This is a genomic window from bacterium (genome assembly GCA_021108215.1).
Classification (GTDB): Bacteria; Oederibacteriota; JAAXVQ01; order JAAXVQ01; family JAUVAV01; genus JAIORK01.
In genome coordinates this window covers 1-57,671 of sequence record JAIORK010000029.1, presented here as the reverse complement: position 1 = coordinate 57,671, position 57,671 = coordinate 1, and the positions used below count along the sequence as shown (strand labels likewise).

The 57,671-nt window shown below is 48.1% G+C and carries 50 protein-coding genes (1 of these 50 running past the window's edge); 4 read left to right on the top strand and 46 right to left on the bottom strand.

Features of this window, described 5'->3' with window-relative positions; all coding sequences use genetic code 11:
- The 3 genes in view from K8S19_06230 to purN are tightly spaced (at most 25 nt apart) and all read right to left on the bottom strand, a layout consistent with a single transcriptional unit that may run on beyond the window.
- Window positions 1-191, bottom strand: partial view of a PilZ domain-containing protein gene (locus K8S19_06230; GenBank protein MCD4813274.1) — the 5' portion only. The gene continues 157 nt to the left of window position 1, outside the view; the window shows 191 of its 348 coding nt (coding positions 1-191); the start codon lies at window positions 189-191; its stop codon lies off the left edge, out of view.
- 14 nt (window positions 192-205) lie between these two features.
- Window positions 206-1,783, bottom strand: coding sequence for a bifunctional phosphoribosylaminoimidazolecarboxamide formyltransferase/IMP cyclohydrolase (gene purH / locus K8S19_06225; protein MCD4813273.1), 1,578 nt, complete (start codon window positions 1,781-1,783; stop codon window positions 206-208).
- A 25-nt stretch (window positions 1,784-1,808) separates the two neighbouring features.
- Window positions 1,809-2,441, bottom strand: a complete 633-nt coding sequence (gene purN / locus K8S19_06220) for a phosphoribosylglycinamide formyltransferase (GenBank protein ID MCD4813272.1) — start codon at window positions 2,439-2,441, stop codon at window positions 1,809-1,811.
- A gap of 617 nt (window positions 2,442-3,058) precedes the next feature.
- On the opposite strand from purN, the gene K8S19_06215 reads away from it, so the two are divergent.
- Together K8S19_06215 and K8S19_06210 are read left to right on the top strand one after the other, a co-directional pair.
- Window positions 3,059-3,244, top strand: coding sequence for a hypothetical protein (locus K8S19_06215; protein MCD4813271.1), 186 nt, complete (start codon window positions 3,059-3,061; stop codon window positions 3,242-3,244).
- Window positions 3,245-3,579: 335 nt separating this feature from the next.
- Entirely contained in the window at window positions 3,580-4,047 is a 468-nt protein-coding gene (locus K8S19_06210) for a response regulator (protein MCD4813270.1), read from the top strand.
- Between the two features lie 49 nt (window positions 4,048-4,096).
- On the opposite strand, the gene K8S19_06205 is transcribed toward K8S19_06210, so the two are convergent.
- The 3 genes from K8S19_06205 to K8S19_06195 form a co-directional block, all read right to left on the bottom strand.
- Window positions 4,097-4,324, bottom strand: a complete 228-nt coding sequence (locus K8S19_06205) for a hypothetical protein (protein ID MCD4813269.1) — start codon at window positions 4,322-4,324, stop codon at window positions 4,097-4,099.
- Window positions 4,325-4,558: 234 nt separating this feature from the next.
- The gene (locus tag K8S19_06200; protein ID MCD4813268.1) at window positions 4,559-6,592 is read right to left on the bottom strand and encodes an ATP-dependent DNA helicase; all 2,034 of its coding nucleotides are present in this window, start codon (window positions 6,590-6,592) and stop codon (window positions 4,559-4,561) included.
- 5 nt (window positions 6,593-6,597) lie between these two features.
- On the bottom strand, window positions 6,598-7,200 hold the full coding sequence (locus tag K8S19_06195) for a hypothetical protein (GenBank protein MCD4813267.1): 603 nt from the start codon (window positions 7,198-7,200) through the stop codon (window positions 6,598-6,600).
- A 207-nt stretch (window positions 7,201-7,407) separates the two neighbouring features.
- On the opposite strand from K8S19_06195, the gene K8S19_06190 reads away from it, so the two are divergent.
- Window positions 7,408-7,824 (top strand): peptide chain release factor-like protein, encoded by a 417-nt coding sequence (locus K8S19_06190; protein MCD4813266.1) that lies wholly within the window; start codon window positions 7,408-7,410, stop codon window positions 7,822-7,824.
- Here the strand turns inward: K8S19_06190 and K8S19_06185 are convergent.
- The 11 genes from K8S19_06185 to purB form a co-directional block, all read right to left on the bottom strand.
- Window positions 7,745-8,887: a hypothetical protein gene (locus K8S19_06185; GenBank protein MCD4813265.1), complete on the bottom strand. Its 1,143-nt coding sequence runs from the start codon at window positions 8,885-8,887 to the stop codon at window positions 7,745-7,747. The genes K8S19_06190 and K8S19_06185 overlap by 80 nt on opposite strands.
- An 11-nt stretch (window positions 8,888-8,898) precedes the next feature.
- A complete protein-coding gene (locus tag K8S19_06180) occupies window positions 8,899-9,549 on the bottom strand; it encodes a B-box zinc finger protein (protein MCD4813264.1) in 651 nt (216 codons plus the stop codon).
- A 604-nt stretch (window positions 9,550-10,153) separates the two neighbouring features.
- The gene (gene purM, locus K8S19_06175) at window positions 10,154-11,266 is read right to left on the bottom strand and encodes a phosphoribosylformylglycinamidine cyclo-ligase (protein ID MCD4813263.1); all 1,113 of its coding nucleotides are present in this window, start codon (window positions 11,264-11,266) and stop codon (window positions 10,154-10,156) included.
- A gap of 170 nt (window positions 11,267-11,436) precedes the next feature.
- Entirely contained in the window at window positions 11,437-12,879 is a 1,443-nt protein-coding gene (gene purF, locus K8S19_06170) for an amidophosphoribosyltransferase (GenBank protein MCD4813262.1), read from the bottom strand.
- On the bottom strand, window positions 12,872-15,121 hold the full coding sequence (purL, locus tag K8S19_06165) for a phosphoribosylformylglycinamidine synthase subunit PurL (GenBank protein ID MCD4813261.1): 2,250 nt from the start codon (window positions 15,119-15,121) through the stop codon (window positions 12,872-12,874). The genes purF and purL overlap by 8 nt, the downstream gene beginning before the upstream one ends.
- A gap of 136 nt (window positions 15,122-15,257) precedes the next feature.
- Window positions 15,258-15,947 (bottom strand): glycosyltransferase family 2 protein, encoded by a 690-nt coding sequence (locus tag K8S19_06160; GenBank protein MCD4813260.1) that lies wholly within the window; start codon window positions 15,945-15,947, stop codon window positions 15,258-15,260.
- A 283-nt stretch (window positions 15,948-16,230) separates the two neighbouring features.
- The gene (locus K8S19_06155) at window positions 16,231-17,145 is read right to left on the bottom strand and encodes a class I SAM-dependent methyltransferase (protein ID MCD4813259.1); all 915 of its coding nucleotides are present in this window, start codon (window positions 17,143-17,145) and stop codon (window positions 16,231-16,233) included.
- Complete coding sequence (locus K8S19_06150) at window positions 17,138-19,651, bottom strand: glycosyltransferase family 39 protein (GenBank protein MCD4813258.1); 2,514 nt, start codon at window positions 19,649-19,651, stop codon at window positions 17,138-17,140. The genes K8S19_06155 and K8S19_06150 overlap by 8 nt, the downstream gene beginning before the upstream one ends.
- 20 nt (window positions 19,652-19,671) lie before the next feature.
- Window positions 19,672-20,376 (bottom strand): phosphoribosylformylglycinamidine synthase subunit PurQ, encoded by a 705-nt coding sequence (purQ, locus tag K8S19_06145; GenBank protein MCD4813257.1) that lies wholly within the window; start codon window positions 20,374-20,376, stop codon window positions 19,672-19,674.
- Complete coding sequence (gene purS / locus K8S19_06140; protein ID MCD4813256.1) at window positions 20,373-20,657, bottom strand: phosphoribosylformylglycinamidine synthase subunit PurS; 285 nt, start codon at window positions 20,655-20,657, stop codon at window positions 20,373-20,375. Before purS ends, purQ begins: the two co-directional genes overlap by 4 nt.
- Window positions 20,658-20,682: 25 nt before the next feature.
- Entirely contained in the window at window positions 20,683-21,981 is a 1,299-nt protein-coding gene (gene purB, locus K8S19_06135) for an adenylosuccinate lyase (GenBank protein ID MCD4813255.1), read from the bottom strand.
- Window positions 21,982-22,647: 666 nt separating this feature from the next.
- Here purB and K8S19_06130 point away from each other — a divergent pair.
- Entirely contained in the window at window positions 22,648-24,117 is a 1,470-nt protein-coding gene (locus tag K8S19_06130) for a hypothetical protein (protein MCD4813254.1), read from the top strand.
- Between the two features lie 25 nt (window positions 24,118-24,142).
- Here K8S19_06130 and K8S19_06125 read toward each other — a convergent pair whose 3' ends face one another.
- The 29 genes from K8S19_06125 to recA form a co-directional block, all read right to left on the bottom strand.
- Entirely contained in the window at window positions 24,143-25,153 is a 1,011-nt protein-coding gene (locus K8S19_06125; GenBank protein ID MCD4813253.1) for an FAD:protein FMN transferase, read from the bottom strand.
- Entirely contained in the window at window positions 25,150-25,287 is a 138-nt protein-coding gene (locus tag K8S19_06120; GenBank protein MCD4813252.1) for a hypothetical protein, read from the bottom strand. Before K8S19_06120 ends, K8S19_06125 begins: the two co-directional genes overlap by 4 nt.
- A gap of 129 nt (window positions 25,288-25,416) precedes the next feature.
- The gene (locus K8S19_06115) at window positions 25,417-25,626 is read right to left on the bottom strand and encodes a cold-shock protein (protein MCD4813251.1); all 210 of its coding nucleotides are present in this window, start codon (window positions 25,624-25,626) and stop codon (window positions 25,417-25,419) included.
- A gap of 97 nt (window positions 25,627-25,723) precedes the next feature.
- A complete protein-coding gene (gene rimI, locus K8S19_06110) occupies window positions 25,724-26,182 on the bottom strand; it encodes a ribosomal protein S18-alanine N-acetyltransferase (GenBank protein MCD4813250.1) in 459 nt (152 codons plus the stop codon).
- Between the two features lie 35 nt (window positions 26,183-26,217).
- The gene (tsaB, locus tag K8S19_06105; GenBank protein ID MCD4813249.1) at window positions 26,218-26,940 is read right to left on the bottom strand and encodes a tRNA (adenosine(37)-N6)-threonylcarbamoyltransferase complex dimerization subunit type 1 TsaB; all 723 of its coding nucleotides are present in this window, start codon (window positions 26,938-26,940) and stop codon (window positions 26,218-26,220) included.
- Entirely contained in the window at window positions 26,937-27,380 is a 444-nt protein-coding gene (gene tsaE / locus K8S19_06100) for a tRNA (adenosine(37)-N6)-threonylcarbamoyltransferase complex ATPase subunit type 1 TsaE (GenBank protein ID MCD4813248.1), read from the bottom strand. The genes tsaB and tsaE overlap by 4 nt, the downstream gene beginning before the upstream one ends.
- A 105-nt stretch (window positions 27,381-27,485) precedes the next feature.
- The gene (gene thiL / locus K8S19_06095; GenBank protein ID MCD4813247.1) at window positions 27,486-28,502 is read right to left on the bottom strand and encodes a thiamine-phosphate kinase; all 1,017 of its coding nucleotides are present in this window, start codon (window positions 28,500-28,502) and stop codon (window positions 27,486-27,488) included.
- The gene (locus K8S19_06090) at window positions 28,490-29,443 is read right to left on the bottom strand and encodes a tetratricopeptide repeat protein (GenBank protein MCD4813246.1); all 954 of its coding nucleotides are present in this window, start codon (window positions 29,441-29,443) and stop codon (window positions 28,490-28,492) included. Before K8S19_06090 ends, thiL begins: the two co-directional genes overlap by 13 nt.
- Window positions 29,444-29,718: 275 nt before the next feature.
- Window positions 29,719-30,081 carry a hypothetical protein gene (locus tag K8S19_06085; protein MCD4813245.1) on the bottom strand — a complete coding sequence of 121 codons (363 nt, stop codon included), beginning with the start codon at window positions 30,079-30,081 and terminating at the stop codon, window positions 29,719-29,721.
- Complete coding sequence (locus K8S19_06080) at window positions 30,078-31,268, bottom strand: amidohydrolase (GenBank protein ID MCD4813244.1); 1,191 nt, start codon at window positions 31,266-31,268, stop codon at window positions 30,078-30,080. Before K8S19_06080 ends, K8S19_06085 begins: the two co-directional genes overlap by 4 nt.
- Window positions 31,269-31,270: 2 nt before the next feature.
- The gene (locus K8S19_06075) at window positions 31,271-31,732 is read right to left on the bottom strand and encodes a CBS domain-containing protein (GenBank protein ID MCD4813243.1); all 462 of its coding nucleotides are present in this window, start codon (window positions 31,730-31,732) and stop codon (window positions 31,271-31,273) included.
- A gap of 53 nt (window positions 31,733-31,785) precedes the next feature.
- Window positions 31,786-33,366, bottom strand: a complete 1,581-nt coding sequence (locus tag K8S19_06070; protein MCD4813242.1) for an NAD(P)H-hydrate dehydratase — start codon at window positions 33,364-33,366, stop codon at window positions 31,786-31,788.
- Window positions 33,367-33,686: 320 nt separating this feature from the next.
- Window positions 33,687-35,465 carry a PorV/PorQ family protein gene (locus K8S19_06065; protein ID MCD4813241.1) on the bottom strand — a complete coding sequence of 593 codons (1,779 nt, stop codon included), beginning with the start codon at window positions 35,463-35,465 and terminating at the stop codon, window positions 33,687-33,689.
- Between the two features lie 100 nt (window positions 35,466-35,565).
- Window positions 35,566-36,981, bottom strand: coding sequence for a pyruvate kinase (pyk, locus tag K8S19_06060; protein ID MCD4813240.1), 1,416 nt, complete (start codon window positions 36,979-36,981; stop codon window positions 35,566-35,568).
- 327 nt (window positions 36,982-37,308) lie between these two features.
- Entirely contained in the window at window positions 37,309-37,764 is a 456-nt protein-coding gene (locus tag K8S19_06055; protein MCD4813239.1) for a phosphatidylglycerophosphatase A, read from the bottom strand.
- A complete protein-coding gene (pgsA, locus tag K8S19_06050) occupies window positions 37,761-38,378 on the bottom strand; it encodes a CDP-diacylglycerol--glycerol-3-phosphate 3-phosphatidyltransferase (GenBank protein ID MCD4813238.1) in 618 nt (205 codons plus the stop codon). The genes K8S19_06055 and pgsA overlap by 4 nt, the downstream gene beginning before the upstream one ends.
- A 23-nt stretch (window positions 38,379-38,401) precedes the next feature.
- Window positions 38,402-39,742, bottom strand: a complete 1,341-nt coding sequence (gene rimO, locus K8S19_06045; GenBank protein ID MCD4813237.1) for a 30S ribosomal protein S12 methylthiotransferase RimO — start codon at window positions 39,740-39,742, stop codon at window positions 38,402-38,404.
- Window positions 39,743-39,801: 59 nt separating this feature from the next.
- The gene (locus tag K8S19_06040; GenBank protein MCD4813236.1) at window positions 39,802-39,972 is read right to left on the bottom strand and encodes a hypothetical protein; all 171 of its coding nucleotides are present in this window, start codon (window positions 39,970-39,972) and stop codon (window positions 39,802-39,804) included.
- A 7-nt stretch (window positions 39,973-39,979) separates the two neighbouring features.
- The gene (locus K8S19_06035; GenBank protein MCD4813235.1) at window positions 39,980-40,480 is read right to left on the bottom strand and encodes a nucleotidyltransferase family protein; all 501 of its coding nucleotides are present in this window, start codon (window positions 40,478-40,480) and stop codon (window positions 39,980-39,982) included.
- A 214-nt stretch (window positions 40,481-40,694) separates the two neighbouring features.
- Window positions 40,695-41,192 (bottom strand): YajQ family cyclic di-GMP-binding protein, encoded by a 498-nt coding sequence (locus K8S19_06030; protein MCD4813234.1) that lies wholly within the window; start codon window positions 41,190-41,192, stop codon window positions 40,695-40,697.
- A gap of 57 nt (window positions 41,193-41,249) precedes the next feature.
- Window positions 41,250-42,053, bottom strand: coding sequence for a DUF4115 domain-containing protein (locus K8S19_06025; protein MCD4813233.1), 804 nt, complete (start codon window positions 42,051-42,053; stop codon window positions 41,250-41,252).
- A 213-nt stretch (window positions 42,054-42,266) separates the two neighbouring features.
- Complete coding sequence (locus K8S19_06020; protein MCD4813232.1) at window positions 42,267-43,046, bottom strand: outer-membrane lipoprotein carrier protein LolA; 780 nt, start codon at window positions 43,044-43,046, stop codon at window positions 42,267-42,269.
- Window positions 43,043-45,517: a hypothetical protein gene (locus K8S19_06015; GenBank protein MCD4813231.1), complete on the bottom strand. Its 2,475-nt coding sequence runs from the start codon at window positions 45,515-45,517 to the stop codon at window positions 43,043-43,045. Before K8S19_06015 ends, K8S19_06020 begins: the two co-directional genes overlap by 4 nt.
- 135 nt (window positions 45,518-45,652) lie before the next feature.
- Window positions 45,653-47,314, bottom strand: coding sequence for a ribonuclease J (locus K8S19_06010; GenBank protein ID MCD4813230.1), 1,662 nt, complete (start codon window positions 47,312-47,314; stop codon window positions 45,653-45,655).
- A 507-nt stretch (window positions 47,315-47,821) separates the two neighbouring features.
- A complete protein-coding gene (locus tag K8S19_06005) occupies window positions 47,822-49,093 on the bottom strand; it encodes an insulinase family protein (GenBank protein ID MCD4813229.1) in 1,272 nt (423 codons plus the stop codon).
- Between the two features lie 5 nt (window positions 49,094-49,098).
- Window positions 49,099-50,547, bottom strand: coding sequence for a phosphoglucomutase/phosphomannomutase family protein (locus K8S19_06000; protein ID MCD4813228.1), 1,449 nt, complete (start codon window positions 50,545-50,547; stop codon window positions 49,099-49,101).
- Window positions 50,548-51,088: 541 nt separating this feature from the next.
- Complete coding sequence (locus K8S19_05995) at window positions 51,089-53,587, bottom strand: mannose-1-phosphate guanyltransferase (GenBank protein ID MCD4813227.1); 2,499 nt, start codon at window positions 53,585-53,587, stop codon at window positions 51,089-51,091.
- Window positions 53,588-53,677: 90 nt separating this feature from the next.
- Window positions 53,678-56,335 (bottom strand): AsmA family protein, encoded by a 2,658-nt coding sequence (locus K8S19_05990; protein ID MCD4813226.1) that lies wholly within the window; start codon window positions 56,333-56,335, stop codon window positions 53,678-53,680.
- A 43-nt stretch (window positions 56,336-56,378) separates the two neighbouring features.
- Entirely contained in the window at window positions 56,379-57,455 is a 1,077-nt protein-coding gene (gene recA / locus K8S19_05985; GenBank protein ID MCD4813225.1) for a recombinase RecA, read from the bottom strand.
- Between the last annotated feature and the right edge of the window lie 216 nt (window positions 57,456-57,671).

Sequence of the window (57,671 nt, the reverse complement as noted above, 5' to 3'; positions counted from 1 at the left end):
TTTTCATCCAACATAAAATCCATGAGCAATTCCTGCCCAATCTCCAGATCCTCGGATGAATCAAGCCTGCAGCCCGAAGCGGATAATTCCCGGATCAAGCCTTGAATCTTCCGGATATTCCCGGTGAATGCGAGGTCATTGACTATCAGGTCCGCCATAATCCGGTATTCAATGCGCCGATTGTTATCCATAGCACCATCCTTGATTAATGCTTAAAATGCCTCATACCTGTGAAGACCATTGCCATACCATGCTCATTGGCCGCTTCGATAACTTCCTTGTCATTGACTGAACCGCCGGGTTGGATCACCGCTTTGATCCCTGCACGGGCGGCAGCATCAATCCCGTCGCGAAACGGAAAAAAAGCATCCGAGGCTAAAACACCGCTTTTAGCTTTTTCACCAGCCTGACGTGTGGCAATTTCCGCAGCACCGACCCGATTGGTTTGGCCCGGACCCGCTCCTAAGGTGACCCCGTCTTTTGCCAGTAAAATGGCATTGGACTTCACGTGCTTACAAACCCGCCAGGCAAAAAGAAGATCCCGAAGTTCCGCTTCATTCGGCAAGCGTTGGGTGACAACTTTAAAATCATCCGCTGTCACGCCGCCCAAATCTCTATCCTGCAGCAACAATCCGCCCAGTACTCGCTTGAGATCCATTGTCTGCCAGGATTGATCTGTCTTGGGCTTGGTGATCGGTCCGGTCTGCATCAGACGGATATTTTTTTTGGCCTGGAGAATTTCCAGTGCTTCGCTCTCAAATCGAGGTGCAATCACGCATTCCAGAAAAATATCCTTCATCTTCTCTGCAATGCCTTTGGTACAAGGGCGGTTGAGCCCGACAATACCGCCAAAAGCAGAAAGCGAATCCGCTTCAAAAGCTTTGATGTAAGCCTCTGTAATATCCTCACCAATGGCCATCCCGCAAGGATTGGTATGCTTAATCACGCAGGCTGCCGGTTCTGTGAAGTCTTTCACTATCTCCAAGGCAGCATGAATATCTACAATATTATTAAAGGAAAGTTCCTTGCCATGCAACTGCTTGGCATTGGTAACCGACGCCTCATCACTCTCATTATTGGCCTGCCTGTAAAACGCCGCTGCTTGATGAGGATTTTCTCCATAACGGAGTGCTTGTTGTTTGTGAAAGGTGTACCGGATCGTCTCAGGAAACGCCGGAGTCTCACCTTCGGTCAGTTGATCCTGAAGATAACGGTGAATACCGGCATCATACTCAGCCGTATGGTCAAACGCCTCAATGCAAAGTGCACTGAGGATTTTATCCCCGACCTGCCCATCATTGGCATCCATCTCCTCAAGCAATGCCGCATATCTGGCTGGATTGACCACCACCGCCACACTGCGATAATTTTTCGAAGCGGAACGAATCATGGATGGGCCGCCAATATCAATATTTTCGATTGCCTCTGCCAATGCCACCCCGGGTTTGGCAACCGTCTTGGCAAAGGGATAGAGGTTGACCACCACCATATCAATCGGTTCAATTGCCTGCTCCCTAAGCTGACGCATATGATCCTCATTTTCGCGCAAAGCCAGCAAGCCGCCATGAATTTTGGGATGCAGGGTTTTCACCCGGCCGTTCATCATTTCCGGAAATCCAGTCACCTCAGAGACATCCTTGACTGCCAGACCCGCTTCTTTCAACGCTTTGGATGTCCCGCCGGTAGAAAGCATCTCCACACCATGTTTAGCCAGACCTTTTCCCAAGTCAACAATACCGGTTTTGTCAGACACACTAATAAGTACTCGCTTGATTTTAACCACTTTTACGCCTCCCGCTTAATCATCATTAGGCTTTTTCAATTATTTTGACGCGTTTTTCCTCAATCGCAAGACATCCCTCACAGAACAATGACACAGCTCGCGGGTAAATGCGATGTTCTTCAATCAACACACGTTCGGCAAGTTTTTCCGGTGTGTCGTGGTCCAGTACCGGCACCACATGCTGTAATATAATCGGTCCGGTATCTGTGCCCTCATCCACAAAATGGACCGTACAGCCGGAATATTTGGCCCCTGAGGCAATAACTGCACGATGCACATGACGGCCATACATCCCTGCACCGCCAAAAGCCGGCAGAAGCGAAGGGTGAATATTCATGATTTTCATTGGAAACTGTTCGACAATCACAGACGTGAGTATCCGCATATAGCCGGCCAGACAAATCAGATCAATTTTTTTTTCCTTAAAAACATCAATCAACGCGCGGTCATATGCGCCGCGCTCCGGATATTTTGCAGGATCAAAAAAACGCGTCGCCACATCACAGGTAATTGCCCTTTGCAACGCTTTGGCATCCGGTTTGTCACTCACAACCAGACTGATTTTTGCACTACCCAACTTCCCACTCCGCCATGCATCCAGCAATGCCTGAAGATTAGAGCCGCCACCCGATGCCATCACTGCAATTTGTTTGCCCATTTCCAGACCTTCCCCATGCGGTTTTCGGAATGATCGAATTGGTAAAAACCAAAAAACTGATGTTCATAATCCTAGGATTCATTTCGCTTGTCAAGCCAAAATTCCAGCTAAATTAGGTCTTTTCTGACATTTAGTTTTTCCACTGTCAAGACGCCGAGTACATAGAGTTTTTACTTTTATTATAGGATCATTTCCATTTTCGCTTCACCCTATTGGTTCCCCTCGGCGCTCTCTGCGCCTCTGCGGTAAATTTTTTTTATCAATGGAATCAATTCCACAATCCCGCGCTAAGCTGGGTATTTTTTTCTATGGGGTTTCCTGTATCCCATTTTGGATACTCAAGTAAATTAATTAGGGAATGGTTTGCTCAATATTTTTGTCATCTAAATAGTCACTATTATTTTTTTGTATTTATACCGTCTATTCCAACTATTTTTTTATATCCACCCGAACAGCAAAACTTGGTACGCAATATGCATTGTGTATAAGCAACAAAACAAATTGAGGGTGCGGGTTGGAAAATGAAGCTCACTCCACCCCCCCGGCATGAGGCTTCACCTCCAAAGCTCTTTGGAGGCGGCCCGCACTCTCAATCGATGCTACAAGGAGGCTCTGATATGGACTGGAAACCCATCAGAAAACTTAAAATTATTGGTTTGGTAATCATTCTTGCCGGTTCGTTTTTCGTTGGCTGCAGCGAGCAACGCTGGCACCCGACGGATCCCAGATTGGATACACCGGATCCGGCTGATGTCCAGGTGGTGGAACGCTGGGAAATCGGGGTTGGCGTTGAAGTACAGTAATCCACATCAGGTCTCTGCTGCCCCAACCGAAAAAATTTTGAAAGGTGGGACGCTCCATTGCCCTGACTTAAAGAAAAACTGAAACCCATGACAACTCCGCAGCAGTTCGCAGAGCGTCATATTAATCGTTCCGGAGACTTTCTCCGATATGAGCCGACTCCTCCGACTTCCTTTCCGTCCTCCGGAAACTTTCGCCTTCTCGCTGTGCCGTCTTTGCCGAGGCACAGTGAAAGGGCGAAAAATAGTTAAGAAAATTAGAACACTGCCGTTACTAGGCAGGTTATCGCTGAATAGATCGCGAAACACCTCACGTTTACGTTTGGAGGCTTTGTTATATGATCAACCTATTTCCCCAATCCAATCAACCATGCCTCCGACAGGTCAAAGCCTCCAAACGTATTTTGGTTGTTGATGATGAAGAAGATATTGTCAAAATGATTGCCTACCAACTTCGCGCGGAAGGGTATCAGGTCAAAGGTGCTGCAGATGGACTGGAAGCGTTGGAAAAAGTTGCTGAATTCACACCGGATCTAATCGTCCTGGACATCATGATGCCCAAAGTAGACGGCTGGGTTGTCTGTCACAGCGTCAAAGGGCATGTCAACACAAAAAATACGCGAGTGATCATTTTATCCGCAAAAACACAGTTCACCGCCAAAATTAAGGGACTCTATATTCTTCAGGCGGATTTATACATGACCAAACCCTTCGAACTGGAGGACCTCTCTCAAAATATTTCCAATCTTTTATCCATCGAAGCCGAGGCAACCCTTATACACGCCGCAGAAAAAATCGCATCTTAACTGAACACCCGACTGCTTTATTCAAAAATTCATTGCCATAAAAAGCCCCTTAAAAACGAATAACATTGAACATTCCCAGTAACCCAACAATTGTAAAAATCATACCGGTCATCATGAGATAAATTTCAACACCCTTTTGCAGCCGGTTGTCGGTCTCTTTTTTCTTGATCCACCTATACATCCGGATGTAGCCTTTGGCTATCATCTCCCGTCCCAAACTAAATAAAGCCCCCATGACAACCAGTCCAAATGCAACCGGACTTGGATCGTGATTCATAACCCCTCCTAAAACAGTAAATTAATTCCCCCCTGTCGAGAGGACTGCTATGTCTTTCTTTTTCAGACGAAGCAATCACTTGGTCAGGCAAAACGATCCGCCAAGCAGCACTCACCACAGTTCATCCGGGGTTTTTGCTTTCGGACGAAAAAAAGACATAGCAGCCTTCCGGCAGTTTTGTGGTTTTTCATTTCAGCGCACCTGCCAAACACACTCTAGACTGTCAGTCTATAACTATTCCACTTCTCCGGGAAAATGCTCGCTCGCAAATTCCCTAACTTGCTCCAGTGTACACAACCGTTCACACCGTGGCAAGGCCTGCAGAAATATTTTACCCCAGGCCCGGGTTTGAACACGCGGGTCCATAATTGCCACCACACCCCGGTCATGATGATGCCGAATCAGACGCCCGAATCCCTGGCGCAACATTAATACCGCCCTGGGTACAGAATAAGTCATAAATGGATTTTCACCCTGTTCGTTTAAATACTCGGCTCTGGCCTGATGTACCGGATGGGTGGGCACATCAAACGGCAAGCGTGTAATCACAACGCAACGCAGCGCCTCGCCCGGAACATCCACCCCCTGCCAAAATGTTTCCACCCCAAGCATCACCGCATTTTTATCCTTTATAAATAGTTGCAGCAATTGCCGGGGGGGCTTCTCACCTTGGGTTAAAATCGTGTACTGCCCTGTCAAAAACTGTAAGGCCGTCTTCAAATTGCGCATCATCCGATAACTGGTGCAAAGAACAAACAAACCGCCGCCAAAACAATCAATCAGTTCAACAACTTCATTTTGTACCCTATCTTCATACTTTTCACTCAATTTAGGGTCCGGCATGTTTTTCGGCAAATAAACCGCCGCCTGATCTTCATAAGAAAAAGGCGAGTCTGTAACAATTTCCCGCGCTTCGGGGATGCCCAGCCGCGATTGAAAATAAGAAAAATCCCGATTTACCGCCAACGTGGCGGAAGTGAGTACAACACTTGCCATGGGTTCAAAAAGCAGTGCGTGAAGTTTCTCACTTAAGTCAAGCGGCGTTATATTAATCCGGCAGTACTCACCTTTGAAATTTTTCTGGCGTTGAATCCAGTAAACCGAATCAGCGTAATCCCGTTCAAACCATTCTTCTAAAACACGAACTGTGTTGCGCAAAGATGATTCGTAGAATCCCAACAGCTTATTTTCCTCATCGCTCTCCGCAGATTTCCCAACCTCACCAAACACTTCCGCCAATTCCAGCATAGCGGCCGTCTCCGGCCCATCCAGGTCATCCGGTTTTTCCTGAATACGAAGCGTATCGGAATACCCGGACAAAAGCGCCCCAACCTTTTTCCACCAAGCTGTTTGTTGGCCAATAATCTGTGCGGTAAGTTGACGAATTTTTTCCTGGTGATCTTTTGATAAAAATTTAAGCGCTTCCAAAAACGAACCTTTTCCCCTGCGTCCGACTTCCGAAAGCAGGTGTACCACTTCCTGTTCACCTACGGTATCCCCTAAAAAGGCACTCGCCACATCCTCAACTTTATGGGCTTCATCCATCACCACCGCATGAAAATCCGGCAGCAATTTTCCTGCTGCCGCAATATTTGAAAAAAAGAGGTAGTGATTGGCCACCAGCACATCTGCTTCCCGCTGCCGTTGCCGGGCCTGCTGAAGAAAGCATTCAGAAAAATACTGACAATGACGCCCCAAACAGAAATCATTGATAATACAGGTGCTCTGCCAGAATGCATCCGAGACCGGGATGGGACAATCCTGACGCAATCCGCTGACAGGATTGCCGCACCAATCCTTCACCGCGTACAGATCTTCAGCATTTCTGTCATCAAAACCGGGCAAGTGTTCCTGTGTTCCTGCCCGCAACATTCTAAGCAGGCAGATATAATTTTCCGCACCCAAACAAATTTCAAATTTAAACGGCCGGATAAAAAGATTGCTTTCCAAAAGATGAGGAAGTTCTTTTTGCATGAGTTGCGTTTGCAAAGCCTTGGTATGGGTCGAAACCATCAGACGGGTTTTCTTTTTCAGAGCCCAGTCAATTCCTGGAATTAAATAAGCCAGACTCTTACCCACCCCGGTGCCCGCCTCAGCCAAGCAGTGCTCCTCCTGGATCAAGGCCAACTGAATCTGGGATGCCAGAACTGATTGTTCTTCCCGGAGATGGTAGGCGGGCATGGACTGAGCCAAGGGGCCTTTGACGGCAAACACAGATTTCAAATCAATAAGATCGTGCAACAAACCTGCTTTAGCTGGTTCGGACATTATACTTATTTTCTCATACTTTCCGGAAAGGGCGGCAGGCCTTTGGGACCGATGCGGATGAATTTAATAACACGCATCAGCATGCGAATGATATAAAATATTCCGAAAACGCCGAAAACCAGACCAAAAAATTTCAAAACCAGCAGCTGCTGAAGAATACCCACAAACCATTTTGTTAGATTTATATGTCCGCTTTCCGGCCAAAAGATGAGCCCGGCCAGACCGTATAAAAAAATAGTCCCTGCCAGCCAATGCAGTCGATTCACTATAGCGGCCATTTTGCTGTCCAACTTTCGCTCAGCGACCCAGATGGCGCCCATGCGGTCCGCCAATATATACAGCAGCAAAACAACCGCACAGACGATGACGTACAGCGTACCTTCAACCGGAATGGCCTGACGACTCTGTACCAACACACTCATGGTCAGCGAGGTCAAAAAATATCCCCACACCATTAGAACAATCGCGGTAATACTTGTTCGAGGACCACCGGTCATTGACATCAGGGTGTGCATCATCCCAAAGATAAATGCCCACATCATATTAAATATCAACATGACTAATCCAAACAGCATTAAAGAATTTCCTATTCCGGCAATATCCGTCATTACAATAACTCCTTAAGAAAATTTCCACTCATCTTCGCATCCCCGCATGTTTTTCGCCACTGATTTTTCTGCGTTATTGTTCCCTAACGCTGTTATTCCCGATGAGTATATAATTCCTTACTATGGTTTCCCACATTTTCCTTTTCCATTTTGAAACACTCATGGTACTCTAACATCGTTATTTCACACCGAGCCGGAGATATCAAAATGCCTGATTTTGCAGTGACTGAAAAAAAACGAAAAGACCTGGAAATGCGGATGGCTGAAGTGGGTCTCAAAGAAGAGGATATTGAGGAACGCTTTACACGTTCAGGCGGTCCGGGCGGTCAGCATGCCAATAAAAATTCAACCTGCGTCGTGCTGCGTCATACCCCCAGCGGCCTGGAAACCCGTTGTCTCAAAGAGCGCTCCCAGAGCATGAATCGATTCCTGGCAAGACGCCAACTCGCGGACAAGCTGGAAAAAATGATCAAAGGCGAAAAAAGCCGGTTGGAACAGGCACGGGAAAAAATCCGGCGTCAAAAACGCCGCCGCTCACGCCGGGCTAAGGCAAAGATGATGGATGATAAACACCATCAGGCTGAGAAGAAGAAACAGCGGACGTTTCGTCCCGGGCAGGATTGATCACATCCCAAATTCTTTCATCTTCAAAACCCGCCCGCCAGATAAAAAGTCCACCCAAACCGGCATCCTGAACCACCTGCTGCGTGGCCTTTAAACTATGGTGGTCGCCATACCAAACATGATGGACCCCATCCGCAGCTTTATAAGAATAATGTGCAAAGGGCCCCACCTCAAATCCTCCCATGTGCTGGGTCCGGTGAGAAATTAACCGGCTGTGCTTTTTCGCCTGTTTGAGAAATGTCTTGGCACCGGCGTATTTTCCGCGATATTTTCTGTTTTTCCTTCTGACCCAATCATTGCCATAGGTTGGATGCCCGATCCAAAATTTTTCCGGATTTGGACAAATTTTAATAAACTTGATTACCTTCTTGGTCACACCCAGCGGGATAATCGGACCTGGGGGGCCGCTGCGGATATACCAGTCATAGCACATCACATTGAACCGCCCGACATAATGCGGTAACTGCTTCCAATCATACGCCTGGGAATTGGGCCAACCCGGAGAAGAGAACTTCAGCGGCACGGTTACATCCAGTCCCTTGCCGGCTGTTTGCAGCACCTGATTTAATTCGCGAACAAACCGGGTAAAATTCCTGCGGCTGTGCGCCGGTAAATTTTCATAATCCAGATCAACACCATCATATCCCAGGCGTACCACCTCAGCTTTGATGTTTTTGATATGCCGGCTCCGGCGCGATGGGGTAGATAACATCCGTGTAATAATTTTCGGATTGGAAAATCCGCCTCCGTAATTCCCCAGGCCCATATAAACCGGCAATCCGCGTGCCTGACACCACGCAATTATTTCATGGGCCCGTGCCTCGCCTTTTCCAACCCTATACCCCAGTCCGACTCCGGCTTTGTCAATGCAATGATCGGATACCAGTACGCGGGAAATTTTATCCTCTCTGCCTTCCAAAGATTGTATCGCGGTTTCCAAAGCCCCCAGACGTACCCAGACTGCAAGACGCGGATCGTAGTCAGCAACAGTGGGTAACGGTAAATTGATAATTAAAAGAATAAAAAGAAAACATTTCAGAGATCGCTTGGGGATTTTTTTCATTTCAGGCAGGATCATAGTACTTTTTCAAACTGGCGTCGAACCGGTTTACGCATAAAAAACCAAATAAGAAACAGAGCAAAAACAGGGATATCCCAGAACCCGCCGCCCAGCAGCAAAACAGCCATCCAACCGAGCAGTGCCACAACCACTTCCAGCCAACAGACAGTCAACAGGATATAACGGGCTGCACGAACACAGTTTAAAAGTCCTATCCCAATCCCCACTGCGCCAATCCCCGCCAAACCGGCGAGAATCCCCGTCCAGTTAAGAATATTCCGGCTTCCGGGAATTGCATCGAGACTGGCGGGCACCGTACTGGTCATCAGTGACCGGATCGGTATGGATTTTCCAAAGAGTGCAAGCCCCCCTAAAAAAAGCGCAAGTCCAAAAAATATAACACCCAGTGCAAAAATCGACCAGGAAATTGCTTTCACACCCCAAGAGGGTGCATCAATCTCATCTTTTGCCTGTGCTTGTTCCTCAATCTGATCGCGGGCCTTTTCAACACATTCGCGATGAAAAACCTGGTAATGCAAGGCAATCGGCTTGCAGGATTTGCACAAGGGTGCGCCGCAGTGGCCGCAATGCCATTTGGCAGGTTCCTGGTGAACCGGGCAGATTGATTTTTCTGGATCAGCGGATGGTTCTTTGGGCGTAGTCATGATGACAATCCTTGCACGAAAATAAATGGTAATAAAGTCACACTATAGTACCTTAAATGCCTGAAAAAATCTGCTTCATTTTGTGAGTTGGAATTCATATGCTTGCAGCGGTCGTATCATACATGAAGAACGAAGTGGATCATCCCAGTTTGACAGATACCCAAACTTGCCTTTTTTAAAATCAGACATGTCCTCTGGAGCATTTTTATTACCGCATCACCGAACTACGTCCCGTAAAAATACCGGATATAAAAATGCCCGGCTGGTAATGGGGATACCAGCCGGGCGATGCTTCAGCGTTGGAGGGGTGTCTTTGGCTGAAGCACGAATGGCTTTACAATTAGACACCTGCGCCTAAAAAAAGTTTCTTTTTTTATATTTTTTTAGTTTTTTTTATTCAATGAAAATAGGAGTATTCTTGGGTCCGGGGGTATATTCCCGATTAATCAAGGTTGTCGCGTCACCAAAACAGGAATACTCGCTATCCATCTGTCTTACATTACTGGAATACTTATATAGGATTGTATATGCCAATTAATAAAAAAGATTCTCTTAAGGCATACAAAGAGAATCTTTTTTTATTAGCGCGTTATCTGAAAATCAATTATTTAAAACAGACTTTTTTCTTCCCCGATTGAATCTCGCCGATAATAAATGCCGGCTCTTTTTTTCGCTTAAGGAATGTCATGACTTTTTTCGCCTCGATTTTAGAAACCACCAGCACCATCCCAATCCCCATATTCAAAGTACGGTACATGGTCGTATCATCCAATTTCCCTTCCAGTACCAGCAGTTTGAAAATAGCCGGAATGGGCCAGGTTCCCTGCCGAATAACTGCCTGACAATTTGCAGGAAGAATCCGCGGTAAATTCTCAATCAAACCGCCGCCGGTAATATGGGCCATGCCTTTGAGCGTCACTCTTTTCAAGAGCGGCGCGACAACGGGATAATAAGACCGATGGACAGCCAAAAGCGCGTCCCCCACCGTACTGCCCAATTCCGGTAAATATTTTCTGGGAGAAAGTTTCATTTTTTCAAAAAGTATTTTTCGTGCCAGTGAATAGCCGTTGGTATGCAATCCGGTTGACGGCAATCCGATAAGAACATCCCCCGAAGTAATTTTCTGCCCATCAATAACCTTCTTCTTCTCCACCACACCCACGATGGTTCCGGCCAGATCAAAATCACGGCCATGGTACAGACCGGGCATTTCTGCTGTTTCACCGCCTAAAAGTGCGCATTGATTTTCCCGGCAGGCCTGCGCCAGCCCTTTCACAACTTGTTCCGCCACTTTGGGGTCCAGCTTGCCGGTGGCAAAGTAGTCCATAAAAAACAATGGTTTGGCTCCCTGCACCAAAATATCATCCATGCAGTGATTGACCAGATCCTGCCCCACGGTATCATACCGTTTCATGGCAACCGCAACCATAAGCTTGGTGCCCACACCGTCTGTGGAACCCACCAAAACCGGCCGGCGGTATCCTGTCGGCATTTGAAAAAGACCGCCAAACATCCCGATATCCGTCACCATCCCCGGAGTTCGTGCGGACCGAACATGCGCACGCATGCGCCGGACCGCCTCTGTGCCGGCATCAATATTCACACCGGCCTCAGCATATGCATCTTTGGATAATTTTTTTTTCACGTTCCTGCCTCCGTTATGGAGCCCCACGGGCAAGCCCGTGGTACCCCTTTTGACCTTGCATCGCACTCCCATTTGGCAGGCGACCACCGAAAGTCCTAAAACTATATATGTTTCCGATCAGGGCGACATCCCGCGAAGCATTTGACGCATTCATCCCCGGGCAAAAGCCCGAGGTGTTCTGCGGAGCGGGATAAAATAATAAACAGTAGTAGGGAACGGTCGCGACCGTTCCCTACTAAAAATCAACCAACCCGGTTGCTCCGGGTTTCAGACAGTTGCTTTTCACTAATGTCCCGTCCGCTGAGTTCATCACGATTGCCAAAATCCACAGGATAGTTGCCATCAAAACAAGCCTGGCAAAAACAGTCTTTGCCCTCGGTCATGGCAGCCAGCATGCCTTCCTGAGAAAGATAGGCCACCGAATCCACCCGCAAATGCCGGGTAATCTCATCGACTGAATGGGTCGCTGCAATCAGTTCTTTGCGGGTTGGAAAATCCATACCATAAAAACAAGGATATTTCACCGCCGGGGAGCTGAGTTTCATGTGAATCTCTTTGGCGCCTGCCTGACGAATCATTTTAACAATCTTCCGGGCGGTTGTTCCGCGAACCAAAGAATCATCAATCACCACGACCCGCTTCCCGCGAACAGCTTCTTTGACAACATTAAATTTAAGTTTCACCCCGAAATCGCGAATGGATTGCGAGGGTTCAATAAAAGTCCTTCCGATATAGTGGTTTCTGATCAATGCCATTTCAAAAGGAATCCCGGCTTCCTGGGAAAAACCAATCGCAGTACAGACACCCGAGTCCGGTACGGGAATGACCAAATCAGCCGGATGCTGGTTCTCTTTTGCCAGCATCTGTCCCAATCGGCGGCGCGCTTCCCAACAGGAATTTCCAAAAATAATTGAATCCGGACGGGAGAAATAAATATACTCGAAAATACACAGCGCCTGTTGCCGCTTGTCCGCGAAACGATAGGATTCCAACCCATATTTGCTCATTTTAACAATCTCGCCGGGTTCCACATCCCGGATATAGTCAGCGCCAATGAGGTCAAACGAGCATGTCTCAGACGCCACAACATAATTCCCGCCCAGTTTTCCGATGGCCAGGGGTCTAAATCCGTATGGGTCGCGGATGGCATAAAGCGCCTCATCATTGAGCAACAAAAATGAGTACGCACCCTTCAACTGCTCCAAACTGGTCGAAAGCGCCTTGATGAAATCCTTTTCCTGATTGCGAGACAGCAAATGAATCAACACTTCTGAATCTGCGGTAGTTTGGAAAATTGAGCCGCTGCTGACCAATTCATGCCGAATGGCATCGGCATTGACCAAATTACCATTGTGGGCCAAAGCCAGATTACCGCGGCTGTATTCCACCAAAATGGGTTGCGCATTTTGTTCCACGGAACCTCCGGTGGTCGAATACCGGACATGCCCAATCGAGGTCTTCCCGGGCAGTGTGCCGAGTTTTTCTTCATTAAAAACATCTGCCACCAATCCCGATCCTTTCACCGCAGTAAACCCATTTTCATCTCTGGCAATAATCCCCGCGCCTTCCTGACCGCGGTGCTGCAACCCGTAAAGCATGAGATACACCAGATTGGCTGCTTCCGGCACATTGACAACAGCTGCAATCCCGCAAGCCTCACGCGGTTTATCAATTTGATTAGACATAATGCTTCAAACCGCCTTCCCATGCTTTGCGCAGGGTTACTACTGATTCTGATAAAATACGCTTCCCTTTTTGCCGGATTACCAACCGGTCTCCGGTGACAGTGCCCACATCTGTACAAGGGACTTTCAGGTCTTTGCATATCGCTTTAAAAGCATCCAGCTTTTCCGGTGCAACACTGACAATCACGCGTGATTGCGATTCTGAAAACAGCAGACTATTCAGTGCGAGTGTATCCTGAAGATCCAGTTCAGCGCCCCTATTTTTTTGACCGCAGGTTTTCCCCAGGAAAGTACACTCTGCCAAAGCAACTGCCAGCCCCCCCTCGGAACAATCTTGCGCCGACTTGAGTAGCTGGGAACGGGCAGCGCTCACCAGCGCCTTTTGCAAGCCAACCTCTTTTTTCAAATCCAAAACAGGTACCGGACCGGCTTTAATTCCCTGAAGCTCATAGAGCCAGGAGGAGCCGCCCAGTTCATTGAAAGTTTCACCCAAGAGCACAATACAGTCACATTCTGATTTAAACCAGGGTGTTACCGCCTGATCAATATCCTCGAGTAATCCAACCACACCGACAACCGGCGTAGGATCAACCGCCCCGGCAGGACTTTCGTTATAGAAACTCACATTGCCGCCGGTCACCGGAGTCCCCAAGGCACGACAGGACTCAGCCATCCCGCGTACTGCATGCTTAAATTGCCAGAAAATTTCAGGATCCATGGGATTGCCAAAATTAAGGCAATCGGTCACACCCAGCGGTTCAGCACCGGTAACCGCCACATTGCGCGCTGCCTCGGCAACGGCAATCCGTCCGCCCATATGCGGGTCCAAATAGGTAAACCGGCCATTGCCGTCGGTTGAGACAGAGACGGCTTTGCGTGTATGCTTAATCCGCAGCATTGCAGCCCCCGCACCGGGCAGTAGTGTCGTATTGGTCCTCACCATATGATCGTACTGTTCCCAGATATACCGTTTTGAACAAAGATTGGGTGAGGCCAATAATTTCAACAAGGCCTTATCCGCCGGTTTGTTATACTGCAGGGCCTTTTTAGAAATTGCCTTTACCTTATCCAGATACGCCGGTTTCCGCGTCGGACGAATATACGTGGGATATCCCGGATAGTCTGTGTCTGCCAGGGCGCCGGCCGGTATCTCTACCACCACTTTGCCTTGCTGACGAATCCGCACCATGCCGTCATTGGTGACCTTCCCGATATCCGCCACATGCAGTCCCCATTTTTTCAAGATACGCTTTACATCCTTCTCATGCCCTGGTTTGGCCACCAACAGCATACGCTCCTGAGATTCCGAAAGTAAAATTTCATAGGGCACCATCTTGGTCTCGCGCTGCGGGACTTTGTCCAATTCCACATCCATCCCGGTCTTGCCCCGTGCAGCCATCTCACTGGTTGCACAGGTCAATCCGGCAGCACCCATATCCTGAATGCCCGTCAAGTGCTTCCCCCGGATAAGCTCCAAGGTTGCTTCCAATAATAGTTTTTCCATAAAAGGGTCCGCCACCTGCACTGCGCTCCGCTTTTCCTCAGCCGAATCCGAGAGTTCATCCGAGGCAAATGTCGCGCCATGAATGCCATCGCGTCCTGTTGTGGAACCAATGTAAAAAACATGGTTCCCTACGCCGGATGCCCGTCCCAGAGCAAGTTCCTCATGCTTCATAAATCCGATTGCCATCACATTGACCAAACAGTTATCCAAATAGGTGTCATCAAAAACCACCTCACCGCCGATGGTGGGAACTCCGATACAATTACCATATCCGGCAATACCGGCGACCACACCGTCAAACAAATGGCGGGCTTTGACATGATTGAGTTTCCCAAAACGCAGTGAATTCATGCAGGCAACCGGCCGCGCACCCATGGTAAAAATGTCGCGCAAAATACCGCCCACACCGGTGGCCGCACCCTGGTACGGTTCAATCGCACTCGGATGGTTATGTGATTCCACTTTAAAACAAATTGCACGACCGTCACCAATATCCATGACACCGGCATTCTCGCCCGGTCCCTGAATCACGCGCTTGTTTTTGGTGGGAAATTGTTTCAACACAGGGCGTGAATTTTTATAAGAACAATGTTCAGACCACATAACAGAAAACATGCCCAATTCGGTATAGGTCGGTATCCGGCCAAGAATTTTTACAATAGAGGCATATTCTTGGGGTGTCAAACCGTGCTCTTTGATGAGCGCGGGTGTAATCTCAGGATCACCCGGACAGGCAATCGGCGCTTTGGGCTCCTGCTTGATTTTTAATCCCGTTTTCTTACGAACCGGTTTTGCAGGTACTGTTTTCTTTTTCAAAGTACTCGTTTTCAAGAGTTTCTTTCCTCCGCTCTTTTTCAATGACCTGTATTAATTGTCAGCGCAATCTGTATTTTAGCAATGTCCCAATAGCGATAAATCCGTCCACCCAGCGTATTTTCTTTCCCTCCGCAACAGAACGCGGGGTATAGGATATCGGAACTTCCAGAATGGAAATTTTTTTCTTTAGTATTTTAGCGGTTACTTCAGGGCAGAATTCAAATCCCTGTGCCTTAAAATCGATTTCCCTGAGAAGTGACGTTCTAAAGACTTTATAACCGGTTGCAGAGTCCGTTATTCTAGCACCGTAAAGCACGGAGGTCAACCACGATAAGAAACGGCCTCCCAGATAGAAACTCCAGCTGGAAATGCCAAAGGCACGTCCGCTTTTGGCGCCTAAAAAACGTGATCCGTACACCACATCGACCTGGTTGTCACGGATCGGCTTGAGCAAAGCCGGATAATCGGTCGGGTCGTATTCCAGATCAGCATCCTGGACTAAAATAACATCGCCGGTTGCTTTTGCCAATCCCGCTTTGAGTGCCGCCCCTTTGCCGCGGCCCGGATTAAGCGGCACGACCTTGATCCCCTCCACGGATTGTGCCAATTCAACCGTCGCATCATGTGAGCCGTCATCAATTACAATGATCTCACCTGCAAAAAACTCAAATTCCCGCAAAACACGGTGCAATACCTCGACAATCGTGTCCTGCTCGTTTTTGGCCGGAATCAATACCGTAACTTTCACAGCGGTCTCCTTCTACAAATTCATACCAGCATTCATCTCTTGCAAACCAAGAAACTTTTTTAGAAATCACTGCTGTTTAAATTAACGCAAGCTCCTGTGGATGAATCGTACGGGATGCTTGTTTTTCCAGAAAAATCGGCACTGTGTGCATACGCTAGAGCCGGTAATGCTGATTCTGATCTCAATTGCCCGACCAAACACTTGGGGTGCGTTTTTTTTCTGAAAAAACAAGCATCCCGTACGATTTCGTTGAACTCTGGATATTTTAATTTAGACACATATGCTAAAATTTTTTCCTGCAAATTAAATGTAATTTATCCTGCGGATTTATATACACCACCAGCTTGAGCAGCCCGATAACCCCGAATAACCAGATTGCGAATCGCGCTCCCCAATACAAAATCCCGTCCCCGGATTGAAACCGGGAAAAAGCAAAACCCAGACTGGCATATTTTCCGGCCCGGGATGCACTTTCAATCTGCAGACCCAGCGACTGACACAAGCGTACCAGCTGCGACCGGGTAAAAAAGTAAAGATGCTCCTGGGGTTTTTTAAACTCTTCCCAGCGGACACCCATCATTTTCGCCAAACAGGAACCGGCATCCGGAATAATAATGGAAATCCGCCCCTCTGGATTTAGCAGACTGACTGCTTTTTCCAAATCCTCCCGCGGATGAGGAGAATGCTCCAGATAATCCCACAGTGTGATAACATCAAATCCCTGCGGCCAGGCCGCCTCCAGGAGGCTGCCGGCTGTAATCCGCGTTTTAACTTCATCCCCGGCCTGACGGATGATATAGCCGGACCATTCAACGCCAAAAGCATCCCAGCCTGCTTCTCCGGCTTCCTGAACCAAAAAACCCGCTGCACATCCCACATCCAGCCAACGATTGGCATCTGCTTTTTCACGAAGCAACCCCTGCATCCGCCGCCGAAACGTCCGCCGAATATTCGCCGCGTCCGACGTATAATCAGAATAACCGCGCACCACCGAATCCCGGCTGGCCCAATACGTTTCATCATAATACTCTTTTAGCGCCGCATCTTCCAAACGGGGATTGACCCGCAAAACACCGCACACGGGACAGTGAACCAACGTAAAACCGGCGATTGAAAAAACCGGCGTACCGGCAGTGGCATCTTGGCAGACATTGCAAATGACCTGCTTGCTCGGAGCGGACGGCTTGGACTTAGTCATGCTTCTTTAGCAAAACAGCATCAAGATTTTTTTTTGCCACTTCAAAATCAGGCTTAAGTATCAGTGCCAGACGAAACCTTTTTTCCGCATTGACATGATCTCCCCGGGACATGTACTGAACTCCGAGATTATTGTAACTCCCCGGATCCAGCCATCCCATCCTGTCCGCTTTCTGATACATTTGAAGTGCCTCGACCGGCATATTATTCTGTAAATAATACCACCCCAAATTGGTATACGGCACCAACCAGTCCGGTGTTAATTCAATCATGCGCATCCACGTCGCCCGCGCATCAACCATTTTGCCTTGCTGCAAATAAAAATAAACCCGGGAATTATGCTCCCCGACAACGCGGGTCACCTCAGAATCATAGGTATACAACGGCCGGCCGGTCTTAACCGGCTGCGCCAGATCAGGCGTATCAACAATTTCAAAAATCCATTGCTGCCGATCAGTGGCAATGGGTTTAAGATACCAGGTCTGGAGTTCGCGTAATTTTTGTAAGGCGGCATCATTCCAGTGATATTTTTCATAGCCGCGAGTCCTGACAGCTTCTTGCGAATGAACAAACACATGGGTATACCCTTGCGCCCGTAGTCGCTCCCAGACCGCCCGTGAATTTTCCGCCCGATCAATCCAGTCAATCCAGGGATTGGTATCATAGACCGTTGCTGCTGTCGCCGGTTTTGAAAAATAATAGGTACGCGTCTCACCCACCAGCAATACTTTCACAGGATCAGGCAATTGATTGACTTGCTTTGCCATTCCATGATAGCTGCTCATCAGCCGGCGCGCCAAATACGTATCCCGACTCTCCAACCCTAAAAAAGCGCCCACCGGGTCCCAACTGGGAATCGCAATGCCGGCAGTACATAAGAGTCCCCAAAACACCAAGCCGAGGGTGGTCAGACGCGCAATACTTCCCAGCAATTTATTCCATGTCTGCCATTGTTTTATAACCGCCGCGCATAGAATCGTCAGCAGGGGAAGCGCAGGAATATAATATCGCGTAATCTGGGTCTGGGAAGACCATAAAACCGCCGTTGCCAAACAAGTCAGCAGCATGACAAGTTGGATGGGAGGCCCGCGCCGCCAAAAAAGCAGCATCAAAATCATACCGGGCAATAAAAATAAAAAAACCACACCAACATAAGAATTACTGGTCGGTTGATAAAATGTCAAATCCCAGGGTTGCCGAAAATACTGGAGCAAATTGCGCTTGCCGTATTCTTTGAAACCGTCCATCTGCTGTTGCATTTTTTCAGGATGCAAATGCTTGGTAGGGATATGCTTATACATAAATGGCGCCACCGGATTGCCGGTATTCACCGTATTTTTTAACCACCAGGGCATCAGAATACAAAACGCGGTCAACCCAATTTTTATTGCCAGCAGCAGTAATGTTTTAACAGGTATTTTCCGCCGAAAACCCTGCCAAAGTAAAAAAAGCGCGGCCGGTCCCAGCATAAACACTGTATTATACTTGCTTGCCACCGCCATACCGACCAGGATTCCCGCCAAATAGGGGGATGCGTTTGAGTGGCGGTCCGACAGGCCGGCCCACAGTGCCAGAAAACCCATGGCAGCAAAAAAAGCCGCCCCGGCATCCACGCCGCAGGTCTGCATATTCATCACCACCACCGGAACCGTCAGGAACAATCCGGCAGCCCACAATCCTGCGCGCCGTCCGTAAAAACGTCGTCCGATCGAAAAAATCGCCAACGCACCTAAAAGGCCCAACAGTGCATGCAGCATGCGGCACAAGCGTTCATCCGCCACCAACAAAGCTCCGGTATACAGCATTTCAATCATCAGCGGTAAATTAGAAAAAAAGTTGTAGGACAAAACATGGATACCCTGCTGCTTAATCCATGCATCCGGCACAGCCAGGTGATAGACCAAAGAATCAAAAAATATTTCCGGAACCGTCACCATCATCCCGACCAGGAGCAAAAACCCGAAAACCGCTATCAGTAAAAATTTGTCCATCCAATTTGATTGACCTAACAACCATCCCTTACCCGGACGCAGCTGCTCCCGATGGGTCCAGACAATCCATGCTCCCCATCCGGCTGCTCCCAATAAAAAAACAACCGCCACCCAGGAATAGTAAAGTTGTAGCACACCGAGAAAGAAAAAGGTCAATGCCATCAGGGTAAATCCCAAGGCAGTGGAAAAAAGAAATGCATCCAACCGGGAATCGGGCCGGTGAACCAGTTTTTTTAACAGGGGGTTCCCTAAACCATAGGCTGCCAGACAAAAAATTGCCAACCAAATGAGATGTTTGCCTGTGGTGATCCATTGGGAAAAAAAAGTGGTTCCCTGGAGCGTTCCAAAACGGCCCCATTGAAAAAGCAGCGAGATCTGATCCCAGCGCCAGTGAAAATGGCTCATCGTCTTCCAAACCAGCAATACCGACCAGCCTGCTAAAAGCAGCAGCACCGGCAAAAAATAGGGGTGCAGGGCCTGTGGATGATCGGCTTGTCTATGTGCTTTCTTCGCCACGGGTTGACAAGAACCTCACTTTAAGGATGGATGAGCAATCTGGCGCCGGCTAAAAGGGAGCGAAATAATTCAAGTCCATCCACCGAACCCATGGCCTGCTCCATGCTCCGCTCCGGATGGGGCATCATACCCAGCACATTGCCTTGCTCATTGCAAATCCCGGCAATATTATCCAAAGAACCGTTGGGATTATTCGCATCGTTGACAGTGCCGCTGCCATCACTATAACGGAAGATAATTTGCTTGTTGGCACGTAAATGGGAGAGGGTCCTTTGATCACAATAATAATTCCCCTCGCCATGGGCAACCGGAATTTTCAATACAGTTCCCTGCGGAATATGTTGGGTAAAGGGGGTTTTATTGGATTCGACCCGCAGGTCAACATATTTACAAATAAATTTCAAAGAGCGGTTGCGCAGCATCGCACCGGGCAGCATCCCGGATTCCAGCAAAATTTGGAATCCATTGCAAATACCGATCACTGCTTTGCCCTGTTTGGCATGGGCTTTGACCATATCCATAACCGGCGAAAACATGGCAATCGAACCCGTGCGCAAATAATCACCATAGGAAAAACCGCCCGGCAAAATAATACAGTCAACCTGCGGCATGGTTTTCCGGCCGTGCCAGATAAATTCCACCGGTTGCTGCAAAACATCGCGCACTACCGAATAACAATCATGATCGCAATTACTGCCGGGAAAAACAACAACGCCGAACTTCATGCCCTCCTCTTTTTCTCACTCAAAATTTTTAAATGGTATTGTTCAATCACCGGATTGACCAACAACTTATCACACATGCGCCGCGTTTGTTTTTCCACTTCCGCTTTGGTCAAACGGGACGAAAAATTCAATTTAAAATATTTTCCCAACCGCGCACCGGTCAGGCTGGTATATCCCATTGAATTGAGTGCTTGCTGAACCGTCGCGCCCTGCGGGTCCAACACACTCGGTTTTAATGTCACATAGATCTCAACGGTCCAATCCTGCTTAGCCTGCGCCATACCTTGCCTCCAATACTGGGTTAAATTATTTCCCTAATCCAATCCGGCGAAATATACGCGCCACATGCTTGGTATGATATTGCATATCAAAACACATTTTAAAATCACGTTCGCTTAACCGGTTCTGAATATCCCTGTCTGCTCTGACCAATTGACGAAAATCCTTTTGTTCATTCCAAGCCTGCATGGCCAAGTGCTGGACCTTATGGTAAGCGATATCGCGGGACATGCCTTTTTCAACCAGTGCGAGCAGCACCTGCTGGGAATGAACGAGACCAAACGTCAGATCAATATTGTGCTGCATCATCTTGGGATTGACTGCCAAGTTTTCCATCACATTGGCGGTCAATTTGCATTGATATTCCAAAATCGCGGTCGCATCCGGTAAAATCATACGCTCGACCGAAGAATGCGAGATATCCCGTTCATGCCATAACGCCATATTTTCCATCGCCGCGACAGCATAGCCGCGCAGCAAGCGCGCCAACCCGGTAATCCGCTCGCATAAAATAGGATTGCGTTTATGCGGCATGGCCGAGGAGCCTTTTTGCCCCTTGGCAAAAAACTCTTCCGCCTCCCGTACCTCGGTACGGTGCAGATGACGGATCTCTACCGCAATATTTTCTAACGTACCGCCAACCTGAGCAATCACACAGAGATACTCTGCATGTCGGTCACGCGAGGCCACCTGCGTGGCAGGCACTTCCTGTTGCAACGTGAGTTTTTTGGCAACCTTGGCTTCCACGCGCGGATCTTGATTGGCATAGGTCCCAACCGCCCCGGATAATTTACAGACCTCCACAGATGCACAGGCCCGATCAAATCGCTCCAGTTGCCGGCGCAACTCCGTCAGAAAAACCGCTATCTTCAAACCAAACGTGATGGGCTCGGCGTGAACACCATGCGAGCGTCCGATCATGGGTGTGTCGCGATATTTCTTCGCCAACTTAATCAGTGCCTTTTCCAGCCGCAGCATCTGATCCTTAATCAGTTTCGAAGCATCCCGGATACGCAATGATTGCGCTGTGTCCACCACATCAGTCGATGTCATCCCATAATGCAAATACCGCCCCACCTCACCCATGGATTCCGCAGTTGAAGAAACAAATGCGATAATATCATGATTTGTCACTTTTTCAATTGCAGCAGCGCGACGCGGGTTAATCCGGGCAGTGCGCTTCATCTTTTGGTAAACATTTTTAGGGATAATATCCAATTCCGACTGGGCTTCCGATGCTGCCAGTTCAACCGCCAGCCAAGTCTCCAATTTATGCGTCTCCGACCAAATGCGGAGCATTTCTTTAGAAGTATACCGTTCTATCATGAGTCATCAATTCCTTATTATGGAGCCCCACGGGCAAGCCCGTGGCACCCCTTTTTGACCTTGCGTCGTACTCTAATTTGGCAGGCGACATCCCGCGAAGCGTTATGACGCATTCATCCCCGGGCAAGCCCGGGGTGTTCTGCGGAGCGGGATAAAAGATATTTTGCAGGAGTCGCCAAAAGGGGTCATTGAAGAAAAAGACTATTTTTCAATGATTTTTATAATAACCACCCTAAAAGAAGCTGCATTATAGCGAAAAAACCCGAATGGGGTCAAGATATTTTCTCAAAACCTTGAAAACCGTACAAATTATGTGTCTTTCTCACATTGCATCACCTTTTCCGCTTTGTTTAATGGCGATTCGACCTGCATATCAAAATTATCACGAATCATGACATATGTAAAAAAATTGTCATATCAACTCTTCCACCTTTACATAAATTACTGGATTGTTATAATTTTAGTATAAATTGAAAGGGGTGATATATTATGATCACTTGGTATCGCCGTCCATTAAAAACAGCTTCTATTATTTTCTTTTGTTTTTTCATTATGTCATGCCTTTTATCTACAACCCAGGCATTTGCCGCCCTCTCCCTGAGTCATAATCCTATTCTCAATCCAAAACCTTCTGCTTTGCTCACAGCCTTGGAAAAGGAAAAAAACATGTTCAAAAAGATGGACCAAAAAAAATTTGTTGAGCAATGCATTACAACTTTTGGTCATGGTTTGACTGCCGATATCTTCTTTAGCGCTGCAGGTGCCGCTTTTTTTAGCAATCTGGGGAAACTTTATAGCAATTTCTTTCCAGATAAAAAAAAGAGTTCCTGGATGGGATTTTTGATCGTGTACTTGTTTGAGAATAACTCCCTGCTCAAAGAAATCGAGCATCTGATGGAATCCGGCGCGAAACCGATTCCGGAGCTGTCAAGTCTGCTCGGGTTGGTTGGTATGATTAAAGATGGTGTTATCATCAAAGATAAAAAAGGTCGCATCGCATCGGCCAAACTTCCGGACGGGACTGTCCTCAATTTCAGCTATTACAGCCAAGGTATGTTGGTTGTAAGTAAAGGAACGCACGGGATATCCAAATGCTTCTTCAATAACCGGGGTCTGCTCATTTATCAAGAAATCAAACGACCGGGCCAGCAGAAGATCGTTTCTTATTTCAAATACCAATTTGACGGAAACGGAAAAATTTCTTTTATCACGGTAACGCACTACCAAGGCGGCAATAAAAACATCATTTTAAAGGACCGGTTTGATAATATTATTAAAATGTTCAAAAACGGGATAACAATTTTCGATAGCGGTTTCAATCAGAACTCTTACTTTGAAAATTACTATACCGACGAGGGGGTTATCGCATCCACCGTGCGTTTCCTTAAACGACCCTTATCTTTGTTACAATGGCTCAATAAAAAGCGCCTTTCCAACAGCAGCACTTCAGGCTGTCTAAAATCTCAGTATGATAAATACACGAAAAAGTTTAAGCAATCCCACACCAAGTATGATAGCAACGGCAATGTGTGCAGCAAAGAGTATTATAAAAACGGCCGGACCGCACGCAAAGAAACCTATCACCCGGACGGCAGCATCAACCAATTAGTCTTTTATAAAAACGACCATCCGAATTTAAAACTGGATTTCTCCAAGAACGAACAACTGGAAGCCAGAACAGAGTTTGAATGGGATGCTTTCTTTAAAACAAGCGTCCCCAAGCAAATGTTTTTATTCAATCCGGACGGCTGTATCAAGCGTACCATTGAATTTTCTGAAGGACGCAGAAAAAAAATCATTGATATGGATGGCACCCTCACAACTTTCGAATATTTTTCCAATGACAAAAGCAGTCCGCTCTTCCCCCTCATATCCAAGCAGATCACGATTAAACCAAACGGAGAAAAAACCGTAATACTCTTTTCAAAATACCAGGGCATTGTGAAAAAGAAGAAGTCATTCGTAAAGGATAATGTGAAAAGCACACTGGCCAAACCAAGCTCAGCTAAAAAAGAAAATGTTCCGGTTGGTGTAATGCTCATGATGCAGCAGCAACAAATCGGGGTTGCTCAGATCAGCAACCAAAGAATAGGTATTTCAAAACCAGGTGTCCTGACGCAAAAAAAGAAATTCTGATTTTCATTGGTCATCAATTTTCCGCTTAGGGAAAGCGGACTTTGAGCGTTTTTTTCCACCCTTCAGAAAAATAAAGGGTGTTGTCGCTCCCAATGATCACACACTCCATGTTTGGATTTTCATTCACCAAGTTCAATCCTTTTTCCGCCGGCAGCACCATAAGCACTGCGACGGGCAGGTCTTGCTTCACTTTTTCATCCTGCCAGAGATACGCGGCCTGATGATAAGCTGCCGGCCGCCCGGTCTTGACATCGAGATAGACATGATACCTCTTCCCTTTTTTCTCAAAAGAATTTTCATAAATATCCGCAACGAACAGATTCCCGTTTTTTTCTGTAAGGCCGGCCAGCACATGGTTGTTTTTTCCCGGTGCAAGCAAGGGAACTTCCCAGACATCGCCCTGCGGTGGTTTTCCATAAACCAGACTGTTTTTGCCGATGGACAATCGAAGCGATTGCGCCTTTTTGCTTTTTTTCAAAAGCATCCGGAGCCGTTTAAATGCGTGGTTGATAATCATCGAGTCCAGCTCGATCTGCATGCCATCCCTGCGAAAGAGTACTTCTTTTTCTTTGGTACGGATATCAATATAATTAAAATTCACCAGTGATTTAAATTGAGCCAGACGCAGCTCACTGGGCACGCGATAATCATCCTGTCCAAAACCATACTGCCAAAGATAACTCGCGAGGGTAATATCAAACGCCCCCTCCGTTTGTTCATGCCAGTGACCTGCCTTTTGCAGCAGCCCCATGGTTTCAGCATCGATTGAAACCGGTTGCCGTCCTGCCTGCTGGTTGAGCCGGTTGACAATGCTGCCCTGGCGATAAGAAGCATAGTGTTGTTCCAGCCGGCCCAACTCATCACGGCAGACAGCAAAAACAGCTTCACAGTCTGCCGCACTTCTTGCCCACACGGTTATCGAGACCGGCGTACCCTTCCAGGCCAACTGGTAAATTTTGACATCCTCGATTTGCGCCGAAAATGCCGAAACACCGCCCAGCATCCAAAAGACCAAAAAAAATATTTTTATCTTCATGTTCTTTCCCTTTCCTCACTGCTGTCCAAGTTATAAAAACCCACGAGCTCACCCGGCATCCGGCATTCGCCGGACAGGCTGCCCATTGATGAAGCGCCGGCAGGATAAAACATACCGGCTTCTATTCGCCCCAAAGATAAGACAACCCGCAGAAATCCCCTGCTTTAGCCCGGGTTTACCTGGACATTCGCGGCCAACATATTAAAAAAGCCGACCTGCATGAACAGGTCGGCTTTCATGAATCGGCATGGCAAAGAATATTGTCAGGCTTCAATTTTTTCAACGTTGGAAGCGTGGGGTCCTTTGGGGCTGTCAATAATTTCAAAGGTTACTGGTTCACCGGGATTAAGACTGCGAAACCCTTCCCCGGTAATCGCAGAATAATGAACAAACACATCGCGTTCACCCTCCATTTCTAAAAAACCAAACCCCTTGGCATTGTTAAACCATTTGACTTTCCCATTCGCCGGCATCAGTTTGCTTTCCTCCTGTTCAAAAGAAATTCTCAAACATCTTGCCCAATAATTCGTAATGTAGCACCGGGAAATATACGTGTCAAGCGCTTTTGAATCACTTGTCTGTTGCCCCGGAAACGCAGTGTTCACTAAGATCATGCTTCCACATAATCAAGGCATCTTCATTGTTGTCGGCATAATAATTACGCCGGATCGCCGCCATCTGGAAACCGTTTTTTTCATAAAGCTTTTTAGCAGGTTCATTGCCGGCTCGCACTTCCAATGTGGCGCGGGTCGCACCCAGACTGTACGCTGTTTGTAAAATTTGCAGGAGCAGGCGTTCGCCGATTTTTCTCCTTCGGAATCCGGGATGAACCGCCAAATTGGTAATATGCGCTTCCTCCTGAATCAGCCAAAAACCCATGTAACCCACTACGTGTTCCTGACACCGGGCGGTCATAAAATGGCTCAAATCAGGATTCCGCATCTCTTCTTCAAAAAGCTTGCGTGTCCAGGGGTCCCGAAAAGAACTCTGCTCGACCCAAAGAATTTCATCCAAATCCTCCGGCCGCATGGGTGTGAAGATCACCTCATTCTGACTGATGCTTTTCATGCTGTCTCGCATGATGTCCCCATATTTTTTTCCCGCATTTCCTCTGCATGTGTCCGGCGGAGGTAAATCGGAACCAATGCTTCCAGCGATGTCCCGCCGTGATCAAATGATACCGCGACCGGAGCGGCAAGCGTTTTATCCGCCAATTTAATAAGCGTTCCGGCATCCGGCAGACAATTACTTTCCGGTGCCAATATCAATCCGGAAATTTTCCCTGCCAGCTCAGGATAAAATTTCCCTGCCTCCGGTCCGGCCAGTGTAAACGCTTGGTCCGGCAGGCAATCGGCCAAACCATCCGGTGTTAACAATTGTTCTGTAAAAATCGTCTGCCATTTTGTGCCGACTTTTTCATACGCAGATGCGTAAAGCATATTTTGCCGGGCATCGCCGATCACCAGCACCCGGTTGGCTAAAACGCCCGCCGCAATCGTCAAAAAACTTGAAATACCAATCACAGGAAGTGACAAAGACTGCGCCAATCCCATCGCGGTCGCAATACCAATACGAACACCGGTAAACGAACCCGGCCCCAGTCCCACTGCAACCCCGGTGATATCTGCCGGTGTGTACCCGTGGTTTGTCAGCAAACTCTCCAGCTTGGGTAAAATTGCTTCATTGTGCCGCCGTGGGGAAACCGAGTTCTCACAGACCGGTTCCTGCGCAGGTTCACGCACCGCCAGCGAAAGCCGGGTGGTGGATGTATCGATTCCTAAAATCATGCCGTGCTCCTGCCCAGGGGTATTTGAATACTGATCCGGCGCTTGTCTTCAGACGCAATTGTCAATTGAACTTTCCAATGTGCCTGCGGCAGTAAGGTGCCTGCCCGCTCGGGCCATTCAACAACACAGATGCCCTCACTATAAAAATAATCTTCATATCCAATATCTTCCAATTCACCCGGATGTTCCAGTCGATACAAATCAAAATGATAAAGAGGCAAAGATGCCTGGTATTCATTAATCAAGGTAAAGGTAGGGCTGGTCACCGCTTCTGCAACCCCCAGTTGATGGGCCAATCCCCGAATCAAACAGGTTTTGCCGGCGCCTAATTCACCATACAGGGCAACCACATCGCCTGACCGCAGCTGCCTGGCCAACTCAGCCCCGATTAATTCTGTTTCTGCAACCGACGCACTCTCATGGATACTCGTTTCCTTCATGCTTCCGGACATCTCCTGTGACGACCTCATTTTCAATCGTATTATGCCTGATTCAAACCATCAAAGCAATTGGCAAAATTTTCAGCGACACTTTTCGCGAAATGCCTATCCGCGATGTTCCCAACCATCGGGCAAAGTCGTTTTTTGACCGCTCGCGCTCATCATGGTAACACCTAAAGACAGCGGTAACACCTCACCAATAATCGTGGTTTTAATTTTATGCTTGGTTTTTAAAATTTCTATAAGTTTATAGGCATTTTGCGGTGCGGTGGCGAAAAGCAATTCGTAATCCTCGCCGCCGCCAAGTGCATATGCCTGCGGATCCTGATGCAAATCACGGGCTGCCGCAATCAACATTTTCGACAGAGGCAGCTGTGCCGCGTATACGCGTGCACCGGCATGACTGGCTTTGGCCATTTTTTTCAGATCAGCAGACAATCCATCTGAAAGATCCATCATCGCACTGACTTTCCCGGTCTGTGCCAATGTTCGCGCTTCATTCACCCGGGGTGAGGGCCGAAGCAGCTTGCGAATAAGCGGCTTAAATTTCGATTTCAAACGGGGGCGCCGGACGACGATATCCAGAGCGGCGGCGGCATCACCCAGCTGGCCTGTCACCAACAACAAATCATTTGAACGGGCTTTTTCCCGGGTCATAACCTGCTGCTTCACCGCAGACCCTTGAAGATATACCGCCAGTGTCATCCCCGCCGGTGACGCAACCGTATCCCCGCCCACCAGCGCAACACCGTAGGCATGAAATGTATCCATCAGTGATTTAACAATTTTTTGAATAACCTTGAATTCCATTTTGGGCGGCAGCCCGAGCACCAAATGTGCACGGTGCGGTGTCCCCCCCATGGCTGCAATATCAGATAAATTAACTGCAGCCGCTTTGTATCCCAGCGAAACCGGATCACACCACGCAAATGACCAATGACTGTTTTCCACCAGGGCATCACACGTGACCAGTTCAACCTCTCCGGCGATTGGTTGGTGAATCGAAGCATCATCACCAATCCCCATCACTGCATTATTTTTCAGAGTTTTGCTGTACTGAGCAATCCAGGCAACAAGTCTATTTTCCTGCCAGCGGATGCCGTGCTGTGCTACTCGCCCCACAGGCTGACCCCTTCGGGTTTTCCCGTATTTTCCAGACGTTTTAAATATTTTTTGGCGTCGTCGATCATGGTCTCCGGATAGGTATCAATCACGCCCTGAAATGTCCGGCGGGCCATCCCGACATCCCCTTCCTTGGCATAACATTCACCGATATGTACCAACGCCTCTGCCGCAAGAAAACCACCTTGGTAATCTTTTTCGAGGGAGGTGTAAACCACAATGGCCTCCTGATACTGCTCTTGGTCCATAAACACCTTGCCCATTCCCAAGCGGGCCTCGGCATCCCAATCCGTGTTGGGAAATCGTTCACGAATTTTCCTAAACGTACTCAGTGCAATTTCTGATTGACCGGCTTCATGCCGGCTCTCCGCAATCTTAAGTCCGGTCCATGCCGCCATAACCGTCTCATCATCCTGGCCCTGCAAGTGTTCGTACATTCGAATGGCATTGGGCCAGTCCTTTTGCTCGCGGTATAAGTCCGCCACAGCAATTGACGCTTGCCGCTTTATCTCCTTATCCTGTGAGTGCTCGATGATTTTCTGATATTGCTTAATTGCCGCCGGATAGCGCTTGGCAAGGGTCAGACGCTGGGCGGTACCAAACCGCCGCTGAATTACTTTTTCCGGATTCCCCCAGCCGGTCAAATAGCCGTATCCCTGTACCACCACAACCACAACCGCTGCGATCCCTAAAAATGTCAGCCAAAATCGGCGCGACGCCTGCATGGTTATCTGGGGATGACTGCCTTCACTTTTTGTCGGGGTGTCTGCCGCACACGGCGGTGCGGTACCGACAGCCGGTCCGGCTGTTTCCGCAACCTTGGTAATTCTTTTTTTCGCCGCTTTTCCGGAAGGCATAGTTGTCTTTCCCGTCTTCGCTTTGGGTGTTGCCTGAGATGATTTCCGGGACACACCCTTTTTCTTTGATGTTTTTTTTACCACGTGATTCTCCTCCTGTGGGATGCAATCGCATCCACCTTAATGATACAAACGTTATCTGCTTTTTTTATCCCGCTCCGCAGAACACCCCGGGCTTTTGCCCGGCGTAACTTGTCCGGCGCATGCCGGATGCCGGGTGATCCGGGGATGAATGCGTCATAACGCCTCGCGGGATGTCGCCTGCCAAATTGGAGTACGACGCAAGGTCAAAAGGGGTGCCACGGGCTTGCCCGTGGAGCTCCATGACCCAAGAATTTTGACAAGTCGCTTCGTTGGGACTAGGGTGCCGTAACCCAGGTCTGCCCCGACAACGAGCTGCCGTTCGGCCCGCGCCCTTCCACCACAACCCGGTAACGACCCGGTTGCCAGAAAGCATCAAGTGGTATTTGTGTTGTAAAGTCCCAAGTTTTCCCACCATCACGTGTACGCATCGGAATCACCGGAGAACCGGGATAATCAAGTCTGCCGGTCATGACGGTTGTTCCGGGCGGCGCAATAACTTCCGCAACCACCACGCACCCGGGATAAATTTTTTCCGGCGTTATTGTAACATGCAGCGACTCAGATCGTCTATTGACACCTGCACACCCCGCCAAAAAAAGCATCCCCCCAAAAAGAAGAATACTCACTGTTTTTTTCATTGTCCGATCATATCCATAACTGTCTGTACCATGACGGCGGCACCTGCCACCAGCCCCTTTTCATCAAAATCAAAACACGGATGATGCCACGGATAGTGATATTTTTTTTTGTCCCCCGCACCCACCAAAAAAAAACAAGCAGGCACCTGGCGCGCAAAATAGGTAAAATCTTCCCCCGACATCATCGGCTGCCCAATCTGCCGCACCTTGTGCTTGCCAAGAACATACGCGCCGGCTTGCGCCAGCCGTGCCGTTATTTTTTCATGGTTGACCAGCGGCGGATGCCCCGGGTTCAAAACAAACTGCGCTGAACCACGATGGGCACGTGCAACCCCGGCGGCAATTTGGGCAATCCGTTTTGGGAGTTCCCGGCGTTTTCGGTCACTTAACGAACGAATGGTTCCCTGCATGACAACTTGCTCCGCAAGAATATTATAGGCTGATCCTCCGCTGATTTTCCCAATACTGATAACCACCGATTTCAGCGGATCTGTTTCGCGTGCTGCCAAATGCTGGAGATTGGTGATAATCTGACCTGCGATGGCAATGGCATCCACACTACGGTGCGGCATGGCACCGTGTCCGCCTTTACCCTGTATCGTAAGGGTAAACGCATCGGCAGCTGCCATCATAACACCGGATTTGACGCCGATGATACCGGCCGGAAGACTGGTATCAATATGGCCGGCAATGATCGCAGAAACCTGCGGCGAATCAAGCACCCCGGCCCTGATCATTGCTTGGGCCCCGCCGGGAGGAACTTCTTCGCACGGCTGAAAAACCATTTTCAAGGAACCGGCCATTTGAACTGCATACCGGCTGAGTATTGTCGCGGCACCCAATGCCATCGCTGTATTGCCGTCATGACCACAGGCATGCATAACCCGGCTTCTTCGCGACGCATAACCGGACTTGGTCCGCTCTTGAATCGGCAGCGCATCCATATCCGCCCGAATGGCAATGACCGGACCAGATTTTTTTCCTTTAAGCAAGCCGACAACACCGGTTTTCGCCACCTGAGTTTTCACCTTCCAACCCGTCCGACGCAAGACCCCGGCAACCAACGCAGCAGTCTGTTTTTCTTCAAATCCCAATTCAGGATTTTGATGAATTTGACGCCGCCAGGTTTGCATTGCCTTGCCCTGTTTCAAGGCGTTTTGATAAATATCCCGTCCCGGTCGTGACACGCTTACTCCTCCTGAATAATTGCCCGAACCATATCGGCCTTCCCCACAATACCAACCACCTTGCCGCTTTCAACAACCGGCAAAAGATGCTTTTTTTTCTCATGCATAATTGTTGCCATTTCCTGCAGATCAGCTTCCGGCGAAATAGTCACCACATCCTTGCTCATGATATCTTCGACTTTTCCACCGATAATTTTCTTCAATTCCTGTTCGTGTTTTTGCGTCCCTTCCAGATAAATAATTGCATCAAACAACGTAATCATGGTAGGCGCATGTACTGTGGCATCACGAAAAATCACATCACCTTCGGTGACAATGCCGACCAGGGCGGCATGATCATCTAAAACCGGTGCACCGGATATGTTGTTCTGAAGAAAAAATTGCGCCACCGCCTTGACTGTCATGTCCGGTTGAACAGAAAAAATTTCTTTTGTCATAATATCGCTTGCTTTGAACTTTTTCATACCGCCTCCGTTATGTGTTTTTTCATTCACTATTTTGAAATCCCTGAAATCCCCTATACCCAGTCAGCCCGTGCCGGCAATTTGCGGAGCAGGGCAAAAGCATTGGGAAGCTGGTCCGCAATATCCCGCGCAATAACACCCTGGCCCCAGACATCCTTGGCTGCCAGACATCCCGCAATACCATGTGCCACGGCACCTGCCAAACCGGCCTGCAAGGCCGATATTTTTTGTGCAGCCAATGCGGCAATCACTCCCCCCAACACATCGCCGCTTCCTGCGGTGGCCAATGCCTGTGTCCCGGAACCTGTGATGAAAACCGGTGAGCGTTTTTTTGCAATCACAGTATTTCTCCCTTTAAGCAACACGATTCCCGGCAGCTTCTTCGTCAGCGCTCCCAACGCCTCCATCCGATTACTGCTGATGTGCTCAGCCGACTTCCCGAGCAACTGTGCCGCCTCACCCTCATGGGGGGTCACTATAATTTCCGGCCGCCCGGATGACCGTGACGGCCATTGTACCCCGGACAAGGCGTGTAATGCATCTGCATCAACCAGCAGCATCGCCGGACCGGCTATTTTTCCGATGAACCTTCTAATTAAATTTTGGGTGCCCGGGGTCCGGCCGAGTCCCGGCCCGAGAACCACAGCATCATAGGTTTGGGCGGTTTCCAATAGCTGCGGCAAGGCCGCAATCCCCAAAGCCGCCTTGCCGCCATCAGCCATCGGCAGGCAGACCGCTTCAAGAGCATGGCTGCGTATGACAGCATCCATTGTTTTTGGATAGGCCATTGCAACATACCCGGCACCACTACGCATGGCACCTAATGCAGCCAAAAGCAGCGCACCATGATAACCGAAAGAACCACCGATCACCAAAACTTTCCCGACCGAACGCTTGTGCCCCAGGGGTGATCGTTTCGGCAAAAATCCGGCAATTGCATTTTCATAGACATACTGAACCGTCTCCGCCTGCCCTGCACGGAGCAACGGCGCCGGAAATCCAATGGTCTCAACCACCAAACGCCCCACATAGGATGCTGCCGACTGCCGTAATAAACCCGCCTTTGGCAATCCAAAGGTTATCGTGCAATCCGCCTGAACGGTCATGATTCCCGGGTCCCCGTTATCGGCATTCAATCCCGAAGGAATATCCGCGGCAATCACAACCGCATTGCTTGCATTGACTTTCGTAATTGCCTGAATATAAGGTTCGCGCAAATCACCGGAAAGACCGATGCCCAACATGGCATCCACCACCACATCCGAAGCCATAATGATTTCAGCAAATGCATCCGGCAAACACTCCGAGCATTGCCGACTGGCCACATTTTCAGAAGAAAGCCGCTGGAGATTTTCCAGCGTCTCAGGTGCGATTTTTTCGGATAAAATCAGAACCCGTGGCTTGATGCCGGCCCGTGCCAGATAGCGTGCACAGACCAATCCATCCCCGCCGTTTTTTCCGCCGCCTGCCAGGATCGTCACTCGGGTCTGACTTTTCGAACCGATAAACCCAAGCACATGCTCTGCCAGCCGCAACCCGGCTTGTTCCATCAATTTATGACCGGGGATGGCATAAGCTGTCATTGCCTCACGATCAATTGCCTGCATGGTTTTAGCGTCTACAATCCGCAACAACGCGCAACTCCTTTAATCCATAGAATACCCGCACCGCGATAGTCCCCCTGCTGAAAAAACCGGCGGGGATCACACGAACTGTTAAAAACATGCCCCCTATCGGACCTTTTTAACCTGCGATTATTTAGGCTGCTCTGCCTGCATCGTCATGTCCTCAGGTAAAAAACACTTGAAAACAAAGTGATTATAGCATGCCGCGTCTTTGAAGCCAGTGAAAAATTTTGTGACCCCACAGCTTCATCGTACCCCGGTTTGGCTGTAATAAAAAAATCCCACCAACACCTTCCGGCATTGATGGGATTTTTTATAATAACCTGTACTCACTGTCGATAAATAATGACAATTTCCACACGCCGATTACGCGTCCGGCCTTTTTCCGTTTGATTACTGGCTATAGGACTTTTACTGCCTCTGGCATGCGTGGACACTTTTTTCAAAGGTATTTTATAGGTCGCGGTTAAATAACGTGATACGGTTATCGCGCGTCGCTGCGAAAGCAAAAAACTCATCGATTTTTCAGCATGATTGTCCGTATAGCCCTCAATCGAAACTTTGATATACGGCTGACTTTTTATCTTTTTCGCAATTGATTTAAGCGTTCTCAAAGACCGGTCCGAAAGATCCGCCGCACCTTCCCCAAAATAAATCCGCGGCAACACCTCTCGATTGGATTGACTATCACTCACTTCCAAATCACGGGTATAAATTTTACCGCGTAGTTTTTCCACAGAACCATCGGACAACTCCATTTTCATCGCATAACGACAAAAGATCCCTTCTGCAACTTTATTTCTTTCCTTGCCCGTCCCATCCCACACTAATTTTGTCGGCAGCCCTTTGCCGGAATATTTTTTCACTACCCGCCCGTCCGGACCAACAATGCTGAGTATCCAACGACGAACTGATTTTTTTTCAGAAAATCTCACCTGAAATACCGCTTGTTCAATCTGGGTTTCATTTTGTGAACTGATTTCAGATTCCACTTCCATTCGAATCGCTTTGCGCATTTTCATTTTCGACACCTTTGGCATAAGAACTTGACCGCCGGTCCCGCCACGGGTATCAGGCGGCAGCATCAGCCCGCTGCCGCCGCTTTTTTTCTTTGTCTTCCGCTTCACTTTACGCCGCTTGATACTTTGAGTTTTCTTCTTCGCGCGCTTGGGCGAGATAAACGTATAGGTAAGTGCCATGCGGTGGGTCATCCCCAGATCACCGAAGGGTGCCACCGCATAATCAAGAATAAAGCCTGTGACATTGACACCAATCCCTGCGGTTAAACCCGCAGCATCACCCAAACCGTTAATTTCAGAAATTTTATATCCCCCCCGGAGCGAAATAATACCTAAATAGAAATATTCCAACCCGATATTGGTATAAAACGGTTGATCAAAAGGAATGGGAAGATTGACATCCACGACCGAAAGAAACCGATCTCGTTTTTCATTGATAACAAATGGAATCCGATAAGAAATACCCGCCTTGACATTCATGGGTAGCTGATACCCTTCCAAAGGCAGACCGAGATTCTGAATCGCAAGGCCGGTCTTGAGTCCTTTGAGCAAACGGTACTGCATCCCCAGGTCCATGGCCAGGGTCATGCTGCTAAAAGTGTCCACACTCTCATTTACGAGTTTGACGGTTCCGCCAAAATTCATTTCCGGTGTTACACGGGTACCGTAGCCGGCGGAGACGACCAAGGTATAGGGTGTAAATGTTTCCGAGGTGGGAAGCGGATAGCCGGATGGATCAACGCCGATTTTTTCAAATTCACCAAAATTAAAATAATTGACACTCAGTGCGAACCCGCCGCGGAACAGCCGCTGAGCATAGGTCACATAAGCGTCCTGAATATCCTGGAGCCATAGATTGTGCATATAGGAAAGCTGCGGCGAACGGATCGCAGCAAGTCCGGCAGGATTCCAATACAAGGCATATAAATCATTGGCAGCCGCAACCTGGGCCTCTCCCATACCGACCGCACGCGGTCCGACCCCGATCTGGAGTATCTTACCTGCTGTACCGAGAACCGATTCATCGGCCGGAACTGATTCAGGAAATACCATCAAAAAACAAAAAACCACGAGTATCCATCGCTTCATCGCCGTCACCATCCTCGACTTTGTCATCTTAATATCATATTTTATTGTGCCTGCTTTGTGCAACCGAAAAACATTAAAAAATGGAGAAACATCGTGATTATCAGTCTTGATGCTCCTCGCCGATTTGATGAATTTTAATGAAATTGGTCCGGGTACCCCTCGGTGAACTGGCTAAAATAACCACCCAATCCCCTTTACGAACACGGCGACACGCCAACAGGACCTTTACTGCCTGCTCAACAATGGTTTCCAGCGCGGGTTGTGTATTGATCAAAAGGCTTTCTACTCCCCAAACCAGGGCCAATTTTCTCCGGATTACCTCTGAATGCGCCAAAGCAATCACCGGAACCTGCGGGCGTTGCCGCGAAATTAATCGCGCCGTATTCCCGGTTTGTGTGAAAACCACTAAATAACGCGCCTTTATTTTCTCGACCAGATGAACACCGGCGGCAATAACATCGTCCTCCGGCGCAAGACAGGTCGGCTCCAAACTAAGCCGGTTATATTCCGGTGCCGCCTCTGCCTGGGCGGCAATCCGCGCCATCATCGTCGCAGACTGGACTGGATAGCGGCCGGCGGCGGTCTCACCCGAAAGCATAATACCGTCACTGCCGTCAAAAATTGCATTGGCCACGTCAGATGCCTCCGCCCGAGTTGGCGTGGGATTCTCCATCATGGACTGCAACATCTGGGTAGCCGTAATGACAACCTTTCCATAATGATTGGCCATGGATATAATTTTCTTTTGGAGTACCGGGACTTGTTCCGCGCTCATCTCCACACCCAAATCGCCGCGTGCAATCATCACACCATCCGATACCTGAATAATCTTTTCCAAATGAGGAATGGCTTGCGGTTTTTCAATTTTTGCGATCGTACCGGCTTGCGATCCGGCAGCCCGGATACGCTTTTTCAAAACCCGCATTTCCTCGGATTTGCGGACAAAAGAGAGTGCGACGTAATCAAATCCCAGTTGAAGTCCAAATGCCAGGTCGCGCTTATCTTTCGCGGTCATGGCTGGAACCCGAAGCGATTGTCCCGGAAGATTCAAGCCTTTTTTATCCTTGAGAATCCCGCCGACAACCACCTTACAAATCACATCCCGTCCCTCTTTGTGCATGACCTTCAGGCGGATCAGGCCATCATCCATTAAAATCGCATCACCGCGTTTTACTTCTTGGGATAGGTGGACATAATTGACGGGAATCAAATCCCGGCTGCCGGATGTTTTTCCCGGCCGGATACGAACCACCGCCCCGGTTAAAAGTGATATGCCTCCACTTTTAAACTTTCCCACCCTTAATTTTGGGCCTGTCAAATCCAACAATGTCGCGACCGGAACACCGGCCGCACGGCTTTCGCGTTCCAACAATGCAAACCGTTTCGCATGCTCCGGATACTCCCCATGCGAAAAATTAAACCGGGCGCAATCCATTCCCGCCCGTATCAGCTTTTTTAAAACACCGGGTCTGTCCGTTGCCGGACCGAGGGTAAAAATCATTTTCGTGCGTTCCATACCACGCCTCCTGTTTTTCTGCGGAAAACCGGTGTGTGTTTTCAATTCCCTTTTCTATTCTCACCTTACACCTGCCTGTGTTGTCGATTCATTTTCTACGAACGGGCAACCTGCAACGCAGGGACTTAAAAAGAGCCTGCTAAATCTTATCTGACCGCATCATGATTTCTTCATCCAAACCCACATAGAACATTCCTCCGACAACACAGGCAGGCGTGGGCCATATCATCAAGACTTGCTTGGTCGAATGTTGACAGAGCCGGTTTTTCTTTGAAAACGAGCAGTCTGACTGGTTTTGGCGTATGCTTGTATTACTTAAATCTTTGTCTATCCCAACCAGTAATTCCCCAACCGGATTGCCTGCAAACAAAGATTGGCAAATAATCCTGCCCAGACATCATCCACCATCACGCCCCAACCGCCCGGCAAAGACTGAGACCGGCCGGCCACACCGGGTTTCCAAATATCAAAAAGACGAAAAAGAAAAAAAGCGGCGATGGCGTAAAACCAGGTAGCCGGCAACAAAAACACGGCAATAAAATATCCCACCACCTCGTCAATCACAATTTTATGAGAATCTTTTTCCTGCAAGATATCCTCAGCCGCAAAAGAACTCCAGACCCCGATAAAAAACAAAATCACGATGGCGCCAAGATGCAGCAGCCAATTTTCACGTATTATTAAATAAGGTACAATCGCCAGTGCGGAAGCAAAGGTCCCGGATGCTACTGGAAAATAACCGGCACCAAAAACCGAAGCAACACTTAGGTGAAAAAACCTCATGCTTTTGTTTCCTGAAAAAGTCCGCGATTTTTAATGAGATATTCCATTCCCGAATACAGAGAAAGCACGGCAGCCACCAACATCGCGGCAAACGGTAAATAGCGAATAAGCATAAGCAGTATCTCCCCGGAAAGTCCCAAAGAACGCAGGGTTTCCTCCCAGGGAGGAAGCCAGGTCTGTAAAGTTACCACCACCGAGCTGACGAGCAAAATCAGAATCACCGCAACAATCTGTGAGATGGTCTTATGCTTGCCGGATGTCGATGCGGCAATAACGCGTCCTTCCACGGCAGCCAAAACCCGCAAACCGGTGATGGCAAACTCGCGTCCAATAATCAGAATCACCATCCAGGCCGGAGCATATCCCATCTGGACAAATGAAATAAACGCCGCCATCATCAGGAGCTTGTCTGCCAGGGGATCCATGATTTTTCCAAAATTTGTAACCAGATTACGCTCGCGTGCCAGCCGACCATCCCAGTAATCCGTAATCGCAGCAGCGCCGAAAACCAGCAAGGCGGCATATTGCATCCAGACATTCTCAATTAAAACACAACCCATGAAAACCGGGACCGCCAACACTCTGGCCAAGGTCAGCCTATTTGGAAGATTCAACTGCTTAAAAAATTTCCACAATGTCACGCAAGGACTCCTATAAGATCATGATCTGTCGCACCGGTCACCCGGACTTTGACAATTGTACCAGGCCGAATGTTTCCTGTCAGAATAATTCCACCATCAATTTCCGGCGCATCAAAAATGGTCCGGCCAATGCAATGTTTTTTCCCGGAACGTTCCTCAACCAGGCAGTCAAACTTTTTCCCGATAGCGCCTTCCAGCTGTTCTAGGCTGACACCGGCCTGACGTTCCATAATTTCTTTGCGTCGCCGGTTACGCACTGCCAACGAAACCTGCTGCTTCATTTTGGCAGCTGTTGTCCCGGCCTCCTTGGAATAAGAAAAAACGCCCAGCCGGTTAAAACGGGCCCGGGAAATAAAATCCAGCAGAACCTGATGGTCCTGCTCGGTCTCTCCTGGAAATCCACTGAGAATCGTCGTGCGAATGACCAAGCCGGGAATACGCTTCCGCAAACGTCCGATCAACTTCAATAAAGTTTCCGCATCACCGGTCCGTTTCATGGCCTTTAGAATACCGGCCTGCGCATGCTGGACCGGCATGTCGAGATAATTGCAAATTTTCTTTTCCCGCGCGATCCGTCTAATCAACGCTTCGGTAATCCCATCCGGATTGGTATACATGATCCGAATCCATCGAATCCCGGCAATCCGCACCAACCGGTCCAGCAGCTTTGACAACGTCGTGCCGTTTTTCAAGTCCTGACCATAGCTGGTCGTATCCTGCGCCACCAGCACCAGTTCCAAAACCCCCTGCCGGACCAATTGCTTTGCTTCCATCACGATTTCAGGAATCTCTCGTGAATGTAGTTTTCCACGCAACGCGGGAATCAGGCAAAACGCACATTTCCGGGAACACCCCTCGGCAATTTTCAAATAAGCGGTCCCGGGTCCTGACAACAACAAACGCATTGACGGTGTTGCTGTTTTTTTTTCCTGTACCGGCAATCCGGGCAAAAACTGTTCAAGTTGTTCCGCCCATTTCGTAACATCCCCGGGTAATCCCATGCAGTCAATCTCCGGGATCATTTTTTTGATCTTCTCCGCACCGTGCTTGGTGATCCAGCAACCCACCACCATCAGAACACTCACTTTTTTTCGTTTCTTCAGCTGTGCTGCTTCCAGCACTGCTTGAATCGTCTCTTCTTCCGCACTTTGGATAAAGGCGCAGGTATTCACCACCAGGGCATCGGCCGTATTCGGGTCCTCGGTCAATACCATACCCAGATCACGAAATAGTGCCATCGCGGTCTCGGAATCCACCTGGTTTTTCGGACATCCCAAGCTGATAAAGCAAACGCGGGGATCTTTATTTTGATTTATACATTTTCTCACTGCTGACATAATCAAACTCGCTTTTTATTTTTTAATAAAAAAAGGGGATTCAATCAAACAAGACTGGCTTAATTGCGCCGGTTTTTCATCAAAACATTTTTCTCATTTTTTTCCGAATGGTCTTGTTGCGATTGCTTGAATATTTGTGCACGAATTCGTTTATCTGCCGCAGCCACTCGAGCTTTTGTTTTGGGGAAATTCTCATATATTTCAAAAGACGCTGCTCTTCTGTTTCCCATTTATAAATCATATCTTCTTGTTCCTCAGCTTCTTTATCTTTTTCAGTCCCTTGACATCCAATTGATCAACCGAACGTCCGGTTTTTTCTTTCATCTTGATTAGATTGTCGATGGAAATCACCGGTAATACATGTTTATCAATTTTAATACGCACAGCATTTTTTTTCGCATCTTGATAGGATACCGGCGATTCAATGATAATATCCACTTCCTCAAACCCGTCTTCCTTAAAAAAGTTGAATGCCTTCAGGTGTTTCTGCCTAATCCAGTCTTCCCTGATTTCAGCATTGGCAATCCCCATAGGGTCAACCGGTTGTTTCACTTTATAACCACGCCGCTTTAATATTTTTATAATTTTTTCTATATTCCCATCACTCATTTCAACAAGAATGTCCAAATCTGCTGTATTTCGCATCAAACCGAGAAGGTTGGCGGCAATACCCCCAACAAGCACAAATTTTACTTTCTCCTTAAGAAAGGCTTTGAATATTTCTTCATAGAAAATCATGCAACCCCCGAGACGATTGGATCACTCCGGAATGTGTTCAACATTAAATCATTTCTTAAATTTGCTGTTCAATGCATAATTATTTTCAATCAGCCTTTGGTTTATCCGCGCTAATCGTGTATTTTACCAAATCACTATCTTCGTCTTTTACCAATTGTTCCAACTCCTCCGGCAGCAAAGACTTCATATTATTTGCGTAAAAAAAACAAATGCTTTACCGGTAATTAATAAACTGTACATGAATATTAAGTTCGGTCTCGTTCAACATCTTTTGAACCGCTTGCAGCTCATCCAGGACCTTACCCGAAACCCGCACCTGGTCGCTCTGAATGGCGGCCTGCACTTTGTTTTTCATGTTTTTGATGAGCTTCACAATCTCCTTGGCCTTTTCTATCGGTATCCCGGTCTGGAGCCGGTATAACTGCCGGGCGCTGCCGCCGGATGCGACCTCAAGGGTCTCGCGCGTAATCGCCGCCAGAGGAATCTGACGTTTTGCCATACGTGTATCCAACATGTCTGACAGCGACTTGATACGAAATTCGCTCTCTGCCGTTAAGGTCAGTGTCATTTTGGACTGATCAAATTCTATATCGACTTTCGCACCCTTAAAATCATAGCGCTGGGTGGTTTCACGCATGGTCTGCTGAACTGCATTGACGACTTCCTGTTTATCCAGCTTGCAGACCACATCAAAAGAATGTTCTTGTGCCATGGTATAACTCCTTATTTCAATTTCCCGCTAAAAAGAACGGAGAATTTCGCGGCGTACTTATTCATACACAATCTCCGGTTCCGATAACGGCTCCGGTCGTTCAAACACAACTTCTTTACAAACTTCACCTTCTTTGCCCAGCGAAGGCTGCAATTCACCATTGAAGGTGACCTCAATACCACCGGCATTACCCGTCCAAAGCACAAAACGATCCTGGGCCTGCCAAGTCCGTTCCTCACCAGCCGCCAGGGTAACATCCGGTTCTTGTCTGCCATCCGCCATCATGGTGATCCATGTTTTATCCTTGCTTTTTATCTTCAACGTCATGGGTTCATCCGGCCCCGGAATCCGGCCACGCTCCAGACCCGCCACCCCCTCGGGGATCGTATCCGCCATCATGGCGGTATGATCTTGTTCTTCCTCAGGTGTCGTGCTTGGCCAGAGTAAAAACAGCCCGGCCCCAACGCCAGCTAAGATCAACAAAGACAGCAATGGAATCCAAACCGGCTGATTGTTGGAACGCTCCTGCTTGGATTCATTTTCCTGACAGGTTTCATCCTGATCTTCATCACAGATATTTTTATAGACCCTCGCCAATTTTTCATCATCTAATTCGAGATACTTGGCATAGGCCCGCAAAAAACCGAGAATATAGGTCTCGCAAGGAATTTCATCAAACTGACCTTCTTCCAAGGATTCGAGATATCTTTTACCGATCTTGGTATGCTCGGCAACCTCGACCAATGAAATACCGAGTGATTTTCGTTGATTTTTTAACTGATCACCAATCTCAATCGCTGAATCTTTTTTCATCTGTTCAACTTGCTGTGTTTCTGCATCCATCGGAATATGTTCGGTCATATAATTCACCACCTTTTTATTACAGGCTTCTATATACACTATTTCACAAAAGATTTCAAAAACTTTTACGACGTCTCTTGGCACGGTTTGCGGCACATTGCCCGATATCGTATCCAGAAAGAAAACAAACCACCCACTGATCGCTTCAATTGAAATTACCTTGCCAAACGGAAAACTGCCGGGACAGTAAGGACCGGGCTAATTTCCGGTCCTTTAAAACATTTCAATCACTTCAGCACCTTGGGGGATTTCAAACGTAAACAATCCGGCATCCAAACCCTTTTCCGGTTCGCGCAGCAATTCATCCAGGGTGTGGACTTTCACATTTGAAAAATCGACCCGCACCTTCCGTTGCGACATAACCACAACCCTGCGGGGAAGCAACTGTTTTCCTGCCAGCCACATTTTCACTTGGGAAAACCCCAGTGATGTGCCGGATTTAGGAATTAGCACAAAGCCTTCCCACTCCGGATGCTTCCTATCTTTGGGCAACTCCTGTACATCGCATTGCTTAATCAAAGCTGGCAATCCCCCGCCCAATTCAAGAAAAAACTCATTGGGATTTCCAGCCGGCGGCAGTGATTGAATCTGAACTTGATTTATTTTTTCCAAATAAAGCCAGCGTTTGCTTCCATTCGATACCAAGCGCTGCTTTTCAGGCTGCTCATAGGCAACAATATAGCGGCGCCCGGCTGCAACCCACATTTTTCCCTGCGCGGTAAATGTCGCGCCATCTTTCCCGGCTTTGGGAACAACCAGCGCAAAATCCGCTGTCAGCTCAGCAAGTGCTTCTTGTGCCGCAGCCAGCCGTGCTGCCGCTTTACCATCACCGTGTTGTTGCTGCACGGGTTTTTCCGGTTTCACAGCGCTGACCACGACTGTTGCTTGCGGTGTTATCACCGGTGTGGGAACCACAGTTACTTTTTTTCCAACCCCACTGCCTGCCAACATCATACCAACAAGTGCGGCAACCATGACGGTTTGTTTTTTCATTGCATTTCCTCCTGGCCATCACCGGAGCCAATACCGGCTTCTTCCGGTTGAATGAGTACTTTCCTGGGTTTACTGCCTTCCGGCGGTCCGACAATCCCTTTTTCTTCCATCAAATCCAATAAACGAGCGGCCCGTGAATACCCTACTTTTAGACGCCGCTGGAGCATGGAAGTGCTGGCTTGTTTTGCACGCACCACCCAGCCCACAGCTTGTTCAAACAGGACATCCTCTTCGCCGCCAACACTACTGCCGCCAACGGTTGCGGCTTTGAGTTTTTCTCCGAAAAATGCCTGGTCAAAAACCGGTTTACCCTGTTTCTTCCAGTACTTCACAATCCGGTCCACTTCCTGGGTTGTAATAAACACCCCTTGAACACGCAGCGGTTTACCGGCAGACGCCGGTGAATAAAGCATATCCCCTCTCCCAAGTAATGAATCTGCACCATTCGCATCCAGAATAGTCCGCGAATCAACCTTCGAAGAAACTTGAAAAGCAATCCGCGAGGGAAAGTTGGCCTTGATCACTCCGGTAATAACATCCACAGAGGGTCGCTGGGTCGCCAACACCATATGAATGCCGACACCGCGCGCCATCTGCGCCAGACGTGTAATGGTATTTTCAACTTCATTGGCGGAGATCATCATCAAATCCGCCAGTTCATCAATAAAAATAATCACATAAGGCATCCAAGGCGGAATCTCGACCGGTTTGACCGATTCAATGCTTTCGCCTTCTTCCAATTTTTCCTGCTCCGCTTGTTGGGCTGCCTCGGCCTTGATGGCAGCCACCCGTTCATTGTAGGCGGAAATATCCCGCACACCCATCTCGGCAAATTTCTGATAGCGTTCTTCCATCTCTTTGACCATGAGACGCAGCGCCACCGAAGCTTCCCGACTGTCGGTAATCACCGGACTTTTCAAATGGGGGATGCCGTTGTACATGGTCAACTCGACGCGTTTGGGATCAACCATGAGAAATTTAACTTGTTGGGGCGTGGCTTTGTAGAGCAGGCTGCTGATAATCGAATTAATACACGCGCTTTTCCCCGAACCGGTTGCACCGGCAATCAAAAGATGCGGCATGGTCTCGAGCTGGGCCATGATATGCTGTCCACCAATATCCTTCCCAATGGCAAATGTTAAAATCGATTCTGCGTTTTTAAATGCATCATGACTTACAAATTCTTTGAGCACAACGATCTGTTTTTCCGCATTGGGAATCTCAATCCCTACCGCACCTTTCCCCGGAATCGGCGCCTCAATACGGACATGCGCCGCTTTCATCGCCAAGGCGATATCATCTGCCAGGGTTATAATCCGACTGACCTTCACCCCGGGCGAAAGTTGCAGTTCATACCGCGTCACCACCGGACCGGGGCAAACCTCCACCACCTTGGCATCCACGCCAAACTGTCCCAATGCATTTTCCAGCGTCTGGCTCATTTCCTCAAAATAGGCTTCCGAAATGATGCTTCCCGGCTTGGGGTCCTCCAACATATCCAAACCGGGCAAAACATAATCTTTGTCTTCCTGTTCTGTACTCTCACTGGATTTACCGGCAGACTCTTTCGGCTTATCCGTCTTTTCGGCCGGCTCCCCTGAGATGGATTTTTCTAATGACACCTGCACCGGTACTGCCACCGACGGCATGGCGCTGATTTTTATCTTCGGCCTTTCAGCTTCAATCGCCGGCGCAGGCTTCTCGGCCAATGGTGATGGTGTGATTTTTGGCTGGTGTGCGGATTTTTCCGCAGCTTGCTTGACATATCCAAAATGGTCCGCAGATGCTTGACGGGTCTTTTGCATACTTGTCTGTATTTTTTCAGTAATCCGTTTAATCAATTTCACCAGGTACGGTTCCGCTTCCAAAAGATAAAGGGATATAATTAAAACCGTACCACAAATAATATACGTGCCAATCGTTGAAAAGATCGTCACCAGAATCACTGACAATGCATGGGCAATAAATCCCCCGGCCGGAATACCCACACTTCCCCAAAGTCGCAACGCTTTGGGGATTTTCGCCCAGAACACATCGGCACCGTCCCAGACATAAAACGATTTTACCATTGCAAAACGCACCGGTTCGGCATGAATCAATTCGATTAAAATCGTAATTGCCATCAGTGCCAGGGTCATCCCCAAAATTTTAAAAGAACGCCGCTCAACCGCAACACCTTTAAAGCGCATCACGCCAAAGAGAACTGTGATCAGCGGAATGAAATAAACCAGCACGCCGGTCAAAGCATACCCCAAACGATAAAAAACCTCTCCAATCAGACCCAGCGCATTTTGCCCTGCAGCATGCGGCCAAAATGCAGCCAACGCAAGCAGACTCAACGCCCACCAGGCAATCCCGGCAACCTCACGGCGGCGCTTGCCGCTGAAAATTTCCCGCAAAGTCAGCATATCCTCCGACTTTTTTTTCTTGGCACCGTTTTTCTTTTTCACCTTCGCAAACAATGTAATCATTGTAGTATTTAGAAACTCCTTTTTCTGATCACGCCACCCTCACTGGGAAAGCCCTATCATAACCCATCTTAGCTTGGTCCACCATCCCAATTTAACGCCGATCCAATCGAAAACTTTTTTTGTCACCACATTGCTTCACATTTCATTGATGACCGGAATAATCATGGGAAATCGCATAATCGTTTTTTTTAGGTAGCGCTTCAACGTGCTCCGGACCGTATCTTGCAACACCGCCGTATCTGCCAACCCTTCAATGGTCTCATGTTCCAAAACTTCACGCAATGCTTCCAACGCCCCTTCTGTCAACCGGGCGGTCTCGCGCTCATCCGCAATCCCGCGCATCACAAGTTCCGGACCATTCACAATGCGGCCGGATTGCCGGTCCAGCGCTAAAACCGCCACCACCATGCCGTCTTGCGAGAGATGTTTGCGGTCACGCAGCACAACATGCCCGATATCACCTACGCCCTTGCCGTCAACCAAAACATTTCCCGCCCGCACTGTCCCGAGTCTTTTCATCCCTTCGGCCGAAAGTGCAATCTGCTCGCCATTGTTCAGGAGAAAAATGTTTTCCTCAGGAATACCCAATTCGTGCCCCAACTCCGCATGACGCACCAGATGGCGGCGTTCGCCGTGTACGGGAATAAAATATTTGGGCCGGACCAGGTTGTGTAATATTTTCAATTCCTCTTTAGCCGCATGGCCAGAAACATGGATCTCACTGACACGTTCATAATGCACCTTGCACCCCAATTGGAACAAATGATTAATCATATTACCGATGCGCCGCTCATTGCCCGGAATGGTCCGGGCCGAGATCACGACCGTATCTCCGGGACCAAATTTCAGATCGGCATGCTCACCTACCGCCGCTCTGGCCAGGGATGCATTCGGTTCGCCTTGACTGCCGGTGGTCATGACAACGGTTTTTTCCGCCGGCATGCATACCAAATCATTCCACTTCAACCACAGCTGATTTGGAATATCCAGATAACCCAGCTCCTGGGCGGTTCGCATATTTTTAATCATGCTCATACCCAACACACCCAGTTTGCGTTGATGGCGCTGCGCCGTATGAATCACTTGCTGAAAACGGTGCACATTACTGGAAAAACTGGCAATCACTACCCGACCCGGCGCATCCCGAATAATTTCTTCAAACGCGTCACCAACTTCTTTCTCTGAAAGTGTGTAACCGGGTCTTTCCACATTTGTAGAATCGGCCAGCATCAGGTCCACCCCGCGCTTGCCCAGTTCTCCAAATTTCCCCAGATCCGTCAACAAACCGTCCACCGGTGTTGGGTCCAGTTTAAAATCACCACTATGGACAATCAAACCTGCCGGTGTGGTAATCCCCAAGCCGACAGCATCTACAATCGAGTGCGTCACCCGAATAAATTCGATCTTAAATGGACCGATTTGCAGCTGATCATTGGCCGTAATTTCATGCAAAGCAGTTTTATGGGTCAAACCATGTTCATCCAGTTTGTTTTTCACCAGCCCCAATGTCATGCGTGTCCCATACAAGGGACCCGGCAATTGTTTCAAAAGATAGGGCAATGCACCGACATGGTCCTCATGGCCATGTGTCAAGACATACCCCAGCACCTGCTCTTTTTTCTCCACGAGGTAGGTAATATCGGGGATAATCAAATCAATCCCCGGTTGATCTTCCGTAGGAAAAGTCAGCCCGGCATCAATAATTAAAACCGCCCCTTCACATTCCAGAGCCATCATATTTTTGCCAATCTCACCCAATCCGCCTAAAGGTGTGAGAATACACTTAGAATGAGTCATCGTCTGTTTAAATTTCCTTTGCTAAAATAATTCTCCGAATCCATAATCGAACGGCATTATAACAAACCAGCTGGTTTGCGCCAATTAAAAACCCCGCAAGGTTATCTGCAGGGTTGGCTGGAAAATAAAACAACGCAGGGTGAAACAAACACCCTACGTTGTTTTATATAAACGACTTGAGGCTGAGGTTATTTTTTCTTTTTAGCAACTTTCTTTTTTGCTACTTTCTTTTTCGCTACCTTTTTTTTAGCCACTTTCTTTTTAACCACTTTCTTTTTTGCCACTTTCTTTTTTGCGACTTTCTTCTTTGTTGCCATTACCTCAATTTCCCCCTTTTCCATATAATGTGTGTCTACTTACAGACACTACTAAATATTGTTATCAAAATAACTACCATAAGTCAATAGTAATCAAAATCATTTTCCGGAATACTTGGCAATTTTTCGCTATTACACTCCTCTTTTATGATTTCTCTCTCTTTTCCTCTGGTTTTCTAACTATTTTATTTCAATCAAGAGTATGAAAATTTTGGTGTACGCGCTTGGGAAGTGGACCGATAAATGCAGCCGCAACCGAACGTTGTTTAAACAAATCCTGTGCGAGCTGATTGATATCATCTTTGGAAATCCTGGCAATGGATCTCAGCACAGCAGATTGCGAAGGATGTTTGCGCATATACATTTCCTGCTGAATCATACTCCACATATGCGTTGAGGAACTTTCCAGGGCGATTAAATAATTACCCCGCATCTGCTCCTTAACATCCTTTACTTCCTGATCTGTACATCCTCTGCGTGAAAACAATTTCAACTGCATTTTCACGACCTGAAGCGTTTCATCCACCTTCTTAGGATGACAGGCAAAATAGACCCCTGCCATACCTGTGTCCCGATAAAAATCCATAAAAGAATAAATCGAGTAAGCCAACCCCTTTTCCTCGCGCACGTTATAAAACAATCTCGAGTTGGGATTGCTGCCCAAAATATTCGAAAGCGCACCCGCCGTCACCCGGCGCTGATCGGAAAACTTCATCCCATCAGTTCCGAAGCAAACATGCGCTTGCTCAAGCCGGCGTTTTTTAAAAATGGTTTTAAATTGATTCACCGGGCCAGACCCGATGACGTCCGGTATTTTTTCAGTCCGCTGCATACTCCCAAAAAAACGATTGGCAATCCGAACAACCTGTCCAGGTGTTACACGTCCCGCCACAGAAAAAATCATTTTTTCCGGACGGTAATGTTTTTTGATAAAACGCAGAATATCGTTGCGCTTCATTGCCTGCAGTGTTTTTCGATTACCGAGAATCGGCCCTCCCAGTGGATGTTTGGGCCAAAATGCCTGAAACAGCAGATCATGCACCAATTCATCCGGCGCATCTTCATACATACAAATTTCCTCTAAAATAATTTTTTTTTCTTTTTCAAGACTGGCCGTGGTAATCCTGGAATTAAAAAGCATATCTGCCAGCACATCCACTGCCAGCGTAAAATGCTGTGCCGGAACTTTGGTATAATACGCCGTACTCTCTCTTCCGGTACAAGCATCCATGTTGCCGCCGACCGCGCTGATGACGCGCGATAATTCTTTGGTATCCCGGCTGTAAGTTCCCTGAAACAGCATGTGTTCAATGAGATGACTTAAGCCTGCCTCGTGAGCTTCCTCGTCCCGCGAACCGGTTGAAATATTCACGCCGACCGAAACCGACGCCAAATTCGGCAGCGGCTGCACCAAAACTGTCAAACCATTCTTGAGTTGGGTTTTAAAGGGTATCTGTTCCATGCCGCTTACACAGATCCCAATAATTTTTTGCCCGCAGCGGCGATTTTTGCCATGGTTTTTTTATCACCCGCTTCTAAATACATTCTGGCCACCGGTTCTGTCCCGGACAACCGGATACCCATCCAGGCATTTTTCTCTAAAAGATATTTGAATCCGTCCATGGTATCAATCCCCGTAACTCTTAATCCCGCCAATTTCGTTGGATGATAGCGTTTGAGTATCTGTTGTAGTTTTTGACCCGAACTTTTTGTTTTCAACGGCACATTGATCCGGCTGGTCACAATCATCCCGACCTGTTTATAAATATCCGCCAGCACCGCGCGTAGACTGCGCTTTTCCCGGGCAACCAGTTCCGCCATGAGCAAACAAGCCAGCACACCGTCTTTTTCCGGGACATGCTTGGCAATCGTCAAACCGCCGCTCTCTTCACCACCTGCTAAAAAACCGCCGCGCAACATGCTCTCACCAATATATTTGAACCCCACCGGCGTAACTTCCACCGGTAATCCATAAAGCCCGGCCACGGCGTCCACCAGATGGCTGGTCACAACGGAGCGGACCACACGTCCTTTCCACCCGCGATGCCTAACCAACAGATACACCGTGAGTGCCAATACCTCATTGGGTGTCAAATAAGTGCCATCACGATCTACCACACCAAAACGATCCGCATCCCCATCCGTACCCAAAACCAAATAAGCGCGCTGCCGCTTCATCACAGTTGCCGCTTCCAACAGATGCTCCGCACTGGGTTCGGGTGGATGCCCTCCAAAAAATGCATCCCGCCAATCATGTAAAACCGTCACACGGCAACCGGCACGTGAAAGACACCCCTCAAGATACCCCCGGCCTGCGCCAAACAGCGGATCTGCCACAACCTTCAATCCGGCTTTGCGTAAAACACCCATGGGAACCATTTTATCAATGCGCTTGAGGTAAGCCGGGCGGGGATCCCATAAGATACGTTTTCCCGGCCCGACACCCCGCGGCGGGGTGCCGCCACCCTGTTTGAGCAAGCGGTTGGCCTCCTTCTCAATCGGAGCCACTTCGTCCTTGGTTGCAGGACCGCCATGATGATTGGACCATTTAAATCCCTGATAGGCTGCAGGATTATGACTGGCGGTAAAATTAATGCCACCCGCCAATTTCAGATCCCGGATCGCTGCCGCCAATACCGGTGTGGGTGCGCTTGCTTCCACCAAATAAACATCCAATCCTTCTTCCTGCAAAATCGCAGCCGCATGCCCGGTAAACGCTTCTGCTAAAAAACGGGGATCATGACCCACCAAAACACCTTTTTTGGCCATCCCCTTTTTTTTCAAATACCGTGCTACCGCACGGGTTATTGCCGTCACCCGCTCAAAAGTAAATCCATCTGCAATGATATCACGCCATCCGGATGTTCCAAATGTAATGGTATACATATTTTTCTCCTTATAAATAACTATTGCCATCTACTGGCATCTCTTAAATGATGAAGCGTTTGTCATTGCAAGCTAACAAAGCATCCTCAATTTTCCAAGCACTTCGAGTTCAAACGCGAGACACTACACTCCTGTCTAAATTCTTCAGGGAGCGTTTTCAGTGTTGCACAAGAATTTTTCACTCAACCCACCAACTGTATTCCAGGCAGCACCCAATATTCATTCCCTGGCTTTTTCGTTGTGCAATGCGGAAAACGCTTCCTGGAGGATTGGGCACACATCATCCGCCATACTGGAAGCCATTCCCGGCAAGTGCTCTTTTTGTTCAGGCAAAAACGAAAACCCGCTGAATTGACAATAACTGCTGATTGATAATCACTTGTGCTTATACCTTTATATCGTATCTTGCTTGAACAAAAAGAGCACTTACCAGGAATATTTTTACTAGTGTCGTGTCACACTTCTTTACATTTGATTGTCATTGATGCCCGTTTTCAGGATACAATACACTCCTACTGGATACCCGCATGTAGTAAGCGGGTATGACAAAATCTATTAAACACTCACACGCCTAGGCCTGCCATTCCTGAATCATCTGACAGTAACGCAATGCCAATTGCTGCGATTGTTCCTGATTCGCTCCCTCGGCACTAATATGAAACACCGGCTTATCTGCATCCGGCATGATCAACACCCAGGATTTCCCGTGCCAAACTTTAACCCCATCCACCAGCTCAACTTTATCCTGCCGCGTACTCTCGATCAAACGCCGCATAATAACCCCTTTTTTTTCCCAGGAGCATGGCACCTGTTGCCGCACCAAATAAATCGGCGGAATAGTATCAATGAAATCCGACAAAGTGCCCTCTGCCGCTGCCATCAATTCCAGTAGTTTGGCGGTTGCCATCATGGCGTCAAACGCCGGTTGGAACTCAGGAAATACATATCCCCCCCTGGCCTCACCCACAAAATCCAGGCTCTGCCGGGACGCTGTATCCAGCATCGCTGCATATTGCGTCTTGAGCCGGATGACAGTGCCTTGATAAGTTTCCGCCATGGTTTCAATCACCTGAGTCGCTGAGATGGGAACGGCAATCCGCGCGCCTGGTTTGGCTTTCATGACCAGCAATGCCATCAGCGCCAAAGCATGCTCCCCCTCCAATACCCGGCCGAGATTATCCGCAATAAATATTTTTTGCGCGCCTGCATCCAACATAATACCGACATCCGCTTTAAGCGTCCCGACAATTTCCCCCAAACGAACCAACGATTGGTCCAGTTCCTCAGGCGAACGGGTCAGTCGTGTTCCATCAGGATAGGAATTGAGTGCCACCACTTCACAATGCAAATCGCCCAGTACTTGCGGAAAAATATTCACCGCGCTTCCCCAGGCATAATCAATGACAACCTTGAATTTACCTTTTCGAATTCTCTCATGATTCAGGGCCTGCACAAACCCTTCCTGATAATATTCCAATGCGCGCTGGGGAAACATAATCTCTCCGGCCTCTTCCATGTCCGCGCGCGAAAAATCCTCGCGAAAAAAAAGATTCTCAATACCTTTTTCCTTGGCACTGGATAATTCTTTGCCCTGATTATCAAAAAATTTAATATCCATCAATTTGGGATTGTAGGGAGATTTCCTCACATGAAACCCGCCGGTAACTTTCACTGCCCGGATGGAATAACGCGCTACCGGAATGGGTACCACACGCAGATCATAAACATTCACACCCACCGAAGCCAATCCGGTCATAATCGCACGATCGATAATCCGCGAGCTCTTATGATTATCCCGGCTGGACATAACAAAATCACCCTTTTTCAAGGAGGCACCGTAAGCCGCACCCAGTTTGGCTGCAAATTCCGGGGTTATTTCTATATTCCCCAGTCCGGAAACACCATAGGCATCAAAAATATGCTTGGACCATCGTTCGCCCCAAATCAAAGAAGTTGACAGCGTGGTGCCGTCTTCAATAATTTTATACGGCCAGACTTTAACCTCGGCTTTGACCGTGGCATCTTCCCCGATCTGACAGTGATCCGCCACAACCGCACCCACGCCCACATAAGCCCGAGCCCCGATCCGGCAGTCACTGCAAATCGTAACCTCTTTCAAATTAGCACCATTGCCGATGGTCACATTGTCCCAAATAACCGACCCGATAATTTTTGAACTTTCACCCACACGACAGGATTTTCCCAAAACCGTATTGGCAATCCGGACATGGGGGCCGATCCAGCAATGCTCACCCAACACGACGCCTTCTTCCAGAACCGCAGTGGGATCAATAAAACAATCCGCCCCTATCCAATTGCCTTTTTCCTGTGACCCTTTTCCCGGATGCGCCAGCGTAACACCAATACGAATGGCATCGTAATGCGCTTGACGGTATTCCGTGAGATTCCCAACATCCTTCCAATAGGCATCTTCCGCAACATATCCGTACAAGGGTGCTTTGGCAGCTAAAATCTCAGGGAACAATTGCTTTGAAAAATCATAATCCCTGCCTTCCGGAATACGATCCAACACACTTGATTCCATAATATAAATACCGGAATTAATGGTATCTGAAAAAACTTCTCCCCAGCTGGGTTTTTCCAGGAAACGCGAAATTCGTCCATCCTCCCTGGTAATCACCACGCCGTAAGCCAGCGGATTTTCCTCACGCGTCAACACAATGGTTGCAAGCGATTGATTATCTTTATGGTATGCAATTGCCTTGGTCAAATCGATATTGGTGAGAACATCCCCGGAGATAACTAAAAAAGTATCCTTCCCAAAAAAATCCGCCGCATTTTTCACACACCCGGCAGTTCCCAGATCTGAGTCGGGAAGAATATAATTAATTTTCACTCCCCAGTTCGAACCGTCTCCAAAATATTCCTGAATAACTTCCGGTTGAAAATACAATGCCATTACCATCTCTGTAAAACCATGACGTTTCAACAGATCAATAATATGCTCCAACATTGGCCGGTTGACCATGGGAACCATCGGTTTGGGAAGACTACATGTCAATGGACGCAAGCGTGTCCCAAACCCGCCTGCCATAATCATTGCTTTCATGGGTTGCCACTCCTTTGAGTATAAATCAATGTGCCGCCACTGTTGAACAAGACCGTTTTTCTAAAATGCAACGGATTCAGCGCAGCTTTTTTACTTAAACAAATTTTTCAAACCCAGGTGTTTGATCTTTTCCTTGGCTTTTTCAAGTTCACGGCTCATATTTTCCTGAATTTCCTTGGTTGACTTGCCTTGCTGCTCTTCTACAAATTTGTTGACCTTCTTCCCTGATTCCTTCGAGATCCCCTGGACCTTTCTTTTCGCGTAAACATTCACTTGTTTTTTAATCCAATCCCAATCAGGTTTGACGGAAGGTTTTTTCATGGGACCCTTTAAAATAACCGGAATCGTAATCCATCCCCGCTCATCTTTCAATATTTCAGAATACTGGCGAAACTGATCAGAAAGATTATTGGCCGCACGGGGATTCATCCGTGGGCGCAATTTAAAATTTTGAAAAACCGCCCCAAATCTGATCACACCGTTGGCTGTCATCCGTATATCCCCGGACTGCCCCCGCAGACCGGATTCCATAATAAATTTTTCCACATGCACCTGTTGCCTGGCAATCACAAAACGAATCACCGTGTGGTCAAAGGGAATATCCTGCCGAAATTTCTCAGAACCAAACAACTTGGCCAATTCGTCTTGAAATCCCAATTCTCTGATCCGACCCGCCTTAATTGTAAAATTTCCTTTACCTTGCAAATTCGGCAGAGCGGTCTGCGAACGCACGCCCCTACCCGCGAGCGTGAGTGTGCCGTCCATTTGACCGGTCAACTTATCCTTAAGTTCGTCCACAATCTCCGGTTTTTTCAGCTTCGCTGCAAGAAAGGTGTCCACCACATCATTGAGCAATGGTTCCAAATCCACCTTAGTAACATCTGTTTTTATGTCATAACGCAATAGCTTCTTCGAATAATCAAGTTGTGTCGCATTCTGTATCCGGCCTTGATACCCGCGTATCCTGCCCGACATTGTCACCAGACGTTTTTTTTGTTCAAATCGAAAATCAATCTTGCCCAATTTGACCTTGCCAAATTTCAAACCGCCCAATCCGGCTTTCCCGGAAACTTCCAGCCCCGCCGGCACCCAGGCGCGAACATCCGGTTCCGGTTTGTCAGGCACCGAAACAGCCTCTCCCTTTGGCGTGTCATCCGCTTTTTCTTTTTTCTCTTTTTGCGGCATCAATGCCAACAGAGCATCCACATCCAACAAACTGGATGTAACCTCCCAAACCAAACGTGTTTTAAGCGTACTCGGTTTAAGGGTTTCCGGATTACGCAAATCAAATCGATCTGCTGTAAATTGACCGGAAATCGGTTGACCGGCCAGACGTGCATCCAGGCGCTTGAGCATCACTTTATCCGGGACAACCGTGAGTAACCATGACATCCCTTCTACCAGACTTTTTTCCTGATATGCAACCAGGCCGTCTTTCATCTCAATTTTCCCGGCAAGCGAAAGTGCCTTGGGCTGGTTAACCGCACCTTTGACGGAAGCAGAAACCATCACGGTGCCGCCGGTTTCCAATCCATTAAATTTCTCTGTCAGCTGCGCAGGAATCATCGTCGGCATCATCTCACCGATCTTCATCGTACTGTTCATGGCCGCAGTTAAAAAACGCGCGTCCATGACATCGGCCAATTTCGCCTGCAATTCCGCTTTGAACCCGGGAAACGTCAGCGTCTGATTGACATGTGCATTCCCCTTGGAAAATCCTACCTTCCCCTGAATACTCAACGGAATCGTCAATCCCTTGACCGCCAGCTCTACCGCAATATGCTCATCCGCCGTCAGACTGAACCGGTCCAGGTGTTTGGCAGATCCGGACAGATTGAATGTTATGCCTGAAATTCCTTTAATTTTTAAATCTTCCGGAATTTTTTTTTTGAGCAACGGAGGCGGTAATTCACTCAGCATTTTTTGAGAATCCAGATCAGCTTTGCCGGACAATTTCAATTGCGGATCACGCATGATCTGCTCGACACTTCCGGCGGCCGTAATCTTAACCCCCGGAACCTCCAACAAAAGCGCATCCAGCACCAAAGATTCCTGAAAATAGTCAAAACGAAAACTCGCATCCAGTTGGACTGGATAAACGGTCTCGAATGCCGTAATCTTTGCCGCCAGCTTAAGGGAAACCGGTGTTATACCTGCCAGGGATAAATTTTCTATTTCCAGATTGAAGTTGTCAATACGATAGTCAGTCCGGGTTGCCAAATCACGGTAAATAAGTACCGCATCTTCGACGGCAAAACGCGAGACCCATAAATCAAGTGGAATTGATGCCGCCTTTTTTTCCTGTGATTCGTTCTGATCAACCTTGGTTTTCGCCGGCAACATATCGGAAAAATTATAGGTTCCGTCTTTTTTCTTTTCAATCAGCAATTGCGGCTTATGCAGAACAACCGCTTTGATAAAAATTTTCCCGAAAAGCAGTGGCAGTAAACGATAGTGTACTACCACTGCTTCATCGAAAAGAAAAGGATCTTTAGAAAATCCCGGGCCGTTTTCGATTCTCAGGTCCTTGACTTCAATACCCTTCAACAGGTTAAAGCCAATACCGCCGATGCTCACCTTATGGTGCACGGTTGCTGAAATTTTTTCTTCAGCTTGTTGTTTTACTTTGTCCCAGGGAATCATGCGCGGCACAATCAACAATGCCAACAAAAAAAGCACAGTTAACAGTACGATGCTTGTCATGAGTATCTTCAAAAAACGTTTTCCAGGTTTGGACGGTCCATCCAAAAAAACCACCGCCTCAATCGATTAATAGTCTCTCAACGAAACTTTAAGAACGCCGTCCATTTCTTACTTTTTCCACAACACCCTCAGCCGCTTTTTCAGAATGACCATTGCCATTCTCCTCGGCAGGTACTTCTTCCGGCATCATCTTTGTTCGCAATTGATTCTCGATCTCTTTTGACATATCCTTATTTTCCTTCAAAAAGGCCTTGACCGCTTCCCGGCCTTGGCCAATCCGTTGACCGCTGAAAGAAAACCACGAACCTGATTTTTCTACGATATCATGCTGCACACCCAAATCCAATAAATCGCCTTCTTTGGAAATTCCTTCACCAAACATAATATCAAAAATAGCCATCCCAAACGGTGGGGCTACTTTATTTTTAACGACTTTAACCTTCACACGATTGCCGACCGCCTCTTGCCCCTGCTTGATCGTCTCAATACGGCGGATATCCAGACGCAGACTGGAATAAAATTTCAAAGCCCGGCCGCCCGGCGTCACCTCGGGACTCCCAAACATCACCCCGATTTTCTCGCGTAATTGGTTGATGAAGATCACCGTCGTTTGGGAACGACTGCTGATTGCAGTTAGCTTGCGCAACGCTTGTGACATAAGGCGGGCCTGAAGACCCATATGGGAATCACCCATCTCACCCTCAATTTCAGCACGCGGCACCAGTGCTGCGACAGAGTCAATAACAATAATGTCCAGTGCTCCGGAGCGTACCAGGGTTTCCGTAATCTCCAAAGCCTGTTCGCCTGAATCAGGCTGAGAGATAAGCATATTATCAATATCTACACCGATTTTGCGTGCATACTCCGGGTCCAAAGCATGTTCCGCATCAATAAAAGCTGCTTGTCCACCCATTTTTTGCAGTTCCGCGATAATATGTTGGGCCAAAGTGGTCTTACCGGATGATTCAGGTCCAAACAATTCGACAATCCGTCCGCGCGGAATACCGCCGACGCCGATGGCCACATCCAGAGAAATCGATCCGGTCGGTATCACTTTGACATCGCTCACCGGTCGCTCTGAAAATTTCATGATCGTACCTTTGCCGAATTGCTTCTCAATTTGAGAAATGGCGAGTTCTAAAGCTTTTGATTTTTCGTCTGACATAATGGTGCCTCCCTATCCAAAAATGATTACCCATTGTCTTTCTGGCGGGAGCGAAACAAACGCAAAGCCTTTAAAAGGCTTTAAAACAAGGGGTTAAAAGCGAAATTTTAGCATGTGCCTCAGGGGGTGTCAAGGTCTTTTGCTGTTCTATTACTTACAGGGGTGAATTGTAACTTATAGTGCGACACATTCAACTCAGAAGACCTTTTTGCGTAA

Coding starts and splice junctions, on each gene's coding strand:
- purN (MCD4813272.1), bottom strand. CDS start 2,441: ATGGGCAAACAAATTGCAGTGATGGCATCGGGTGGCGGCTCTAATCTT.
- K8S19_06215 (MCD4813271.1), top strand. CDS start 3,059: ATGGACTGGAAACCCATCAGAAAACTTAAAATTATTGGTTTGGTAATC.
- K8S19_06210 (MCD4813270.1), top strand. CDS start 3,580: ATGATCAACCTATTTCCCCAATCCAATCAACCATGCCTCCGACAGGTC.
- K8S19_06205 (MCD4813269.1), bottom strand. CDS start 4,324: ATGAATCACGATCCAAGTCCGGTTGCATTTGGACTGGTTGTCATGGGG.
- K8S19_06200 (MCD4813268.1), bottom strand. CDS start 6,592: ATGTCCGAACCAGCTAAAGCAGGTTTGTTGCACGATCTTATTGATTTG.
- K8S19_06195 (MCD4813267.1), bottom strand. CDS start 7,200: ATGACGGATATTGCCGGAATAGGAAATTCTTTAATGCTGTTTGGATTA.
- K8S19_06190 (MCD4813266.1), top strand. CDS start 7,408: ATGCCTGATTTTGCAGTGACTGAAAAAAAACGAAAAGACCTGGAAATG.
- K8S19_06185 (MCD4813265.1), bottom strand. CDS start 8,887: ATGAAAAAAATCCCCAAGCGATCTCTGAAATGTTTTCTTTTTATTCTT.
- K8S19_06180 (MCD4813264.1), bottom strand. CDS start 9,549: ATGACTACGCCCAAAGAACCATCCGCTGATCCAGAAAAATCAATCTGC.
- purM (MCD4813263.1), bottom strand. CDS start 11,266: ATGGGAGTGCGATGCAAGGTCAAAAGGGGTACCACGGGCTTGCCCGTG.
- purF (MCD4813262.1), bottom strand. CDS start 12,879: ATGTCTAATCAAATTGATAAACCGCGTGAGGCTTGCGGGATTGCAGCT.
- K8S19_06155 (MCD4813259.1), bottom strand. CDS start 17,145: ATGACTAAGTCCAAGCCGTCCGCTCCGAGCAAGCAGGTCATTTGCAAT.
- purQ (MCD4813257.1), bottom strand. CDS start 20,376: ATGAAGTTCGGCGTTGTTGTTTTTCCCGGCAGTAATTGCGATCATGAT.
- purS (MCD4813256.1), bottom strand. CDS start 20,657: ATGGCGCAGGCTAAGCAGGATTGGACCGTTGAGATCTATGTGACATTA.
- purB (MCD4813255.1), bottom strand. CDS start 21,981: ATGATAGAACGGTATACTTCTAAAGAAATGCTCCGCATTTGGTCGGAG.
- K8S19_06130 (MCD4813254.1), top strand. CDS start 22,648: ATGTTCAAAAAGATGGACCAAAAAAAATTTGTTGAGCAATGCATTACA.
- K8S19_06125 (MCD4813253.1), bottom strand. CDS start 25,153: ATGAAGATAAAAATATTTTTTTTGGTCTTTTGGATGCTGGGCGGTGTT.
- K8S19_06115 (MCD4813251.1), bottom strand. CDS start 25,626: ATGCCGGCGAATGGGAAAGTCAAATGGTTTAACAATGCCAAGGGGTTT.
- rimI (MCD4813250.1), bottom strand. CDS start 26,182: ATGCGGCCGGAGGATTTGGATGAAATTCTTTGGGTCGAGCAGAGTTCT.
- tsaB (MCD4813249.1), bottom strand. CDS start 26,940: ATGATTTTAGGAATCGATACATCCACCACCCGGCTTTCGCTGGCGGTG.
- tsaE (MCD4813248.1), bottom strand. CDS start 27,380: ATGAAGGAAACGAGTATCCATGAGAGTGCGTCGGTTGCAGAAACAGAA.
- K8S19_06085 (MCD4813245.1), bottom strand. CDS start 30,081: ATGAAAAAAACAGTGAGTATTCTTCTTTTTGGGGGGATGCTTTTTTTG.
- K8S19_06075 (MCD4813243.1), bottom strand. CDS start 31,732: ATGAAAAAGTTCAAAGCAAGCGATATTATGACAAAAGAAATTTTTTCT.
- K8S19_06065 (MCD4813241.1), bottom strand. CDS start 35,465: ATGAAGCGATGGATACTCGTGGTTTTTTGTTTTTTGATGGTATTTCCT.
- pyk (MCD4813240.1), bottom strand. CDS start 36,981: ATGGAACGCACGAAAATGATTTTTACCCTCGGTCCGGCAACGGACAGA.
- K8S19_06055 (MCD4813239.1), bottom strand. CDS start 37,764: ATGAGGTTTTTTCACCTAAGTGTTGCTTCGGTTTTTGGTGCCGGTTAT.
- rimO (MCD4813237.1), bottom strand. CDS start 39,742: ATGTCAGCAGTGAGAAAATGTATAAATCAAAATAAAGATCCCCGCGTT.
- K8S19_06040 (MCD4813236.1), bottom strand. CDS start 39,972: ATGGGAAACAGAAGAGCAGCGTCTTTTGAAATATATGAGAATTTCCCC.
- K8S19_06035 (MCD4813235.1), bottom strand. CDS start 40,480: ATGATTTTCTATGAAGAAATATTCAAAGCCTTTCTTAAGGAGAAAGTA.
- K8S19_06030 (MCD4813234.1), bottom strand. CDS start 41,192: ATGGCACAAGAACATTCTTTTGATGTGGTCTGCAAGCTGGATAAACAG.
- K8S19_06025 (MCD4813233.1), bottom strand. CDS start 42,053: ATGACCGAACATATTCCGATGGATGCAGAAACACAGCAAGTTGAACAG.
- K8S19_06020 (MCD4813232.1), bottom strand. CDS start 43,046: ATGAAAAAACAAACCGTCATGGTTGCCGCACTTGTTGGTATGATGTTG.
- K8S19_06015 (MCD4813231.1), bottom strand. CDS start 45,517: ATGATTACATTGTTTGCGAAGGTGAAAAAGAAAAACGGTGCCAAGAAA.
- K8S19_06010 (MCD4813230.1), bottom strand. CDS start 47,314: ATGACTCATTCTAAGTGTATTCTCACACCTTTAGGCGGATTGGGTGAG.
- K8S19_06005 (MCD4813229.1), bottom strand. CDS start 49,093: ATGGAACAGATACCCTTTAAAACCCAACTCAAGAATGGTTTGACAGTT.
- K8S19_06000 (MCD4813228.1), bottom strand. CDS start 50,547: ATGGCAATAGTTATTTATAAGGAGAAAAATATGTATACCATTACATTT.
- K8S19_05995 (MCD4813227.1), bottom strand. CDS start 53,587: ATGAAAGCAATGATTATGGCAGGCGGGTTTGGGACACGCTTGCGTCCA.
- recA (MCD4813225.1), bottom strand. CDS start 57,455: ATGTCAGACGAAAAATCAAAAGCTTTAGAACTCGCCATTTCTCAAATT.